The organism is Kitasatospora sp. NPDC001547 (assembly GCF_042894165.1).
In the GTDB taxonomy this organism is placed as follows: domain Bacteria; phylum Actinomycetota; class Actinomycetes; order Streptomycetales; family Streptomycetaceae; genus Kitasatospora.
The window spans coordinates 1-54,678 of record NZ_JBIAVL010000006.1; the positions used below are offsets into that span (position 1 = coordinate 1).

55 protein-coding genes (1 of these 55 only partly in view) are annotated in these 54,678 nt (G+C 74.2%); 26 read left to right on the top strand and 29 right to left on the bottom strand.

Annotated features, from left to right (window positions below):
* Positions 1-187: 187 nt before the first annotated feature.
* Together ACFY0X_RS13470 and ACFY0X_RS13475 are read left to right on the top strand one after the other, a co-directional pair.
* A complete protein-coding gene (locus tag ACFY0X_RS13470) occupies positions 188-844 on the top strand; it encodes a TetR/AcrR family transcriptional regulator (protein WP_387753234.1) in 657 nt (218 codons plus the stop codon).
* Positions 845-873: 29 nt separating this feature from the next.
* Complete coding sequence (locus tag ACFY0X_RS13475) at positions 874-1,479, top strand: VC0807 family protein (protein ID WP_387753236.1); 606 nt, start codon at positions 874-876, stop codon at positions 1,477-1,479.
* 217 nt (positions 1,480-1,696) lie between these two features.
* Here the strand turns inward: ACFY0X_RS13475 and ACFY0X_RS13480 are convergent, their stop codons facing one another.
* The 4 genes from ACFY0X_RS13480 to ACFY0X_RS13495 form a co-directional block, all read right to left on the bottom strand.
* The gene (locus tag ACFY0X_RS13480; RefSeq protein WP_387753238.1) at positions 1,697-2,914 is read right to left on the bottom strand and encodes a glycosyltransferase; all 1,218 of its coding nucleotides are present in this window, start codon (positions 2,912-2,914) and stop codon (positions 1,697-1,699) included.
* Complete coding sequence (locus ACFY0X_RS13485; protein ID WP_387753241.1) at positions 2,911-3,783, bottom strand: MerR family transcriptional regulator; 873 nt, start codon at positions 3,781-3,783, stop codon at positions 2,911-2,913. Before ACFY0X_RS13485 ends, ACFY0X_RS13480 begins: the two co-directional genes overlap by 4 nt.
* Before the next feature lie 113 nt (positions 3,784-3,896).
* Positions 3,897-5,015 (bottom strand): DUF6745 domain-containing protein, encoded by a 1,119-nt coding sequence (locus ACFY0X_RS13490; protein WP_387753244.1) that lies wholly within the window; start codon positions 5,013-5,015, stop codon positions 3,897-3,899.
* Positions 5,016-5,143: 128 nt separating this feature from the next.
* Complete coding sequence (locus tag ACFY0X_RS13495) at positions 5,144-5,470, bottom strand: hypothetical protein (RefSeq protein WP_387753247.1); 327 nt, start codon at positions 5,468-5,470, stop codon at positions 5,144-5,146.
* 202 nt (positions 5,471-5,672) lie between these two features.
* On the opposite strand from ACFY0X_RS13495, the gene ACFY0X_RS13500 reads away from it, so the two are divergent.
* The 8 genes from ACFY0X_RS13500 to ACFY0X_RS13535 all read left to right on the top strand — a co-directional run bounded on the left by ACFY0X_RS13500 (position 5,673) and on the right by ACFY0X_RS13535 (position 13,834).
* Positions 5,673-6,650: an STM4015 family protein gene (locus ACFY0X_RS13500; protein WP_387753250.1), complete on the top strand. Its 978-nt coding sequence runs from the start codon at positions 5,673-5,675 to the stop codon at positions 6,648-6,650.
* A 74-nt stretch (positions 6,651-6,724) separates the two neighbouring features.
* Positions 6,725-7,654 (top strand): STM4015 family protein, encoded by a 930-nt coding sequence (locus ACFY0X_RS13505; protein ID WP_387753253.1) that lies wholly within the window; start codon positions 6,725-6,727, stop codon positions 7,652-7,654.
* Positions 7,655-7,670: 16 nt separating this feature from the next.
* Complete coding sequence (locus ACFY0X_RS13510) at positions 7,671-8,795, top strand: STM4014 family protein (protein ID WP_387753256.1); 1,125 nt, start codon at positions 7,671-7,673, stop codon at positions 8,793-8,795.
* Between the two features lie 29 nt (positions 8,796-8,824).
* Positions 8,825-9,667, top strand: a complete 843-nt coding sequence (locus ACFY0X_RS13515) for an STM4013/SEN3800 family hydrolase (protein WP_387754047.1) — start codon at positions 8,825-8,827, stop codon at positions 9,665-9,667.
* A complete protein-coding gene (locus ACFY0X_RS13520) occupies positions 9,664-10,998 on the top strand; it encodes an STM4012 family radical SAM protein (protein ID WP_387753259.1) in 1,335 nt (444 codons plus the stop codon). Before ACFY0X_RS13515 ends, ACFY0X_RS13520 begins: the two co-directional genes overlap by 4 nt.
* Positions 10,999-11,009: 11 nt before the next feature.
* Positions 11,010-11,909 (top strand): STM4011 family radical SAM protein, encoded by a 900-nt coding sequence (locus ACFY0X_RS13525; RefSeq protein ID WP_387753262.1) that lies wholly within the window; start codon positions 11,010-11,012, stop codon positions 11,907-11,909.
* A 285-nt stretch (positions 11,910-12,194) separates the two neighbouring features.
* Complete coding sequence (locus ACFY0X_RS13530; protein ID WP_387753264.1) at positions 12,195-13,352, top strand: methyltransferase; 1,158 nt, start codon at positions 12,195-12,197, stop codon at positions 13,350-13,352.
* 101 nt (positions 13,353-13,453) lie between these two features.
* Positions 13,454-13,834: a VOC family protein gene (locus ACFY0X_RS13535; RefSeq protein ID WP_387753267.1), complete on the top strand. Its 381-nt coding sequence runs from the start codon at positions 13,454-13,456 to the stop codon at positions 13,832-13,834.
* A gap of 372 nt (positions 13,835-14,206) precedes the next feature.
* On the opposite strand, the gene ACFY0X_RS13540 is transcribed toward ACFY0X_RS13535, so the two are convergent.
* A complete protein-coding gene (locus ACFY0X_RS13540; protein WP_387753270.1) occupies positions 14,207-14,917 on the bottom strand; it encodes a rhomboid-like protein in 711 nt (236 codons plus the stop codon).
* 435 nt (positions 14,918-15,352) lie between these two features.
* Here ACFY0X_RS13540 and argG point away from each other — a divergent pair, with 435 nt between their 5' ends.
* Both argG and ACFY0X_RS13550 read left to right on the top strand, forming a co-directional pair.
* Positions 15,353-16,765, top strand: a complete 1,413-nt coding sequence (argG, locus tag ACFY0X_RS13545) for an argininosuccinate synthase (protein ID WP_387753273.1) — start codon at positions 15,353-15,355, stop codon at positions 16,763-16,765.
* A 233-nt stretch (positions 16,766-16,998) separates the two neighbouring features.
* A complete protein-coding gene (locus ACFY0X_RS13550) occupies positions 16,999-17,667 on the top strand; it encodes a GAP family protein (protein WP_387753276.1) in 669 nt (222 codons plus the stop codon).
* A gap of 66 nt (positions 17,668-17,733) precedes the next feature.
* Here the strand turns inward: ACFY0X_RS13550 and ACFY0X_RS13555 are convergent, their stop codons facing one another.
* The 3 genes from ACFY0X_RS13555 to ACFY0X_RS13565 form a co-directional block, all read right to left on the bottom strand.
* Positions 17,734-18,534, bottom strand: coding sequence for a hypothetical protein (locus ACFY0X_RS13555; protein ID WP_387753279.1), 801 nt, complete (start codon positions 18,532-18,534; stop codon positions 17,734-17,736).
* Positions 18,531-19,103, bottom strand: coding sequence for an RNA polymerase sigma factor (locus tag ACFY0X_RS13560; RefSeq protein WP_387753282.1), 573 nt, complete (start codon positions 19,101-19,103; stop codon positions 18,531-18,533). Before ACFY0X_RS13560 ends, ACFY0X_RS13555 begins: the two co-directional genes overlap by 4 nt.
* 338 nt (positions 19,104-19,441) lie before the next feature.
* A complete protein-coding gene (locus tag ACFY0X_RS13565) occupies positions 19,442-19,915 on the bottom strand; it encodes a MarR family winged helix-turn-helix transcriptional regulator (RefSeq protein WP_387753285.1) in 474 nt (157 codons plus the stop codon).
* Positions 19,916-20,083: 168 nt separating this feature from the next.
* Between ACFY0X_RS13565 and ACFY0X_RS13570 the strand changes: the two genes are divergently transcribed.
* A complete protein-coding gene (locus tag ACFY0X_RS13570) occupies positions 20,084-20,494 on the top strand; it encodes an organic hydroperoxide resistance protein (RefSeq protein ID WP_355266881.1) in 411 nt (136 codons plus the stop codon).
* Between the two features lie 156 nt (positions 20,495-20,650).
* On the opposite strand, the gene ACFY0X_RS13575 is transcribed toward ACFY0X_RS13570, so the two are convergent.
* On the bottom strand, positions 20,651-21,001 hold the full coding sequence (locus ACFY0X_RS13575) for a hypothetical protein (RefSeq protein ID WP_387753288.1): 351 nt from the start codon (positions 20,999-21,001) through the stop codon (positions 20,651-20,653).
* A 213-nt stretch (positions 21,002-21,214) separates the two neighbouring features.
* Between ACFY0X_RS13575 and ACFY0X_RS13580 the strand changes: the two genes are divergently transcribed.
* Complete coding sequence (locus ACFY0X_RS13580; protein WP_387753291.1) at positions 21,215-21,721, top strand: hypothetical protein; 507 nt, start codon at positions 21,215-21,217, stop codon at positions 21,719-21,721.
* Between the two features lie 27 nt (positions 21,722-21,748).
* On the opposite strand, the gene ACFY0X_RS13585 is transcribed toward ACFY0X_RS13580, so the two are convergent.
* The 3 genes from ACFY0X_RS13585 to ACFY0X_RS13595 all read right to left on the bottom strand — a co-directional run bounded on the left by ACFY0X_RS13585 (position 21,749) and on the right by ACFY0X_RS13595 (position 24,747).
* The gene (locus tag ACFY0X_RS13585; protein ID WP_387753294.1) at positions 21,749-22,399 is read right to left on the bottom strand and encodes a beta-glucanase; all 651 of its coding nucleotides are present in this window, start codon (positions 22,397-22,399) and stop codon (positions 21,749-21,751) included.
* Between the two features lie 135 nt (positions 22,400-22,534).
* The gene (locus tag ACFY0X_RS13590) at positions 22,535-23,161 is read right to left on the bottom strand and encodes a CBS domain-containing protein (protein WP_387754050.1); all 627 of its coding nucleotides are present in this window, start codon (positions 23,159-23,161) and stop codon (positions 22,535-22,537) included.
* Positions 23,162-23,547: 386 nt separating this feature from the next.
* Positions 23,548-24,747, bottom strand: coding sequence for an FAD-dependent monooxygenase (locus ACFY0X_RS13595; RefSeq protein WP_387753297.1), 1,200 nt, complete (start codon positions 24,745-24,747; stop codon positions 23,548-23,550).
* Positions 24,748-24,948: 201 nt separating this feature from the next.
* Between ACFY0X_RS13595 and ACFY0X_RS13600 the strand changes: the two genes are divergently transcribed.
* Positions 24,949-25,662, top strand: a complete 714-nt coding sequence (locus ACFY0X_RS13600; protein ID WP_387753300.1) for a TetR/AcrR family transcriptional regulator — start codon at positions 24,949-24,951, stop codon at positions 25,660-25,662.
* Between the two features lie 141 nt (positions 25,663-25,803).
* Positions 25,804-26,604, top strand: coding sequence for a HEAT repeat domain-containing protein (locus ACFY0X_RS13605; protein ID WP_387753302.1), 801 nt, complete (start codon positions 25,804-25,806; stop codon positions 26,602-26,604).
* 115 nt (positions 26,605-26,719) lie between these two features.
* Here ACFY0X_RS13605 and ACFY0X_RS13610 read toward each other — a convergent pair whose 3' ends face one another.
* Complete coding sequence (locus ACFY0X_RS13610) at positions 26,720-27,085, bottom strand: hypothetical protein (RefSeq protein ID WP_387753304.1); 366 nt, start codon at positions 27,083-27,085, stop codon at positions 26,720-26,722.
* Positions 27,086-27,356: 271 nt separating this feature from the next.
* Here ACFY0X_RS13610 and ACFY0X_RS13615 point away from each other — a divergent pair, with 271 nt between their 5' ends.
* Positions 27,357-27,626, top strand: coding sequence for a GlsB/YeaQ/YmgE family stress response membrane protein (locus ACFY0X_RS13615; protein WP_387753307.1), 270 nt, complete (start codon positions 27,357-27,359; stop codon positions 27,624-27,626).
* Positions 27,627-27,746: 120 nt separating this feature from the next.
* Here the strand turns inward: ACFY0X_RS13615 and ACFY0X_RS13620 are convergent, their stop codons facing one another.
* Positions 27,747-29,627 carry an amino acid transporter gene (locus tag ACFY0X_RS13620; protein WP_387753310.1) on the bottom strand — a complete coding sequence of 627 codons (1,881 nt, stop codon included), beginning with the start codon at positions 29,625-29,627 and terminating at the stop codon, positions 27,747-27,749.
* Positions 29,628-30,104: 477 nt separating this feature from the next.
* On the opposite strand from ACFY0X_RS13620, the gene ACFY0X_RS13625 reads away from it, so the two are divergent.
* On the top strand, positions 30,105-31,718 hold the full coding sequence (locus ACFY0X_RS13625) for a N,N-dimethylformamidase beta subunit family domain-containing protein (RefSeq protein WP_387753312.1): 1,614 nt from the start codon (positions 30,105-30,107) through the stop codon (positions 31,716-31,718).
* 10 nt (positions 31,719-31,728) lie between these two features.
* Here the strand turns inward: ACFY0X_RS13625 and ACFY0X_RS13630 are convergent, their stop codons facing one another.
* Positions 31,729-32,562, bottom strand: coding sequence for a hypothetical protein (locus ACFY0X_RS13630; protein ID WP_387753315.1), 834 nt, complete (start codon positions 32,560-32,562; stop codon positions 31,729-31,731).
* 182 nt (positions 32,563-32,744) lie between these two features.
* Here ACFY0X_RS13630 and ACFY0X_RS13635 point away from each other — a divergent pair, with 182 nt between their 5' ends.
* Positions 32,745-33,479 carry a polyprenol monophosphomannose synthase gene (locus ACFY0X_RS13635; protein ID WP_387753318.1) on the top strand — a complete coding sequence of 245 codons (735 nt, stop codon included), beginning with the start codon at positions 32,745-32,747 and terminating at the stop codon, positions 33,477-33,479.
* Between the two features lie 80 nt (positions 33,480-33,559).
* Entirely contained in the window at positions 33,560-34,825 is a 1,266-nt protein-coding gene (locus tag ACFY0X_RS13640) for an aromatic acid exporter family protein (protein WP_387753320.1), read from the top strand.
* 137 nt (positions 34,826-34,962) lie between these two features.
* On the opposite strand, the gene ACFY0X_RS13645 is transcribed toward ACFY0X_RS13640, so the two are convergent.
* The 4 genes from ACFY0X_RS13645 to ACFY0X_RS13660 form a co-directional block, all read right to left on the bottom strand.
* On the bottom strand, positions 34,963-35,412 hold the full coding sequence (locus tag ACFY0X_RS13645) for an SRPBCC domain-containing protein (protein WP_387753323.1): 450 nt from the start codon (positions 35,410-35,412) through the stop codon (positions 34,963-34,965).
* 4 nt (positions 35,413-35,416) lie between these two features.
* Positions 35,417-35,890, bottom strand: coding sequence for a VOC family protein (locus tag ACFY0X_RS13650; protein ID WP_387753325.1), 474 nt, complete (start codon positions 35,888-35,890; stop codon positions 35,417-35,419).
* 320 nt (positions 35,891-36,210) lie between these two features.
* Complete coding sequence (locus tag ACFY0X_RS13655) at positions 36,211-36,477, bottom strand: metal-sensitive transcriptional regulator (RefSeq protein WP_380573425.1); 267 nt, start codon at positions 36,475-36,477, stop codon at positions 36,211-36,213.
* Positions 36,478-36,623: 146 nt separating this feature from the next.
* Entirely contained in the window at positions 36,624-36,971 is a 348-nt protein-coding gene (locus tag ACFY0X_RS13660) for a PRC-barrel domain-containing protein (RefSeq protein WP_387753328.1), read from the bottom strand.
* A 252-nt stretch (positions 36,972-37,223) separates the two neighbouring features.
* On the opposite strand from ACFY0X_RS13660, the gene ACFY0X_RS13665 reads away from it, so the two are divergent.
* Positions 37,224-38,039: an SAM-dependent methyltransferase gene (locus tag ACFY0X_RS13665; RefSeq protein WP_387754053.1), complete on the top strand. Its 816-nt coding sequence runs from the start codon at positions 37,224-37,226 to the stop codon at positions 38,037-38,039.
* A 185-nt stretch (positions 38,040-38,224) separates the two neighbouring features.
* Here the strand turns inward: ACFY0X_RS13665 and ACFY0X_RS13670 are convergent, their stop codons facing one another.
* From ACFY0X_RS13670 to ACFY0X_RS13680, 3 genes are all read right to left on the bottom strand, one after another.
* Positions 38,225-38,902 carry a response regulator gene (locus ACFY0X_RS13670; RefSeq protein WP_387753331.1) on the bottom strand — a complete coding sequence of 226 codons (678 nt, stop codon included), beginning with the start codon at positions 38,900-38,902 and terminating at the stop codon, positions 38,225-38,227.
* On the bottom strand, positions 38,899-40,260 hold the full coding sequence (locus ACFY0X_RS13675; RefSeq protein ID WP_387753334.1) for a sensor histidine kinase: 1,362 nt from the start codon (positions 40,258-40,260) through the stop codon (positions 38,899-38,901). The genes ACFY0X_RS13670 and ACFY0X_RS13675 overlap by 4 nt, the downstream gene beginning before the upstream one ends.
* A gap of 264 nt (positions 40,261-40,524) precedes the next feature.
* Positions 40,525-42,726, bottom strand: a complete 2,202-nt coding sequence (locus ACFY0X_RS13680) for an MMPL family transporter (protein ID WP_387753337.1) — start codon at positions 42,724-42,726, stop codon at positions 40,525-40,527.
* A gap of 380 nt (positions 42,727-43,106) precedes the next feature.
* On the opposite strand from ACFY0X_RS13680, the gene ACFY0X_RS13685 reads away from it, so the two are divergent.
* Genes ACFY0X_RS13685 through ACFY0X_RS13695 form a run of 3 tightly spaced genes read left to right on the top strand, consistent with a single transcriptional unit; the run spans position 43,107 to position 46,310 of the window.
* Positions 43,107-44,231, top strand: a complete 1,125-nt coding sequence (locus tag ACFY0X_RS13685; RefSeq protein WP_387753340.1) for a DegT/DnrJ/EryC1/StrS family aminotransferase — start codon at positions 43,107-43,109, stop codon at positions 44,229-44,231.
* A 30-nt stretch (positions 44,232-44,261) separates the two neighbouring features.
* Positions 44,262-45,206, top strand: a complete 945-nt coding sequence (locus ACFY0X_RS13690) for an NAD-dependent epimerase/dehydratase family protein (protein ID WP_387753342.1) — start codon at positions 44,262-44,264, stop codon at positions 45,204-45,206.
* Positions 45,207-45,218: 12 nt separating this feature from the next.
* The gene (locus tag ACFY0X_RS13695) at positions 45,219-46,310 is read left to right on the top strand and encodes a hypothetical protein (RefSeq protein WP_387753344.1); all 1,092 of its coding nucleotides are present in this window, start codon (positions 45,219-45,221) and stop codon (positions 46,308-46,310) included.
* A 64-nt stretch (positions 46,311-46,374) separates the two neighbouring features.
* Here the strand turns inward: ACFY0X_RS13695 and ACFY0X_RS13700 are convergent, their stop codons facing one another.
* The 5 genes from ACFY0X_RS13700 to ACFY0X_RS13720 form a co-directional block, all read right to left on the bottom strand.
* Positions 46,375-47,145, bottom strand: a complete 771-nt coding sequence (locus ACFY0X_RS13700) for a polysaccharide deacetylase family protein (protein WP_387753347.1) — start codon at positions 47,143-47,145, stop codon at positions 46,375-46,377.
* A gap of 7 nt (positions 47,146-47,152) precedes the next feature.
* A complete protein-coding gene (locus tag ACFY0X_RS13705; protein WP_387753350.1) occupies positions 47,153-48,004 on the bottom strand; it encodes an SDR family NAD(P)-dependent oxidoreductase in 852 nt (283 codons plus the stop codon).
* Between the two features lie 78 nt (positions 48,005-48,082).
* Positions 48,083-48,970 carry a DMT family transporter gene (locus ACFY0X_RS13710; protein WP_387753352.1) on the bottom strand — a complete coding sequence of 296 codons (888 nt, stop codon included), beginning with the start codon at positions 48,968-48,970 and terminating at the stop codon, positions 48,083-48,085.
* A 232-nt stretch (positions 48,971-49,202) separates the two neighbouring features.
* Complete coding sequence (gene bla, locus ACFY0X_RS13715) at positions 49,203-50,198, bottom strand: class A beta-lactamase (RefSeq protein ID WP_387753354.1); 996 nt, start codon at positions 50,196-50,198, stop codon at positions 49,203-49,205.
* A 102-nt stretch (positions 50,199-50,300) separates the two neighbouring features.
* Positions 50,301-51,104, bottom strand: coding sequence for an SAM-dependent methyltransferase (locus tag ACFY0X_RS13720; protein WP_387753357.1), 804 nt, complete (start codon positions 51,102-51,104; stop codon positions 50,301-50,303).
* 233 nt (positions 51,105-51,337) lie between these two features.
* On the opposite strand from ACFY0X_RS13720, the gene ACFY0X_RS13725 reads away from it, so the two are divergent.
* A complete protein-coding gene (locus tag ACFY0X_RS13725; protein ID WP_387753360.1) occupies positions 51,338-51,991 on the top strand; it encodes an RNA polymerase sigma factor in 654 nt (217 codons plus the stop codon).
* Complete coding sequence (locus ACFY0X_RS13730; RefSeq protein ID WP_387753362.1) at positions 51,988-52,704, top strand: hypothetical protein; 717 nt, start codon at positions 51,988-51,990, stop codon at positions 52,702-52,704. Before ACFY0X_RS13725 ends, ACFY0X_RS13730 begins: the two co-directional genes overlap by 4 nt.
* Positions 52,705-52,733: 29 nt before the next feature.
* On the opposite strand, the gene ACFY0X_RS13735 is transcribed toward ACFY0X_RS13730, so the two are convergent.
* On the bottom strand, positions 52,734-54,533 hold the full coding sequence (locus ACFY0X_RS13735; RefSeq protein ID WP_387753364.1) for a condensation domain-containing protein: 1,800 nt from the start codon (positions 54,531-54,533) through the stop codon (positions 52,734-52,736).
* Between the two features lie 111 nt (positions 54,534-54,644).
* Positions 54,645-54,678: the 3' portion of a 4'-phosphopantetheinyl transferase family protein gene (locus ACFY0X_RS13740; protein ID WP_387753367.1), read on the bottom strand. The gene runs 644 nt beyond the window's last position; the window shows 34 of its 678 coding nt (coding positions 645-678); its start codon lies beyond the right edge, outside the window — the gene reads right to left on this strand; the stop codon is at positions 54,645-54,647.

The following is a 54,678-nucleotide window of genomic DNA, read 5'->3' on the forward strand; positions in this document are numbered from 1 at the left end:
CGTCCCGCTGCGGCAACAACGGCTCTATCCGAGCCCACGCGGCATCCGTTATCTCTCCTCGACCCACCACAAGATCAATTATGAGACACGGCCTAGCCTCCCGACCTCCTGACGCCTTGACGTCTTGACTGCCGTGGGCGCGGCTCTTCGCACCCACAATTTTGCCGATGCATGTTAATTTTTACTCATGCGAGTAAAACCTGACCCGGCCCCGGCCCCTCCCCAGGCCGGCCGCGGCTCCGGCCGGAGCGTCACCACCGATGCGCGGCGCACCCAGATCGTCGCCGCCACGATCGAGACCGTCGCCGAACTCGGCTACGCCCGTGCCTCGTTCGCCCAGATCGCCAAGCGGGCGAGGCTCTCCAGCGTGCGGCTGATCTCGTACCACTTCCAGGACAAGGAGGACCTCTTCCAGGCCCTCGTCGACACCGTCCAGGAGGCGGCGCGGACCTTCATGCAGCCGCGCATCCACGCGCGTACCGGACCGGCCGCACAACTGGCCGCCTACATCGAGGCGAACCTGGAGTTCCTGGCGGAGCACCCGGTCGAGGTGCGCGCGCTGGTGGACGTCCTCGCCAACGCCCGCCGGGAGGACGGAAGCCCGCTGGTCAGCTCGGCGGGCTTCGACACCCCCGTGGCGCTGCTGGTGCAGCACCTACGGGACGGGCAGCTCAGCGGTGACTTCCGACCGTTCGACGCCGGGGCGATGGCCACGGCGATCCGCGCCTCGATCGACGCGGCCGCCAACCGGCTGTCCACCGGGGACGACTTCGACGCCCGCGCCTACGGGCGCGAGCTGGTCACCCTCTTCGCGCTCGCGACCAGGAACGAGGAGGCGAAGTGACCGTCCACGCCACCCCACGCCGAACCGCCGTGCTGTTACCCCTGCTGATCGACCTCGGCCTGCCGCTCGCCGTCTACTACGGGCTGCGCGCGGCGGGCCTGGACCAGTGGTGGTGCCTGCTCTGGTCCGCCGCCGTACCCGCCGTCACCGTGGTCGTACGGCTGGTCCGCACCCGTCGCGTCGACTTCCTGGCCCTGCTGGTCCTGAGCATGATCCTCCTCGGTGTGGTGCTCTCCGCGCTCACCGGCGACCCGCGTACCCTGCTGATCCGCGAAGCCTGGACGGGCATGCTGGGCGGACTCCTCGGCGTCTGGCTGCTGGCCTCCGTCGGCTACGGCCGCCCGGCCCTGATGGTGGTCTTCCGCAACTTCGTACGGGCCAAGACGGGCGAGGACGGACTGCGCGCCTGGGAGGCCCGCTGGGAGCAGGACGCCGCGTTCCGCCGCGGCCTCCGGGTGCTCACCCTGGCCTGGGGCGCCGCCAGCCTGCTCAACGCCGTCGCCCAAGTCGCCTTCGCCTACCTCCTTCCGGTCGACGCCGCCCCGGCCGCCATGAACCTGAGCTGGCCGGTGATCGCCGCGCCGCTGCTCCTCTTCCACCTCGTGTACACCAAGCGCCACGGCCTGCGGGCCTGACCGGAACGGACCGACCCGCGATCACCGGGCCGCTGGATCAGCCGAGCCCGCCGAAACCACCTCCTCCGCTGTCCCCGAACGGCACACCGTCCTCACCGTCGCCAAAGGCGCCGGCGACCACTGCGCCCCATGGCGCAGCAGCTCCGCAGCACCACGGTGCCCGACTGGCTGGAGCGGACCCTCGCTGAAGGCCTCAGCGGGCCGCTCCCCTCCTCCCCTACCGGCCCATTGCCATCACCGCCTCCGCGACCAGGCCCGCGCCGTCCTCCTTCGCCATCGCGCGGGCCGCCTCCTGCGCCCGTTCCCGCAGCCGCCGCCCCTCGACGGTCTGACGGACGGCCTCCGCCAGCCGGTCGGCGGTCAGGCCGGCGAAAGGAATCGGAGCGGTGGCGGCACCGAGCCGGGTGAGTCGCTCGGCCCAGAACGGCTGGTCCGCCGTCACCGGCACCGGGACGCTCGGCACGCCCGCGCGCAGTGCCGCAGCCGCCGTGCCCGCGCCCGCGTGGTGGACGACGGCCGCCATGTGCGGGAACAGCCGGGCGTGCGGCAGTTCGCCGACCGTCAGCACGTCGTCGCCCTCGCCGGCGATCCCGGCCCAGCCGGCCTGCACCATGCCCCGGACGCCCGCCCACCGCAGGGCCTCCACCGCCAGGGCGCTCAGCCGCCGGCCCTGGCCCGCCGCCATGCTGCCGAAGCCGATGAACACCGGCGGCGGCCCGGCCCGGAGGAAGTCCTCGACCTCGGCCGGGAGGCAGTAGTCCTCCGCCACGTGCGGCCACCAGTTGCCGACCACCCGCAGCCCCTCCCGCCAGTCGGTCGGGCGCGGCACGACGGTCGGACTGAAGCCGTGCAGCACCGGCCAGTTCGCCCGCTCCACGGCCCGCCGTCGCGCGGTCTGGGAGATCGCCGGAAGGCCCAGCCGCGACCGCAACCGGCGTGCGGCCTCCGCGTGCAGACGGTCGACGACCCGCTGACCGAGCGCCCCCGCCGCCCGGTTGCCCCAGCTTCCGAGCGAGCGGCCGCCCCCGACGACCGGAGGGAACTCCCGCGTCGGCAGCGTGGGTTGCAGGTAGACCCCCATGCCGGGGACCTCCATCGCCTCCGCGAGGTGCCAGCCCAGCGGTGCGGTGGTGGTGCTGAGCAGGAGCAGATCGGCTCCGGGTACGGCAGCGTCCGCGAGCGCGTCGCCGAGCTGCCCGATGAACACCGCGGCCCGTGCGAGCAGTTCGGAGCGCCCACCGGCCAGTCCGCTGCCCGCCCCGCGCGGGTCAACCGGGAGCGGGCGGAAGTCGAGGCCGCTGTCGGCGACCAGCCCGCGGAAGGCCTCGGGCGCCGCGAGCGCGACCTCGTGCCCCGCGTCGCGCAGCCGCGCCCCGAGACCGGTGTAGGGGGCGACGTCGCCGTGCGATCCGGCGGCCGTGACGAGGATCCTCATCGGGTCACCCCGGCGACGTCGCTCTCGTTGTGCCGCTCGGCGTCCTGCTGCTCAGTGCCGCGCCGCTCGGCGTCTTGCTGCTCGGTGTCGCGCCGTTCGGCTTCCTGCCGTTCGGCGTTGGCGCCGACGGCCGCGCGGAGGTAGCCGGCCAGGCCGGGGCGTTGCTCGGCCGGCGGGACGACGAGGGCGAAGGCGCGGGCGTCCGCCTCGTAGTCGTCGGCGATCCGGCCGTGCATCTCCGGCGGGCAGGGCGTGAACCACCGGGTGATGTGCTGCCGGTGCTCCTCGGCGAGGTCGAGCACCGTCCGGTGGTCGACCGGCAGCCCCTCGTCGAAGGCCTCCAGCAGCCGGACCCGCCACTCCGCCGCCTCCGCCATCAGCTGCTGCCAGTCCTCCTTGGAGTGGGTGGCGGCGCGGGCCAGGGCCTCCTGGTGGCTGTCCCGCTCGCCCCAGTTGAGGTGGGCGTCGGCCGCGTAGCTGAGGTCGAAGACCACGTCCCCGAAGACCTCGAAGCGCTCCTCCGGGGTCAGCTCGACCCCGGTGCGCTGCACCTCGATGGCCCGCTCGGCGACGACGACCAGCTTCTGCAGGCGGCCGATCTGCTCGGTCAGGGCCTGTCGTCTCGCCAGCAGGTGGTCGAGCGCGTTGGCCTGCGAATCCGCCAGGATGTCGGCGATCTCGTCGAGCGGGAAGCCGAGTTCCCGGTAGAAGAGGATCTGCTGGAGCTTGGCGAGGTCCGCGCCGTTGTAGAGCCGGTAGCCGGCCGGGCTGCGCTCACTGGGCGAGAGCAGACCGGACCGGTCGTAGTAGTGCAGGGTCCGGATCGTGACTCCGGCGAAGCCGGAGACCTGGCCCACCGACCAGCTCATGCGTCCCTCCGATCATCCGTGCGTTCACTGCGCCCCACCGTGCGGCCTGACGTGGGGTGAGGGTCAACACGCGCAGCCCGGGGGCCTGCTCCGGATGCCGGGAGGCACCCCGGTCAGGTCTCGCGCTGCGGGTGGTAGGCGCTCTCGGGTATGCCGAAGGTCCAGGCGACCCCGGCTCGCGCGGTGCGGGTGCTCGGCGGGACGCGCAGCCAGTAGGTGCGGTGGGTGCCGTCCGGCTCGGGGGTGGAGTTGACCACCTCGACCATCACCACCGGCTCGTCGTCGGGCAGGACGATCCGCCACAGCACCCCGGTCTCGTCGCGGTGGACGGGCTCGGCGCCGGAGTCGGCCAGGTAGCGCTCGTAGCCGTAGTGCTCCAGCAGGACGCGGCGCAGTTCGGCGTTCTCCTCGGTGCGGATCCGCTCGGCCGTCACCCCGGCGAGGCCGGCCAGGAACTCGGCCGGCACGGGCATGCCGCGCCAGGCGTGCAGCGCGAAGCCGTCGGCGTACTCCAGCGCCGGGCCGTCCGCCCGGTCGAGCCGTCCGGCCTCGTCGCGGTGCAGGGCGGTCGGCCGCTCGCTGAGCAGCGCGACGTCCCGGTACGGCCACCACCAGCCGACCTCCCGGGCCAGCTCGGCGAGCGGTGCGACGGCGTCGGCGCTCGGCCCGGCGGCCTCGAAGGCGGCGAACCACGGCGCGTCGTGCTGACCGCGCACGGCGTCCAGCAGGGCGAGCCGGACGGTGGTGCGCCGGGCCCGGGCGTCCTCGGCCACGGCCGCGTCCTCCTCCCGGTCGGCCTCGGGGGCGAGCCGGTCGAGCACCGCGTTGCGCAGCCGGTCGGCGAGCGCGGTGGTGACCGGGCCGAGCTCACCGCCGGTCAGCGCCCAGTGGCCCGCCCACCCCACGGCACCGACCTGTTCGACGGCCCGTCGCCTGGCCTCCTCCCACGGCCCGGTGCGCACGGCCTCGCGCACGCTCTCCGCACCGGCGGCCCGCAGCGCCAGCGCCGCCTCGGTCGCGGCGAGCGGCGAGCCGAACCAGCGGACGGCCGCGGGCTCGGGCAGCCCGGCCGCCCGGTACGCGGCCCGGACGGCGCGCTCGGCCGCCGCCCGGTCGGCGGCCCCGGTGGCGGCCGCGGCCGCCCGCCAGCGGGCCGTGACCTCGGCCGGCCCGGGCAGCGCCGGTGCCTCCGTCCGGTCGGCGTGGACCTCGTGGTGGAAAACCGTCTCCATCCCTGCTCCGTTCCCGGCCGGGCTCCCCACCCGGCCGTCCGTTCCCGTTCCGTGCCTCGGCCCCGGCCGCGCCGTGCCGTCGTGTCCGCACCCGCCCGCCGACCCCCGCACGGCGGGCGGAGCCGTCGTCAGTCCGCCACCACCCGCACCGCGCCCGGCACGTACTCGCGCTGGCGGACCACCCGGTACCAGCCCCGGGGCAGCGGTATCGCGGCGTGCTCCTCGTGCACCACCCGGCCGCCCTCGGGCAGGTGCAGCCAGCCCGCGCCGAACGGCCCGGTCTCGCGGCGCAGCTCGCCGGGGCCGACCACGGCGTGGGCGTGCCCGGTGACCTCGCCGAGCGCGAGCACCATCCGACCCCGCGCGTCCCGGGGCTGCACGGCCAGTTCGGCCACCCGCGGCGGGACCGCGTCCTCCTCGACCGGCACTATCAGTACATCGCCCTGGCGGTACATCAGTCCTCCCTCGCCGTACGGCCGGACCCCGGCGGACGCCGGAACCCACGGCTCCGCCGCACCTGCCGCGGTCACTCTCCGGAGCCAGGACCCGAACATAGGGCAAGGGTCTGACAACGCGCCCGGGCGGCGACCCGGCCACCGGATTGTCAGTCCCTGCTGGTAGACAGTTGTTCGGTCCAGACCCCAGAGGGAGCAGCGCATGAGTGTCAACGCCCACGTCGAGCGGTTCCACGGTCTTCCCGTCTTCGACTTCGTGGAGGCCTTGGAGGAGGCCGCCGAGAAGGGCGGATCCGGCGCCGTCCGGCTGCCCGACGCCGCGTCGGTCGCCTGGCGGATCAAGCTCGACTACGAGTCCGAGGCGACGTTCGTCGAGCGCTGGGAGCAGTTCCTCGACGCCGTCGACACCGAGCGGGTCACCGCCCTGGTGATCGGCCAGTGGGCGCCGGAGGAGCCGGACGGCTTCCAGGAGCCGATGGAGGCGATCATCGCCGCCGCCGACCGGCTGCCCGCGCTGCGCGCCCTGTTCGTCGGCGACATCACCTACGAGGAGTGCGAGATCTCCTGGATCCAGCAGTGCGACATCACGCCGCTGCTGACGGCCTTCCCGCGGCTGGCCGAGCTGGTGGTGCGCGGCGCGTCCGAGGACTGGGACGGCAACGGCGGTCTGGCGTTGGAGCCGCTGCGGCACGAGGATCTCAAGGCGCTGCGCTTCGAGGCCGGCGGGCTGCCGGGCTCGGTCGTGCGCTCGGTGGCGGGCTGCGACTTCCCGGCCCTGGAGCGGCTGGAGCTCTGGCTCGGCGTGGAGAACTACGGCGGCGACGCGACGATGGCCGACTTGACGCCCTTCCTGGACGGCACCCGCTTCCCCGCGCTGCGCCACCTCGGCCTGCAGAACAGCGAGTTCCAGGACGACATCGCGGCCGCCGTGGCGCACGCGCCCGTCGTCGCCCGGCTGGAGTCGCTCAACCTCTCCATGGGCGTGCTGACCGACCAGGGCGCCACCGCCCTGCTGGAGGGCCAGCCGCTCACCCACCTGCGCTCCCTCGACCTCCACCACCACTACATCACCGAGGAGGTGCGGCAGCGCCTGCGCCAGGCCCTGGCCGGGGTGGAGGTCGACCTCTCCCAGCCCGGCAAGCCCGGCGACCAGTGGCGCTACGTGGCCGTGGCCGAGTAGCCGTCACCTCCCGCACCACCCAGAGCGACCCGCACCGTCCACCCGTCCGACCACTCGACCCACCAGGATCCGACATGGCCGTCTCCCGCCACCTGGAACGCTTCCACGAGCTGCCGATCCACGAGTTCACGCCCGACGACCGGCCGCGTCCCGACGCGGGCGCCGTCGCCTGGCGGCTGTCCCTCGAGTACGGCTCCGAGCAGGACTTCGTCCAGCTCTGGCAGTCGTTCCTGGAGAGGGTCGACCCGGCCGGCGTGCGCGCCGTGGTGGTCGGCGCCTGGTGGCAGGACGGCTACACGTCCGTCCACCCCGTGATCGAGGCCATCACCGCCGCAGCGCCGCGCCTGCCCGCGCTGGAGGCGCTGTTCCTCGGCGAGGTGACCTTCGACGAGTGCGAGATCTCCTGGCTGGAGATGGACGACGTCACGCCGCTGCTGACCGCCTTCCCCGGGCTGAGGTCGCTGGCCGTGCGCGGCGGCATGGACCTCGCCCTGGAGCCGGTGCGGCACGACCGCTTGACCAGCCTGCGCTTCGAGTCCGGCGGCCTTCCGGCCACCGTGGTCCGCGCGGTGGCCGGCTCCGAACTGCCCGCGCTGGAGCGCCTGAGCCTCTGGCTCGGTGTGGACGAGTACGGCGGTGACGCGTCGCTGGACGACCTCGCACCGTTCCTGGACGGCTCCCGACTGCCGAAGCTGCGCCACCTCGGGCTGGCCAACAGCGAACTCCAGGACGAGATCGCCGCCGCCGTCGCCCACGCCCCGGTGGTGGCCCGGCTGGAGTCGCTCGACCTCTCCATGGGCATGCTCTCCGACGAGGGTGCCACCGCCCTGTTGGAGGGCCAGCCGCTCACCCACCTGCGCTCCCTCGACCTGCACCACCACTACCTGAGCGACGCGATGATGGAGCGGCTGAGCGCTGCCCTGCCGGGTGTCGAGGTCGACCTCGACGAGGCCGAGGGTGCCATGGACGACGAGGACGACCGCTACGTCTCGGTCGCCGAGTAGGCGGGCGGCGGAGGCGATGACTTTGCGGCTGACCGTCCTCGGCAACCCCGGGCACCGGCGGGTGACACTGTTCGCCGCCGCCGCCCGGGCCGCCGGGCTGCCGGAGCCCGCCGTGCTGCCCTGGCTGGACGTGCTGCGCGGCCGGTACCGGCTGCCCGAGGGCGGACTGCTGCGCATCGAGTCACCCGGCGAGGAGCCGGAGGTCGACCGCCTGCTGCGCGGCCCGGCGCTCGGCCCCGGCTACGCGCCGACCAGGGTCGAGGGCACGGCCGTCTGGTACGCGGGGGTCATGGCCGCGCTGCGCGCGCTGGCCGCCCGGCCCGGGGTACGGCTGCTCGGCGATCCGGAGGAGGTCGCCGTGATGTTCGACAAGCGCCGGGCGCACGCGCTGCTCGCCGGGGCCGGGGTGCCGGTGCCCAGGGCGCTCGGCGGCGAGGTCACCGGCTGGGAGCACCTGCGCGAGCGCCTCGCCGAGGCCGGCCTGCACCGGGTCTTCGTCAAGCCCGCGCACGGCTCTTCCGCCTCCGGGGTGATGGCCCTGGAGTTCGGGCCGCACGGCCGGCTGCAGGCCACCACCTCGGTGGAACTGGCCGACGGCCGGCTGCACAACTCGCTGCGGGTGCGCCGCTACCGCAGCGAGCGGGAGGTCGCCGCGATCGTCGACGGCCTGGCACCGGACGGGCTGCACGTCGAGCAGTGGATCCCGAAGGCCTCGCAGTCCGGACGCTCCGCGGACCTGCGGGTGGTGGTGGTCGCCGGCCGGGCCACCCACGCCGTGGTGCGCACCAGCGCCCAGCCGATGACCAACCTGCACCTCGGCGGCGCCCGGGGCAGCGTCGACCAGGTCCGTCAGGCCGCAGGGCCGGCCTGGCCGGCCCTGCTGGAGACGGCCGAGCGCGCGGCGGCCTGCTTCCCCGGCTCGCCGATGGTCGGGGTCGACGTGCTGCCCACGGCCGGCTGGCGGCGCGCCCTGGTCGGCGAGGTCAACGCCTTCGGTGACCTGCTCCCCAACCTCACCGGCCTGCCCGACGGCCCCGCCGAGGGCCTCGACACCTACGGCGCCCAGCTCGCCGCGCTCACCACTCATTCCCCGTCGTCGTCCGCGGCGACGGACCACCAGATCACGGAACCCGCTCGATGAACCACCGGACCACCCTCCCGGCCCCCGACATGAACGCCGTCGTCGGTACCCACGACCTCCTCCTCGTCACCCTCGACACCCTCCGCTTCGACGTCGCCGAGGAGCTGGCCGCCGCCGGCCGCATCCCGAACCTCGCCGCCGTCCTGCCCGGCGGCCGCTGGGAGCGCCGGCACGCACCCGGCAGCTTCACCTACGCCTCCCACCAGGCGATCCTGGCCGGTTTCCTGCCGACGCCGGCCACCCCGGACGGTCCGCATCCGCGCCTGTTCGCGGCCCGCTTCGCCGGCTCCGAGAGCACCGCCCCGCGCACCTGGGTGTTCGACGCCCCCGACCTGCCGACGGCGCTGGCCGCGGCCGGGTACCGCACGGTGTGCGTCGGCGGCGTCGGGTTCTTCAACAAGCAGGGCCCGCTGGGCTCGGTGCTGCCCGGCCTCTTCCAGGAGAGCCACTGGGCGCCCGAGCTGGGCGTGGCCTCGCCGACGTCCTTCGAGGAGCAGGTCGCCCGGGCCGAGCGGGTCGCCGCCGAACAGTCCGCCGACCAGCCGCTGTTCCTCTTCCTGAACGTCTCGGCGCTGCACCAGCCGAACTGGTTCCACCTGCCGGGCGCCACCCGCGAGCACGGGGACTCCCGGGCCAGTCACGCCGCCGCCCTGGAGTACGTGGACGCGCACATCGGCCGGCTGTTCGCCGCGATGAGCACCCGCCGTCCCTGCTTCGCGGTCGTCTGCTCCGACCACGGCACCGCCTACGGCGAGGACGGCTACACCGGGCACCGGATCGGCCACGAGGTGGTCTGGACGGTCCCGTACGCGCACTTCACCCTCCCCGCCCGAGCGGCGGACGCCCCCGCGACCTCCAAGGAGCGCGCATGACCACCGCACCCCCGCGCCCGGACTCGCCGTACCAGTCGTACGTCTACGCGTACCCGCACAAGACGGCGTACCGCCCGCTGCCCGAGCGCCCGCCGCTGCGCGAGCTGTGGGCAGGCGAGGCCCAGCACGCGCTCTCGCTCTACCTGCACATCCCGTTCTGCGAGGTCCGCTGCGGCTTCTGCAACCTGTTCACCCGGATCGGCAGCCCCGACGGCCTGACCACGGCCTACCTGGACGCCCTGGACCGGCAGGCCACGGCGGTGCGCTCGGCGCTGGACGAGGGCGCCCGGTTCGCGCTGGCCGCGTTCGGCGGCGGCACGCCCACCTATCTGACGGCCGGTGAGCTGGAGCGGCTGTGCGACATCGCCGAGCGGCGGATGGGCGCCGACCTGCAGGCGGTACCGCTCTCGGTGGAGGCCTCACCCGCCACCGCGACCGCCGACCGGCTGGAGGTGCTGGCCGCCCGGGGCACCACCCGGCTGAGCCTGGGCGTGCAGTCCTTCGACGACGCCGAGGCGCGTTCCGCCGTGCGCCCGCAGAAGCGGGCCGAAGTGGAGGCCGCCCTCGGCCGGATCCGCGCGGCCGGGTTCCCGGTGCTCAACATCGACCTCATCTACGGCATCGACGGCCAGACGGAGAGCAGCTGGCTCCGCTCGCTGGACACCGCGCTCGCCTGGCAGCCCGAGGAGCTGTACCTCTACCCGCTGTACGTCCGCCCGCTGACCGGCCTGGCCCGGCGCGGCGAGCAGGAGAGCCGGCCCGCCTGGGACGCGCGCCGGCTCGCGCTCTACCGGGCCGGCCGCGACCACCTGCTCGCCCACGGCTACCAGCAGGTGTCGATGCGGATGTTCCGCCGCGCGGCCTCCCCGCAGGCCGGGGCGGGCGAGTACGCCTGCCAGACCGACGGCATGGTCGGCCTGGGCTGCGGCGCCCGCTCCTACACCTCGCGGCTGCACTACTCCTTCGACTACGCGGTGAACGCCACCGAGGTGCGCGGCATCATCGACGACTACGTCGCCACCGAGGACTTCCACCGGGCCGAGGTGGGCCACTGGATGGGCGGCGCGGAGCCGCGCCGGCGCCACCTGCTGCAGTCGCTGCTCCAGGCCGAGGGCCTGCCGCTGGCGGACTACCGAGCCCGGTTCGGCGGTTCACCGGCCGAGGACTTCCCGGCGGAGCTGGCCGAGTTCGCCGAGCGCGGCTGGCTCGCCGGGGGCGACCCGGAGTACCTGCGGCTCAGCCCGGAGGGGCTGGCGCACTCCGACGCCGTCGGGCCGATGCTCTTCTCGCCCGAGGTCGGGGCCCTGATGGCGGCGTACGAGGCGAAATGACCTTCCTCGGCATGCCCTCCGGCCCACCGCTGCCGGAGGACGGCGCGCGGCACCTCACCCTGCTCTACCGCGGGCCGCTCGCGTCCTGCGACTACGACTGCCCCTACTGCCCGTTCGCCAAGCGGCGCGACAGCCCCGAGCAGCTGCGGGCCGACCGGGCCGCCTTGGAGCGCTTCACCGGCTGGGCCGCCGGGCGCGCGGGCACCGGCGACACCCTGTCACTGCTGTTCACCCCGTGGGGCGAGGGTCTGGTGCGGTCCTGGTACCGCCGCGCCCTGGTCGAGCTGAGCCTCCTGCCGCACGTCCGCCGCGTCGCGATCCAGACCAACCTCAGCTGCCGCACGGGCTGGCTCGCCGACGCGGACCTCGACGCCCTCGCCCTCTGGGTCACCTTCCACCCCGGCCAGGTCTCCCGCGACCGGTTCCTCGCCAAGTGCCGCGAGCTGGACGCACTCGGCGTGCGCTACAGCGTGGGCGTGGTCGGCCAACCCGAGCACCTCGCGGAGGCCCGTCGGCTGCGCGCCGAACTCGCGGGGGACGTCTACCTGTGGGTCAACGCCGCCGAGGGCCTCGACTACACGGACGCCGAAGCCGCCCAATGGACGGCCCTCGATCCGCACTTCGGCTACAGCCGGCACGCCCATCCCAGTGCCGGGCTGCCGTGCCGCACCGGGGAGTCCGTGCTGTCGGTGGACGGCGACGGCACCGTACGCCGCTGCCACTTCGTCCGCGACGTCCTCGGCAACCTCTACGACGGCAGCTACCGCACCCAACTCGGGCCGCGCGCCTGCCCGTTGCCGGTCTGCGACTGTCACATCGGCTACGTCCACCTGGAGACCCTGCCGCTGTACGAGCTGTTCGGGGCGGGAGTGCTGGAGCGCGTGCCGCACGGCTGGCCAGGGGGGCGGTGATAAATCGGTTGCCTACCGGCCACTCTGTGTGAAAGCGTACGAACAACCGCGCAGGACCAGCTCGTTCGGAAGGGAGGCCCGCAGATGATCAGTGGCATACGGCTCGCGGTCGTGCCGGGCCTCGTACTCGGTGACACCCCGGCTCGCGCTTCGACGCGTGAGCCGCACCCGGCCTGACGCCCGCGCCCGCCGTCCCGGCGGCGCCGTCGCCCGACGCGCCTGCTGCTCACTCCTCGTCGAAGTGCTCTTCGTGCCCCCTTGCACGTTCGACCACGAGGAGCCCCGGTGTCCGACACCCACCGGCCCAGTACCGTCACCCTGCCCACCCTCTTCGCCCTGCCCGCACCCTGGCACAGCGAGAACGGCACGCCCCCGCCGCGTCGCCTGATCGCCGCCGACGACACCCTTCCCGCCGAGGCCGCCTACCGGTTGGCCTGCGAGGGCACCGCCCTGCTCTGGCAGGGCGACTACCCCGGCGCGCTCCACCTCCTGCACGCCATGCGCCGCCGTGCCGAGCGGCGCCGGCCCCGATCCGCACCCGCCTCACCCTCCGAGGCCTTCCGCCGGCACCGACGGGAGCGCGCCCGCCTCGCGCGCGTCCTGGGCATGCTGCTGGTACCGCTCGGTGCGGATCACCGCGTCCGGCTCCACCGGGCGCCCGACGTCCGAGAGGCCTGCCTGGCGGCCTACGGACCGCTCCTTGACAACAGAATCGTGTCCCTGCGCGAACTCCTCGGGGTGATCGGCGCCCACCAGTGGCGCCGCAGGGGCGTCGAGGTCCCGGCCCTCGGCGCCCGCATCCACCCGCACTACGGGGTCTTCTCACCCGTCCGCGGCGAGTACGTCGACCTCGTCGCCCGGGCGCCGTTGCCGCCGGCCGCCCGGACCCACTCCACCGCCTACGACCTCGGCACCGGCACGGGCGTGCTCGCCGCGCTCCTCGCCCGGCGCGGCCTGCGCAAGGTCCTGGTCACCGACGCCAACCCGCGCGCCCTCGCCTGCGCCCACGACAACGCCCACCGGCTCGGCCTCGCCCGCCGCATCGAGACCGCCGGCACCGGGCTCTACCCGCCCGGCCACGACCGGGCCGCCCTGGTCGTGTGCAATCCTCCGTGGTTGCCCGGCCGACCGAGCTCCGCCCTCGACGAGGGGGTCTACGACCTCGACAGCCGTATGCTCCACGGCTTCCTCGACGCTCTGGCCGGCCGCCTGCTGTCCGGCGGCGAGGGCTGGCTCGTCCTCTCCGACCTCGCCGAACACCTCGGCCTGAGGTCCCGCGCCGACCTGCTCGACGCCGTCGCCGGAGCCGGTCTGCGCGTCACCGGCCGCCTTGACACCGTCCCCCGCCACCCCCGTGCCACCACCCCCGAAGGGGCCGACCCCCTCCTCCGCGCCGCCCGCGCCGCCGAGGTCACCTCGCTCTGGAGGCTGGCCCCCGCATGACTCCACGCGACCTGCCGCACACGGCCCGAAGCAGCCGCACGCCCACCGGGCGACACGGCCCGCACGTCCCTAGCCTGGTGAGAAGGAGGAGGCGAAACACCATGCTTGGAGACGCTCCACTGCAAGCGGTCATCCCCGCCACCGATCTCGCCCGCGCCAAGGCCTTCTACACCGACACCCTCGGCCTCAAGCTCACCGAGGAAGGTGAGGAGGAGTTCGCCTGCGACAGCGGCGGCACCCAGTTCACCGTCTACCGCACGCCCAGCGGCGGACAGGCCGCCCACACCCTCGCCAGCTTCAAGGTCACCGACCTCGACGGCGAGATGGCTGCCCTCCGCGGCCGCGGCATCACCTTCGAGGAGTACGACTTCCCCGGTCTGCAGACCGTCAACGGCGTCGCCGAGGGCGAGGGCATGCGCGCGGCCTGGTTCAAGGACAGCGAGGGCAACATCATCTGCGTGGCCCAGCGGGTCGACCAGTAGCCGTCCCGCCGGCCGGGCCGGCCGGCGGGCGTTCCCCGGAACCCGTCCGTCGGCCGGCCCGGCACCTCGGTACACCGCCCATCTCACCCACCGCGCCGCGTTCTTCGGAGGCGGCGCCGCTGCCCGGCACGCTCAACGAGGAGCGGCCGGGCAGCGGTGGCAGGTGCCGGCGGGTTGCCGGGTGGTGACCGGGTTGGTGCCCAACACCGGGCGGCGGGCCGACTCGTGGAGCCTGTCGCGCGGTCGCGCGCACTCGGCGGAAACAGGGCGTCTGCCTGCTGGGCCCGACCGGGCCGGGGTAGGCGTATACGACACGTAGGCGGTAATCGCCTTACGGCTTCGAACAGTCGGCGCCCCGTCACCAGCCACCGGTCACCGCCCCCGGGCGCGTCGCCAGAGCGTTCGGGCCGAGACGACCGGGTCGAAGGAGCCCGGGCGGTCCCTGGTCAGCGGATAGCAGGCGAATCCGATCAGCGCCGCACTGAGGTGGCCGACGCTGGTGTAGTCCCGGCTCTGCTGCACGCCCAGTCCGTAGACCAGCAGCACCCCCGCCGCGTACAGGTACCGCCAGGGCCGCGCGATCAGATAGGTGAGGACCGCGACCACGCCGGCCAGCGCGTAGCTGACGCCGTAGTCCAGGGTGTAGACGGCTCTCGGCGGGGCCAGCCCACGGTGGATCGCCCAGCCGAGCACACCCTCACTGAGGTAGGTGGCGCCGATGTGCGCGAGCGCCGCCACCGAGATCCACCGCAGGGTGCCGAGCCACCGTTCGGCGGGCACGTGGAAGAGGTTGTACAGCAGGAAGTAGAACGGCCAGCCGCCGCCCGCGATCCACAGGGCGCTGGTCAGCAGGACGCGGACCGGTGAGATCTGGAGGTGGTGGAGGTTGGTCGAACGCCGCTCCAGGATGTGGTCGGCGGTCGCCGGATCGACGTGGCGGATCACCTGGGTGGTGACGAGCAGGATCGCCAGCCAGACGTAGGTGCCCGGCGCGCGCCGGACGTAGGCCCACGCCGCGCGGGTGGGATGACCCCACCGGGGCCGCCGGTGGGTCTCGGAACCCCTGGCGGTGCTGCCGGCCATCGACGCCTCCTCGCCGCTCCTCCCCCCTCACCCTCGCCCCCGCCCGACTCCGCCGCCTCCCGGCACCCGGCGCGCGGGAGCCGGGATCCGGGAGCCGCCACCCGACCTGCTCACCACCGGCTACGCCCAACTGCTCACCGCGAGGACCTGCGGCCGGTGCGCCGGCGGCGACTGCCTCATCGCGCTCCGCGCGGTCCCACTGCGCCCGCGCCCACCTCCCGATCCACGACAACCGACGGACGATTCGCGCGAGTTGGCGGAACCGGCGACCGGCAGACGCCGACCGGTCGAGGCTCCGCAGCCGACCAGGATTCCGCATGCTCTTGCATTGCTCTGCAAATGTATGCCAGAGTTCGGGCATCGGATCGATTACGCCGAATCCCGTCACACATCGCTAGATCAGGGGCCCGCTCCACGCGGGTCAAGGGTGCATCCATGTCGAAGGTCTTGAGCAAGCTGCCGGTCGGTGAACGGATCGGCATCGCATTCTCCGGTGGGTTGGACACCTCCGTCGCCGTCGCGTGGATGCGCGAGCACGGTGCCTTCCCCTACGCCTACACGGCCGACATCGGCCAGTACGACGAGCCGAACCTCGCCGACGTCCCGGCCCGGGGCCGCGCGTACGGCGCCGAGCAGGCCCGGCTGGTCGACTGCCGGGCGGCGCTGGTCGAGGAGGGCCTGGCCGCCCTCGCCTGCGGCGCCTTCCACATCCGCTCCGCCGGGCAGACGTACTTCAACACCACCCCGCTCGGCCGTGCCGTGACCGGCACCCTGCTGGTTCGCGCCATGCAGGAGGACGGCGTTTCCATCTGGGGCGACGGCTCCACCTACAAGGGCAACGACATCGAGCGGTTCTACCGCTACGGCCTGCTCGCCAACCCCAACCTGCGGATCTACAAGCCGTGGCTGGACCAGGCGTTCGTCGACCAGCTCGGCGGCCGCAAGGAGATGTCCGAGTGGCTCGCCGAGCGGGACCTCCCCTACCGGGACTCCGCCGAGAAGGCCTACTCCACCGACGCCAACATCTGGGGTGCCACCCACGAGGCCAAGCGGCTGGAGTACCTGGACGCCTCTCTGGAGATCGTCAGCCCGATCATGGGCGTCGCCTTCTGGGATCCCGCGGTCGAGATCCAGACCGAGGACGTCACGGTCGAGTTCGAGTTCGGCCGCCCGGTCCGGATCAACGGCCAGGAGTTCGCCAGCGCCGTCGACCTGGTCCACGAGGCCAACACCATCGGCGGACGGCACGGTCTGGGCATGTCGGACCAGATCGAGAACCGCATCATCGAGGCCAAGAGCCGTGGCATCTACGAGGCCCCCGGCATGGCGCTGCTGCACATCGCCTACGAGCGGCTGCTCAACGCCATCCACAACGAGGACACCCTCGCCACCTACCACACCCAGGGTCGGCGGCTCGGCCGGCTGCTCTACGAGGGCCGCTGGTTCGACCCGCAGTCGCTGATGCTCCGGGACAGCATCCAGCGCTGGATCGGCCACCCGGTCACCGGCAGCGTCACCCTGCGGCTGCGGCGCGGCCAGGACTACTCCGTCATCGACACCCAGGGCCCCAACTTCAGCTACCACCCCGAGAAGCTGTCGATGGAGCGCAGTGTCGACGCCGCGTTCGTCCCGGACGACCGCATCGGTCAGCTGACCATGCGCAACCTCGACATCGCCGACTCGCGCAGCAAGCTGGAGCAGTACGCGGTGCACGGCCAGCTGGCTCCGTGGAGCGGTCTGATCGGTGAGCTCGCCCCGGGTGGTGCAACCCCCATCGCCGCCGGCACCGGTGACGAGGAGGACTCCACCGCGCTCGACCACGCGGCGATCGAGTCCGGCACCGACTGACGCACCTCGTGCCCGCGGAGGGCCGTCGCACCCAAGCGGTGCGGCGGCCCTCCGCCGTCCCGCCCCCATCCCGCCCGGCCCCATCCCGCCCGGCCCCACTGCCGTCCACCCTCGTCTCGCCCGCCCGCCGCTCACCCCGCGCTCACCCGAACGGCGGCACCGGCCGTGCGCCGCCCGCCGGTCGGTAGCTGAATGGCGGACGGGCGCCCGGCGGCGGGAAGGCAGGTCCGGGGATGGGTGAGGCGATCGGCCCGATGCTGGCCTCCGCGGTAGCGGTCGCGCTCAGCCCGCTTCCGCTGATCGCCGTCCTGCTGATCCTCGCCTCGCCTCGCGGCCGGGCCAACGGGATCGCGTTCACGGTCGGCTGGCTGCTGGGCCTGGCGGCGGTGACGGCCGCCGTCGTGGCGGCGGGCACCGCGCTGAACCGCGCCGAGGCCACGCCGACGTGGCCGTCCTGGCTGAAGCTCGCGCTCGGCGCCGTACTCCTCCTGCTGGCCGCCCGGCAGTGGCGTCAACGGCCACGGCCCGGCCGGGTCACCGCGCCGCCGGTCTGGCTGCTCTCGATCGACCGGCTGACCGCCGCTCGGGCCGCCGGGCTCGCCGTGGTCCTGGTGGTGGCCCACCCGAAGACACTGGTTCCGGCCATCGGCGGGGCCGCTTCCATCGCCGCCGCCCCGACCGGTGGCGGGGGAAAGGCGGCGGCCGCCGCCGTGCTGGTGCTGCTCGGCTCGCTGGGTACCCTGCTGCCGCTCGCGGTCCACCTCCGGGCCGACGACCGCACGCGGCACGCCCTCGGCGAGTGGCGCGCCTGGACGGCCACGCACAACGCGGCGATCATGACCGTCGTCCCGCTGCTGCTCGGGGCCGAGTACCTGGGCGCCGCCGTCTCCGGTCTCACATGACCTGCGCGTGAACCCTCCTGCCCGGCCCGCTCCGCCCAGCCGATCCTTCCCGCCCCCGCCACCCCCTCACCGGATCCGTACCACCCCGCGCCCCCGCACCGCCCGTACCCCCAACCGTCCGGGGTCGGCCGCCTGCCGCGCCGCCACCGCCTCCCGCACCGTCAGCAGGATCTCGCCGTCGTAGTGCTCCGCCAGCACCCGCGCCAGTTCCGCCGCGCCGCCCGGCCGGACGTCGGGCGCGAGGTCCGGCAACCGGCCGGGGGCGCTGAGGTCCTGGGCCTGGGCGGCCCAGCGGGCCGCGTCACGCCGCTCGCCCTCGGCGGTGTAGTGCACCGCCAGGCAGTGCACGGCCAGCTGGTCCCCGTACTGGGCGGCTATCCGCCACCAGAAGACGCCGTCCGCCGTGCGGCCCATGCCGTACAGCAGGCAGCCGAGGGTGCGGAAGGCGGTCTTCTCGGCGAGTTCGAGGTCCAGGGCCAGTTCCCCCGGCTCCACCGCGCCCGCGACCCCCGCGCACAGGTGCCGCAGGTCGCGCCGCAGCTCCGCCCGCCCCCCGGCCCACCGGGGCTGCCCCGGGACCGCAGCGGGGCCGGCGCCCGATCCCGGGCCGGAGCCGGCGCCCGCCGCCCCCGCACCGAGTCCGCAGCCCGCCCCCGCCGCCGTTCCCGGGCTCGGCCCCGAGAGCGGAGCGTGCGGCGGACGGGCGCCGGCGGGCGGCCTGGCGGGACGTTCGCGCACGGTCGGGGCGGGCCGTCGGGCGGCGGCGAGCCGCTCGGCCAGTCGGCGCGTGAAGTCCACCGGATCGTGGTCGTCGAGCTCCCGGTCCAGCTCGACGGCGTGCGCGCGCAGCAGGTCCACGATCCTCATGTCCGCGCCCCGCCGTCGTCCGGGTGCTCCAGCAGGTACTCCAGGTGGCGCCGCCCGAGGCTGTAGTAGGTGCGGGCGGTGGTGTGCGCGATGCCGAGGGAGCGCCCGATGTCGTGGTACGACAGTCCCGCCTGGCGCAGCCGGACCACGTCGGCCTGGACCGGGGCGGCCCGCGCGAGTTCCTCCATCGCCCAGTCCAGGGCGTCCAGCTCGGCGAGCTCGTCCAACTCGTCCTGGCTGGTGTCGGGACGGCGCTGGGCGATCACCCGCAGCCGTCTGCGTTCGATGCGGCGGCGCTCGCGCAGCACGTCCACCACCGCGTCCTTGACGATCTTGAAGGCGAAGGCCTGCGGATCGGGGCTGGCCAGGGCCCGGCGCCAGTTCTTGTAGAGCGTGGTACCGGCGTTCTGGACGGCGTCCTGGGCGTCCTCACGGTGCCGCAGGCGCTGCTGGGCGTAGCGGAGGTAGCCGGAGTTCTCTCGGGTGAAGAAGGCCTCGAAGTCGTTCGGGAGGTCGCCGAGCGGGTCGGCTCTCAGGCCCCGCTCCTCGCCCGGCCCGGGAGTGGTCACGCGGCCCCCTTTCGTGGGTCGACTGGCCGACCCGCCTGGTGGCACGCCGACGGCCCCTTGGGGCTCGTGGTGTAACCGTCCGGGGGGGGAGCGGGGGGTTGACCGGATCGGGCGGACAATTGCCGAACGATTCCGTTCACTTTTGAACAGCACCGTTGACCTGCGGCTTCGCCCTCACGAATCCCGCCGGAGCCTCCGAAACGTGACCCAGATCACAGCCATCGAGAGCGCCGCTTGACAAGGCCCGGCGAGACCCACCCAGCCCCCTCCACCCCGCGACCGACCCCCGGTGAACTCACCCCTCACCCCCGAACCCGCCCCATCGACCACCCCGCCCCCTACGGCGCCGGCTCCACCTCCGCAACGTCCAGCGCGGACGTCACCCGGTCCAGCAGCCCGCGCAGCGCGGCCAGGTCCTCGATCGGCAGGCCGGTCGCCGCAAGGAGCCGCCGCGGGACCTGCCCGGCCCGCTCGCGCAGCGCCGACCCCTCGGAGGTCAGCCGGACGGTGACCGACCGCTCGTCCTCCGGACTCCGCTCGCGGCGCACCAGTCCCGCCGCCTCCAGACGCTTGAGCAGCGGCGAGAGCGTCCCGGAGTCCAGCCGCAGCCGCTCGCCGATCCGCTTGACGGGCAGCTCGCCCTCCTCCCACAGCACCAACATGACCAGGTACTGCGGATAGGTCAGCCCGAGGTCGCGCAGCAGCACCCGGTAGACGCCGCCGAAGGCACGGGAGGCCGCGTTGAGCGAGAAGCAGATCTGCTGGTCGAGGCGGAGCAGTTCCTGGTCCGCCATGCCGGGGTGGGTGGTCATGGACCCATGGTACCGATCGCCATCACGCCATTGAGTTGTGCGCAATTGAATTGCGTGCTCTACTTGTCGCAGCGCAGCGACGACCGGACGGCCGCCGCGAAGCACACCGGACCGGCATCCGCCGGAAACCGACCGCAGCAACACCCAGGATCCGAAGGGGACGCCACCATGGACGCGCTCTACACCGCCGCCGCCACCGCCAACGGCCGGGAGGGCCGCGCCGTCAGCTCCGACGGCCAGCTGGACCTCGCGCTGGCCATGCCGCCCGCGCTCGGCGGCAGCGGCCAGGGCACCAACCCGGAGCAGCTCTTCGCCGCCGGTTACGCCGCCTGCTTCGCCAGCGCCCTCGGCCTGGTCGGCCGCCAGGCCCGGGTGGACACCAGCGAGGTCTCGGTGACCGCCGAGGTGTCCATCGGCAAGGACGGGGCCGGCTTCGGCCTCGCCGTCGTGCTGCGCGTCGAGCTGCCCGAGTCCCTCGCGGGCGAGACCGGCGAGCTGCTGGTCAAGCAGGCCCACGAGGTCTGCCCGTACTCCCGCGCCACCCGGGGCAACATCCCGGTCGAGCTGGTCGTCGAGTAGACGGCCCGCCGACCGGCCCCCGAAGCCCCACCGACCGGCTTCCGAGGCCTCACCGACCGGTCACCGAAGAAGCCCCGCCGGACCGTTGGAACCCAAGCACAGGCCGGGCCCGCCGCACGCGAACCGCGGCGGGCCCGGCCCGGGTCGCCACCACGGTCAATCGCCGCCCGGCCGGTTCGCCGAGCGCAGCGTCTCCAGTCGGTGCCGGTACTCCTCCGCGTCGATCTCGCCCCGCGCGAACCGCTCGGCGAGCAGCTGCTCCGGGGGCACCCCCTGGAATCCCGGCCTCCCCTGCCCGTCCCGGCCCCAACCCGGCCGGCCCCCCTCCCCGAATCCACCGACACCCGGAGTCGCCCGCCCGGGCGGCATCGGCTGCCGCGAGTGCGACAGGTAGCGGAACAGGGCCACGGCCAGGAGTACGACGATCACCAGGAACAGCAGCGTCCCGAACGCCATCAGGCCGATGCCCCAGCCATCCATGTGGCCGTGTCCGTGCCAGTACCTCATCAGGACCTCCTCCTCCGGCCCCGTCGGAGCCCGCCGAGGTGAGCAGCGCCTTACCACCATCGTGCGCCCGTCAGCGGTGAAAGCGGCGTGAGGGCGGCCCGAGAAAACGATCCGGCGGTCGGCCCGGCGCCCACCCGGGGTAGCGTGCCGCTCGTGACCCACCACCCGCCGCCCGCGCCCCACCTCCAGCGGCCCCCGGCTCACCAGCCACCCGTGGCCCTCCACCTGCCGGACGACGACCGCTCCCCCGAGCAGCTCGTCGCCGCCGGGGTGCTGCGGCGCCACCCGGACCCGCGTCCCCACCCGGCGCTCGGCCACTCCCCGATCGACTACGTCACCGCTGCCCTCTGGGCCGAGCTCACCGCCCTGGCCATCGCGCCGGCCGCCGCCGAGACCACCGCCGCCGCGCTGCTGCGCTCGATCGCCGACCGCGCGGTGGACGCGGCACTCGCCCCGGGCAACGAACGCGCCCCGCGCGACGACCTGTACGTGACCGACCCCGCCCACATCGGCCCGCAGCGCCGGGCGGTCTGGTTCCAGCGCTCCGCCCCGCACAGCCCGTACAACCCGCACAGCCCGTACGGCTCACCCGGCCCGCAGAACTCGCACGACCCCTACGGACCAAGCGACCCACGCGCCCTCCTCATCCCACTCGACCCCCGCGGTGGATACGCCCCCCGCGGTCCGATCACGGCCGCGTTCGCACCCCACGAGCCGTAGGTGGACCCGCGCCCTCCCACCGGCCGCTCAGCGCTCGACCCGGAGGCTGTGGCAGACCCAGCTCAGCCGGTCCGGCCCGCCGTACGGCGGTCGGTCGTGGTACGTGCCGTCCGCCACCGACATGTTGACGATCAGGTAGGCGTGCCACCCGGAGCCGACCCCGTGCAGGTCCGCGTAGACCAGCTCGTCCGCCACGTACCAGTCCACGGATTTCGCACCGAGCACCACCCGTAGGTCGAAGGTCGCCCCCGGAGCGATCCCGGCGTCCGCGCCGTGCCAGTACCGGAAGCCGCCCCGGACGTGGTTGGAGATCTCCAGCAGGTCCGGGTTGTCCGGGTGGTACTCGAAGACGTCCACCTCGTTGCCGCCGTCCCGCCAGGTCCAGATCGCCGGCCAGGCACCCAGTTCGACGGGCAGCGTCACCCTCGCCGACAACACGTCCCCGGACAGGAGCTGGAAACCGTCCGGGCTCCCCTCCGTGGTCAGCAGGTTGCAGCTCCACAGCCCGCCGCTGTGCCGCCTGACCGCCGCGAAGACCCCGTCGGGGCAGTAGTCGCGGCTGAGGTAGTCGAGCTTGTGGTCGCTCCGGTTGGTCGGCCCCATCCGGGGATACGCGCTGCTGCGCCCGGCGATCCACTGACTGGTCGAAGTGAAGTCCGCGTCGAAAACGACTGCCACGGCCGCCTCCCCGAAGCTCCGGCGCCCCGGCAGCCCACACCGCCAGGCACACAGAGTGAGTTACCCGATACCCTCCGCAGTATGCGAAGCGGATCGTTCGACCCTGGACGAAGGTACGGCGGGGGGCGCGGCCGGTCAGCCGACCGGTGCCGCACCTCCGGCGGCGAGGCGGTCGGTCACCGAGACCACCCCGTCCACCGAGCGGCACAGGTTGAGGACGATCGGCACCAGGTACGGCTCGGGCACGGTGCCGCTGAGCACCACCCGCCCCTGGTTGACCTCCACCCCGATCTCCGCCGGACTGACCCCCTCGATCCGGCCGAGCACCTCCTCGACGATCTCCCGCCGGATCACCATGTCCTCGCGCAGGAACACCCGCAGCAGGTCACCGCGGCTGACCATGCCGATCACGCGCCCCTCCTCGTCCAGCACCGGCAGCCGCTTCAGGCCGTGCCGGCTCATCAGCCGCGCCGCCGCGACCACACTGGTGTCCGGCGTGGTGCACACCGGCTGCGTAGTCATCAGGTCGGCCGCGGTCACCTCGCCGTCCGGGCCCGCCGGCGCCGATTCGGGCGCGGGCAACAGGCTGGCCGGGTCCTCCTGCGCGGCCAGGGTGCGCAGCAGATCGGCCTCCGAGACCACGCCCAGCGGCCGCCCCTCCGGATCCACCACCGGCACGCCGGTGATGTCGTACTCGCTCAGCAGCGCCACGATCTCCCGGAATCCGGTCTCGGGCGAGACCAGGACCACGGGGCTGGTCATCACGGATTCGACGGTGGCATGCCGCACGCCGGTTCACCTCGTCCAACGATGCTGGTCCGACCGGGCGCGGATCGTCCCGGCCCGTACCGGCAGCATCGCGCGCGGCGGCTCCGTTCGCCAGGGGCCAAGGGGCCGAACGGGTGGGACTTTCTGCCCCGAGTCGGCTCGGCCTCCCGTGCCTGCCTGCGCGCCGACCGCTGGAACGGCGGGGGCAGTCCGGCCACCACCGTCGTCCTACCGGGCGCCCGCAACCCGCACCCCCCAGCACAGCGGCGGCGGACCGGGCCGGGCGTGCAGCCCGCCCACCGAGATTGACAGGACTTCGGGCTGGTCTGTCCTGCCGCCCTCCCGCCCCGCCCCACCGAACTCTCCCCGAGTGCCCCCGCTCATCCCCTGACCTTCGGCCCACGGGCAAGCTCCCCGTCGTAGTCCGGCAGTTCGACGCTGCTGACCTGCCTGCCCAGCTCCAGCATCTTGTCCAGCGCCCAGCGCCGGTTGAGCAGGGCGTTGCGGAACCGCAGGCCCGCGGTGGTGCGCGGCGCGAGGAACGGGCCGGTGCGGTCGCCGCCCTTCTGGCAGCCCTGGGCGTAGCCGCGCAGCAGCTTCTCGTAGCGGTCGAAGGCCGCCCGGTGGTCGCCGCGGGCCCGGGCCAGTTCGCCCGCCAGGACGTACGCGGCCACGACAGCCGTGCCGGTGCCCATGCCGCCGATGGTCGCGCCGCAGGCGGCGTCGCCGAGCAGGGCGATCCGGCCGGTCGACCAGGTGGGTACGTCGGCGCGGCTGATCGAGTCGAAGTACAGCTCGGGGGCGGCGTCCAGGCTCTCCAGCAGCTGCGGCACCCGCCAGCCGAGGCCGGCGAAGGCGGCCCGGATCAGTGCCTTCTCCTGCCCCGGGTCGTGGCGGTCGTAGCGCAGTTCGGGCGAGGCGAAGAGGCAGAACGCACCGGCCCGGCCCGGGTCGCGGTGGGCGGCGCCGACGGACATCAGCCGGCCGGGGACGTTGAGGCCGACCCCGCCGACCGGCAGCCCGAGGGTGTTGGGCAGCTGCCAGGTGGCCGCGTAGTAGCCGAGGTGGCGGACGTAGCGCTGCTCGGGCCCGAAGGCGAGCCGGCGGACGTTGGAGTGCAGCCCGTCGGCGCCGATCACGAGGTCGAACTCGCGCGGCGCCCCGTGCCGGAAGGCGACCCGGACGCCGCTCGGGGTCTCCTCCAGGGCCGTGATCGAGTCTCCGAACACGTACTCGGCGCGGGCGCTGCTGTGCCGGTGCAGCAGCTGGGCCAGTTCCCCGCGTGGGACCTCCACGTCGCCGCCGGCGAACTCGGCCGGCAGGTGGAGCAGTTGGCGTCCGTCGGGGCCGACGAAGGTCATCGGGCTGCCGCCGGTGCCGAGCGCGCGCAGTTCGTCCAGGACGCCCATCCGCTCCAGCACGGTCAGGTGGGTGCGGCCGCGGAAGTCCACGTCCTGACCGCCGTCTCGCAGCGCGGGGGCCTGCTCGACCACGGTCACCTCGAAGCCGTACCTGCCCAGCCAGTGGGCCAGTGCGGGGCCGGCGATGCTCGCGCCCGAGATGAGGACCTTGGCGCTCATGGAAACCACTCCGTCCGATGATCAGGAAACTGTGTCTCGCAGACACTGTTCATTGCTGTGTACGGTAGACACAGTTGGCTGGGAGGGCAACCCCCCAGGTGGAAGCCCGGCGGAAACACGGTCAGCGGCCCAGGGCGGAACACCGACGGACCACCGGTGGTACGTGGAACGACCCTGGGCGGGACCTCAGAAGGGGAGCGGATGATGGTCGAGGCGGCGAACGACACGGTGCGGTTGCTCTGGGGCCCGCCGGCCAAGCCCACCCGGGGGCCGAAGCCGGCCCTCAGCCTGGAGCGGATCGCCGCGGCCGGGGTCGAGGTCGCCGACGCGGAGGGGCTGGGCGCGGTCTCCATGCAGAAGGTGGCCGGGCTGCTCGACTTCACCAAGATGTCGCTCTACCGCTACGTCCCCGGCAAGGCCGAACTGATCGCCTTGATGGTCGAGTCGGCCGTCGACGCGCCGCCGGACGCACCGGAGGGCGCCGACTGGCGGGAGCAACTCACCGCCTGGGCCCACCACTTGGCCGGTTCCTTCGCCCGGCACCCGTGGCTGCTGGACGCCACCGTCGGCGCCCGGGCGATCGGCCCGAGGGAACTCGCCTGGCTGGAGCGGGTGGTGGCGGCACTCGACGGCCACGGACTGACCGGCCCCGAACGGATGGACGCCGCCGTCCTGCTCACCGGGCACGTGCGCGGGATCGCCGCACAGTCCCGCGCCGCCGGGCCGGTCGACACCCCCGAGGCCGAACTCCTCGCCGCCCTCGGCAGCGTGGTCCAGGAGCACGCCGACCGCTTCCCCGCGGTCGCCGCCGCCATGGCCGAACCGGGCGGCCGCGACCAGGCGCTGCAGTTCGGCCTGGACCGCATCCTGGACGGGCTGGCCGCCCTGATCGAGCGCCGCGCGAACACCGCCTGACCCGCCGCGGACCGCCTGACCAGCCGCGACCGCCGCGCACCGTGTGATCCACCGCGGCCGCCGGAGCCGGCCTTGCCGACCCGCCCGGGAGGCCGGAAAACCGCTCGGACCACCGCCCGGCGCTCGCTAGGATCGCGCCCCATGGCGATGTTCGTGCACCTGACCGCAGCGGCGAACGCGCCGCGCATCCGCCGCGCCGGAATCCGCGCCGACAGCCGGGGCCAGGGCGGCGCGCGCGGGGTGTACTGCTTCCCCGTGCTGCCCTCGTACACGCTGACCCACCAGTGGCTGCGCGAGCTGGCCCGTTTCCACCCCAACGGGCCGTTGATCGCGGTGCACCTCCGGCTGGACGACGAGCAGGAGGTCCTGGCCGGGCACTACGGCGGCCGCGGCCGGGACGCCCATCGGCCGCTGCCGGCCGCCGAGGCGGTCCGGCGGATCGGCTCGCTGACCGACCCGCGCGGCTGGGAGGTGTTCCTGCCACGCGCGGTGGGCACCCGCGAGGTGCACCGGGTCCGCGCCGTCCCGCAGGTCACCGGCTGGCGCTACCTGCCGGGCGCCCACGGCACCCGGCCCTGCACCTGTTTCGGCTGCCGCGTCCGCGGCGAGTACGGCAGCCGCCGGCTGCGCGAGCGCCATCCGCACCCGCTGGACGGCCCGCCGCCGCCCGTTCCCGTGCTGCTCGCCCGGATCGCGGCGGCCGGCGAACCGGGCGATCCGGCCGAACTACGGGCCGCGCTGCACTGGTTCGGGCTGCGCAGGCGCGGCCCGGTGGACCTCCTCGCCCGACTGGCCGTCCACCCGGCCCCGGAGGTGCGCGGGGACCTGGTCTGGGCGATCGGCCGCTGGTCCACCCCGGGCGTCGCCGACCTCCTGGACGGCCTGGCGGACGACCCGCACCCGTACGTCCGCGAGGCCGTCGAGGCGGTCCGGGACCGCTGAGGCCCCGGCCGCCGTCAGGTCGCACGACGAGCCCAGGCCTCAAGCCGCAGGCCCTGGAGTCAGACCTCGAACCTCAGGCGCCAGGCCTCGAACCTCAGGCGCCGGGTGTTCCGCGTCAGGAGACGCGCTTGAGCTGCCAGGAGTTCTTCTCCAGGCTCGGCACCGCGGAGTACCGGCAGCCGGAGCTGTAGAAGCTGCTCACGATCGTCCAGCCGTCCGGCGGCCAGGTGGAGCCGCAGGCGTTGACCACGGTGCCGACCGGGTAGCCGGTGAGCTGCATGATCTTCTTGGTGTTCGGGTTGAACCCGGAGCCGCAGCCGGCGCTGTTCCACCACTGGACGTCGACGAAGCCGCTCGGCGTCAGCGAGGAGGAGCAGACGGTGCTGGTGTCGCCGGGTGCGGCCTGGGCCGTCCCCATGGTCAGGGTCAGCGCGGCGGCGGTACAGCCCAGGGTCAGCGCGACGGAACGAAGGCGTATCACAGGGATCGGCTCCTCTCGCGACGCGGCGCGTCCGCGTCCCGCCCATTCCTATCCGTGCGGCGGTGAGGACGGACAGCTTCTTTCCGGCCCGACCTGCGGCGCGATCTCGTCCCTCCCCTCCGCGATTCACCCGCCGACACAGCGCTGACCTGCGCGGTCTCCTGTCGAGGTGCCCGTTCGCCCGATCCGGGTGATCATGGGACGAACCGCGTCATCGGCGATACGGCGCACCGGGCCGTCGGCCCCGGGAGCGCCCGGAAGGTGGACTGCGATGTTCCAGCTCCTGTGGATTCTGCTCATCGGTTTCGTGCTCGGCGTGATCGCCAAACTGATCCTGCGCGGACCGCAGTCGATCCCCTGGTGGCTGACCATGCTGCTAGGCGCCGCCGGGGCCTGGCTCGGCAACGCCGTCGCCGGCTGGATCGGCGTCCGCCACACCTCGGGCATCGACTGGATCCGTCACGTCCTGCAGCTCGCCTTCGCCGTGGCCCTGGTGGCCTTCGTGGCGCCGGCGTGGAGCAGGTCCCACCAGAACCGCTGACGGGTCCGGGGGCCGCTCCGTCGCCACCGGCCGGAGTGGCCCCTCCGTCAGGACCGGCCGGGGCCCGCACCGTCGACCCGGCCCGGCCCGACCGAACCCGGTCGGCCCGGGCCGGGCCCGTCAACCCACGTGGACGGCCGGGCGGCGCGAGCGGTCCGGCTCGGCCTCGCGCAGCACCTCGCGGGTGACCGGGGCGATCTCGCCCTGCCCGAACAGGAAGAACCGCAGGAACTGGGCGAAGGGATTGCCCTCGGTCCACTCGAAGTAGATGTGCGGCTGCTGCCCGGTGAGGTCGCGGACCTGGAGCAGCAGGGCGGCCAGGGCGTTGGGCACGCTGGAGCTCTCCAGCGACAGCACCCGGTAGCGGCCGTGCAGCACCTCGCCGCGCACGGTCAGTTCGGCCTCGAAGTCGGACGGGTCGAGCACGGTGACCTCGACGAAGACCAGGTCGTCCTCGGCCGGGATGTCGTTGTCCCGCCGGATCTGGTGCATCTTGTCGCGGTACTCGGCGAGGTCCCGGCTGTTCGGCTCGTTGGCGATCAACCGCAGCGGGCGGTGGGTGTAGTCCCGGACGAACCGTTCCGCGACGCCGTCGAGCACCACGTCGGTGACGCGCAGTTCGAAGGCCCGCTTGAGCCGGGAGAGGAAGGACACCAGCATGATCCCGGCGATGAAGCAGGCGCCGATCTTGACGCCGTCCGGCCGCTCGGCGATGTTCACCGCCGTGGTGTAGAGGAACACCGCGGCGATCACCGCGAAGCCGGCCCGCCAGCGGCGCTGCCCGGCCTTGTGGGCGGCGATGGTGACGGCGATGGCGGCGGAGCTGATCAGCACCAGCACGCCGGTCGCGTAGGCACCGCCCTGGGCGTCCACGTTCGCGTCGAAGATCCAGGTCACCAGGAAGGCGATCAGGGTGAGCACGACGACGGTCGGCCGGACCGCGCGGGCCCAGTGCGGGGCCATCCCGTAGCGGGGCAGGTAGCGCGGCATCAGGTTGAGCAGCCCGGCCATCGCGGAGGCTCCGGCGAACCACAGGATGGCGATCGTGGAGAGGTCGTAGACGCTGCCGAAGGTGCTGCCCAGGTACTCGTGGGCGAGATAGGCGAGCGCCCGGCCGTTGGCCTGGCCGCCGGTCTTGAACTGGTCCGCCGGGATGAGCAGGGTGGTGATGAAGCTGGTGGTGATCAGGAACACGCTCATGATCACGGCCGCGGTGGTCAGCAGCTTGCGGGCGCCGCGGATGCGGCCGGTGGGCTTCTCCTCGGTGTCGTCCGGGTCGCCCTCGATGTGCGGCATCACGGCCACGCCCGTCTCGAAGCCGGACAGGCCGAGCGCCAGTTTCGGGAAGACGATCAGCGCGACGCCGATCATGGCGATCCCGTTGCCGTGCTCCACGGTCAGCGCGTCCGTCCAGTCGCTGAACAGGTGCGGAGCCCGGAGCACGTGCCACAGTCCGTCGGCCACCACCACCACGTTCAGCGAGAGGTACACCGCGACCAGCACCACGGCCAGGCCGATCGCCTCGCTGAAGCCCTTGAGGAAGACCGCGCCGAGCAGCGCGATCATGACCAGCGTCAGCATGACCTGCTTGCCGGTCAGCGCGCTGTGCAGGTGCGGGTTCTCCACCAGGTGGGCGCCGGCGTCGGCGGCGGACAGGGTGATGGTGATCATGAAGTCGGTGGCCGCGAAGCCCAGCAGGGTGAGCACGAACAGCTTGCCCTGCCAGAACGACAGCAGCCGTTCCAGCATCGCGATCGAGCCCTCGCCGTGCGGGCTCTCCTGGGCGACCCTCCGGTAGACCGGCAGCGCGCCGAGCAGGGTGACGACCACCAGCACGATGGTCGCCAGCGGCGAGACCAGCCCGGCCGCGAGCGCGGCGATGCCGGGCTGGTATCCGAGGGTGGAGAAGTAGTCCAGACCGGTCAGGCACATGACCCGCCACCAGCGCTGGCCCTTCACCTGCGGCAACTGGGCATGCGGGCCGGGGTGCTGTTTGGCCATGTCCGCTAGGCCTTCCAGCATCCAGGCCCGGAACCGCTCGCGCTTCGTGACCGGCCCCGTCCCCGGTTCGGCCGACCCCGACGAAACCACGTGCACCCCTGTCCACGACTCGGCCGGGCGCGCGGCTCCGGATCCCCTGTGGCCGCCGGACGGCGGGCCTGGTCAGGCTAGGGGACCGGCTCATCGGGCCTGGTCAACCGCGCGCGCCGACACGCCCGGGTGCGCCCGTACGGCCCTGCCCCGGTGACGGGCCGCCTCCCCACCTGCCCGTTCCCACCGGTGACGGCCCCGCGGCCCCGGTCGGCGCGGGCACGGCGGTCTGCCCGGACCTCGCGGAACACGCGAGGATGTCCGCGCCACTGACGACCGGGTGGGCACACCCACGGGCACCGACACGGGCGCCGGCACGGGTACGGACAGCGGCACGGCGCCAGCGGAGGCAGGGACGCGGGCATCAACACGAACTGGGAGGTCGCGGTGGTGGAGCCGAGCCGGCGGAGGATCCTGGGCCTGGGCCTGATGGCGGCCGCCGTCACCTCCTGCGGCCCCCGCCGCCCGGACCAGGCCCCCGCCCCGGTCCCGTCCGCCGCCCCTGCCTCCACCGAACCAGCCGTCCCCCGACCAGTTCCCGCCCCCGTCCCCGCGCCCGCGCCTGACGGCCCGGCCCCCGCCGGGCACACCGCCCCGGAGAGCGAGCGCTCCCTCCCCGGCAACCCCGACTGGGAGATCACCGACCCCGGCCCCGACGGCGCCATCGAGGGCTTCGCCGACCGGGTCAGCGTGCTGCCCGGCGAGCCCTTCGGCCTGCACGTCTCCACCCCCGCCGCCGCCTTCACCGTCTCCGCCTACCGGACGGGCTGGTACGACGGCGCCCGCGCCCGCCTGGTGTGGCGCCGCGAACACGTGCCCGGCGGCAGCCAGCCCGCGCCGCACGTGGACCCGGCGACCCGTACCGTGCTGACCGGCTGGCAGCGCACCCTGGCGGTGGACACCGCCGACTGGCCCGAGGGCGCCTACCTGCTGCGGCTGGACGCCGAGGACGGCTCCGGACGGTGCTACGTCCCGCTCACCGTCCGCTCCGCGAGCACCGCCGGCCGGACCGTGATCATGAGCGCCCCCGCGACCTGGCAGGCCTACAACGAGTGGGGCGGCCACAGCCTCTACAACGGCCCGACCGGCGGCCTGGCCACCCGCTCGCTGCGGGTCGTCTTCGACCGGCCGTACGACTACGACCACGGCGCCGGGCTGTTCCTGGTCTACGAGGCGCCGCTGGTCGCCCTCGCCGAGCGGCTCGGCCTGCCGCTCGCCTACACCACCGGGATCGACGTGGCCCGCGAGCCCGGCCTGCTGGCCGGGGCGAGCGCCGTCCTGTCCCTGGGCCACGACGAGTACTGGTCGCCCGAGCAGCGGGCCAACGTGGTCGCGGCCAGGGACGCCGGCACCAACCTGGCGGTCCTGGGCGCCAACTGCTGCTACCGCCGGGTGCGGTTCGAGCCGACCGGGCTCGGGCCGGACCGCACGGTGGTCTGCTACAAGGACGCCTGGGCGCAGGACCCGGGCCACCGGGCGGGCGCCCCGGCGACCACCGACTTCCGGGTCGGCCCGGACGCCGACCCGGAGAGCTCGATGCTCGGCGTCCTCTACGACGGCTACCCGGTGGACGCCCCGTACGTGGTCACCTCGCCCGGGCACTGGGCCTTCGAGGGGACGGGCGTCGCGGCGGGGGCGTCCTTCCCGCACCTGGTCGGGGTCGAGTACGACCGGGTGGACACCGGCTTCCCGACCCCGCGCCCGATCGAGGTGATCGCCCACTCCCCGGTGATCTGCGACGGCCGCCGCTCCCACGCCGACACCGCCTACCACACCGTGCCGAGCGGTGCCGGGGTGTTCGCCACCGGGACGATGCGCTGGGTCGAGGCGCTGGAGGCCCGCGGCCCCGGCGGCGGCAGGGCCGACCACGGCATCGACTCGCACGCCGGGGACCTGGTCCGCCAGGTCACCGAGAACGTCCTGCGTGCCTTCGCCGCCGGCCCGGCCGGCCGCACCCGCCCGGCGCAGGACAACCTCGCCGCCGTCTACGGCACGGCGTAGCGGGCCAGGCTCAGCCGACGGCCGGCGGGGTGAAGGTCTCCGCGGGACCGAAGTCCGAGTACCGCTCCTTCGTCACGACCGGCTTTCCGGCGACCACGGTCGACAGCTCGGCCCGGACAGTCCGGCCGAACCGGTCGATCCACACCTGGCAGTCGCCCGCGTCCACGCCCTGGTTCTGCCGTCCCACCCCGTAGCTCGGGTCCGCGCGGCGCAGCTCGGCCGGTGAGAGACTGGCGCTCAGGTGGAACACCGGCACCCCCGACTCGGTCTCCATGCCCCTGCGGGCGGCGGGTCCGGCGTCCAACAGGGCCTTGGCGTAGCCGTCCTTGTCCTTCGCGCTGCTCCCGGCAGCCGCCGGGGACTTCTGGTCCTTCGACCATCGGGACTCACCGTTCGCCTTGTCCCGCCAGTAGACGACCTGGTCGATGGTCACCGTCTCCTCCCAGGCCAGCACGTCGGACCCGCGGACCATTCGGGACTCCAGGCGGGAGCCCTCGGCCGGGGTGTTGTGGTTCGACCGGCCCGTGACGGTGGTCATCTCCTTGGCGTCGCCCTCGCCCGTCTCGACGGTCGTCTCGAAGGTCGCGGCGTACGGCTCCCAGGAGCGGTGGGCGATCGCGACCACGGGGTCGAAGGCGCCGCTCGCGTCGGCGGGCGCTCCGGTCGCGTCGGCGGGCGCACCGGTCGCCTCGGCGGGCGCACCGGTGGTGCCGGCGGACGCTCCGGTCGTTCGGGCGGTCGGCGGCGTGGAGCCGTCGGCGGCGCACCCGGTCAGCGTCGACACGGCGGCCACCGCGAGGACCAGGGCGGTGACGGGCAGGACGGTGGTGCGACGGGACGTCATGAGAGCTCTCCGGGGCGGCCGTTCCGACGTTTGCGGCCCGTCACGGTACCGCATCGTGATCGAACGGGTGTCCGCCCCGGTGGGTCGGGGCTTCGTCCCCACTGAGCCGGGGGCAGGAGCCGCCCGGCACCCCCGATACACTCGCACAGTCCCATCCGGAGCAGGCACGAGGGAAACAGAACATGGTCGAGGCCTCCCCCAAGGTCGTTGTGGTCGTCCCCACGTACAACGAGCGGGAGAACCTCCCGGTCCTCGCGGGCATGCTCGCGGAGCTCCCGGTGCCCAACCTGCACCTGCTGGTGGTCGACGACAGCTCCCCCGACGGCACCGGCGAGGTCGCCGACAAGCTCGCCGCGGACTCCGGCGGAACCATGGGCGTGCTGCACCGCACCGAGAAGGACGGCCTCGGCCGGGCCTACCTGGCCGGCATGGCGAGGGCCCTGGACGAGGGCGCCGACATCGTGGTGCAGATGGACGCCGACCTCTCCCACCCGGCGTCGGCGATACCCGCGATGGTCGAGACGCTGCTCGCCGACGACACCGCCGTGGTGCTGGGCTCCCGCTACGTCGACGGCGGTTCGACCGCCGAGGAGTGGCCCTGGCACCGCAAGGCGCTCTCCACCTGGGCGAACTTCTACGTCAACGCGATCCTCAGCCTCGGGGTGAAGGACGCCACCGCCGGGTTCAAGGCCTGGCGAGCCGGCACCCTGCGCTCCATCGACCTGCCGACCGTGCAGAGCAACGGCTACTCCTTCCAGGTCGAGATGAACTACCGGGTCGTCAGGCAGGGCATGACGATCCGCGAGGTGCCGATCCGCTTCGAGGAGCGGATCGAGGGCGCCTCCAAGATGAGCATGGGCGTGCAGGTCGAGTCCGCGCTGGCACCCTGGAAGCTGCGCTTCAACCGCGAGGGCTGACGAGGGTCCGATGCTGGCGTACGGGTGCCGAACGGCCCCGGAGGCGGTGTGAAGGGCGGCCGCGGGGAAAGAAGGGCGACATGGCCCTTCTCCCGGAGACACTCGCGGACCTGCTCCGCCGCAGCGCCCGAGAACCCTTCGTGGTCCAGACGATCCGGGCCACCGTCGCGGCCACCATCTCCTACGCCGTGGCGACGGCGCTGAGCAGCGAGCCCGCCCCGCTGACGGCACCGCTGACCGCGCTGCTGGTCGTCCAGGTCACCGTCTACTCGACGCTCAAGACCAGCATCCGCCGGGTCAACTCGGTGGTGGTCGGGGTGCTGATCGCCATCGGGTTCAGCGCCGTGGTCGGGCTCTCCTGGTGGAGCCTCGGACTGATCATCCTGTCCTCGCTGGTCGTCGGCCGCTTCGTCCGGGTCGAGGAGTTCGTCCAGGAGGTCGCGATCAGCGCGATGCTGATCCTGGGCGTGACCAAGCTGGCCTCGCAGGCCTGGGACCGGGTGCTGGAGACGCTCATCGGCGCCGCCGTCGGCCTGCTGTTCAACCTGCTGTTCGCGCCTCCGGTCTGGGTGGACACCGCGGGTGAGTCGATCGAGGACCTCGCCCGGCGGGCCCGCCAACTGCTGCTCGACATCTCCGAGGAGCTGGGCCGCCCCACCCCGGTGGCCCGGGCCGCCGAGCGGCTGCACGAGGCCCGCCGGCTGGACCAGGCGATCGCGGACGTGGACGCGGCGCTGCGCCAGGCCGAGGACAGCCTGCGGTTCAACCCGCGGATCAGCGAGGGGCTGCTGTCCCGGCTGGTGCTGCGCACCGGGCTGGACACCCTGGAGATCTGCGTGGTGGTGATCCGGGTGCTGGCCCGCTCGCTGACCGATCTGGCCAAGAAGCGCGGACCCGAGGAGCGGCTCTTCCCGCCGGACGTCGCGGTGGCGCTGGAGGAGCTGCTGGCGCACGTCGGCGACGCGATGGTGAGCTTCGCGGTGCTGGTGACCACCCAGGTGAGCCGGAACGCCGAGGAGGCGGAGGACCGGCTGACCGCTGAGCTGACGGCGGCGTGGGCCTGCCGGGAGAACGTCGCCCAACTGCTGCTGCGCAAGGTCCAGGAGCACCCGGAGGCCTGGCAGCTGCACGGTTCGATGCTCGCCGAGGTGGACCGCATCCTTGACGAGCTGGACCTGGAGCACCGCAGTCGGCGGCTGATGGAGGAGCTGGACCGGGCCTCGGTGGCGAACCGGGAGCGGTTCTCCCGCTACGCCTGGTTGCGCCGCGTGGTGCGCGGCGAGCGGGTCCGCGGCGGCCGGGCGTCCGTCCCGGCGGAGCGCTCGGCGGAGCGCCCGGCGGCGTAGGCCGGGCGCCGTTCGCCGGTTCCCGGAGCGGCGGCGGTCAGGGCTCAGGGGGTCAGGGCTGAAAGGGTCAAGGTGTCAGCGAGGCAGGGGATCAGCGAGGCAGGGGATCAGCGAGGCAGGGGTCAGCGAGGCGGGGGTCAGGGCATCAGCCAGGGCTGCTGGGGCAGCGGGTGGCCGGTCTCCAGGTAGGTCTTGAGGTTGGCGAGCACCGCCGACCAGCCCCGTTCGGCGTCCGTACGCTCGGCCTCGTCGGCGAGGTTCTCGTGGGTCACGGTGAGCCGGGTGAGGTCCTGCCAGCCCTGGAGCTCGAAGGTGACCCTGGAGGGCCAGCCGGCGCGCTGCTCCTGCGGGCCGGCCCAGGTGGTGACCAGCCGGTGCGGGCGGTCGACCGCCTCGACGGTGCCGGTCACGTCGGCGACGCCGGAGTCGTCGGTCCGCTGGTGCTCCCAGGGCGCGCCGGGCAGCCAGGTGGAGACGTTGCGGTGGCCCCAGTAGAGGCCGGACTCGTCGGCGTTGGTCAGCGCGTGCCAGACCCGTTCGGGGGTGGCCCGCAGGTAGGTGACGCCGCGGTGGCTGAGGGCGGTCACGGCCTCAGCCCTCGGCCGCGTCGAGCAGCGGCTGGATCTCGATCTTCTGCATCCGCAGCATGGCCGCCATCACCCGGCCCGCCTTGGCCCGGTCCTCGTCGGCGATCAGGTCGAGCAGCACCCGCGGGGTGATCTGCCAGGAGAGGCCGTAGCGGTCCTTGAGCCAGCCGCACGGGCCCTCCTGGCCGCCGTCGGCGGTGAGCCGGGCCCAGAGCTCGTCGACCTCCCGCTGGTCATCGCACTCGACCTGGAGTGAGATCGCCTCGGTGAAGTGGAACTCGGGGCCGCCGTTGAGGGCCGTGTACTCGCGGCCGGCGAGCTCGAACCCGACGGTCATCACCGAGCCGACCGGGCCGGGGCCGGCCTCGCCGTAGCGGGTGATGCCGGTGATCCGGGAGTTCGGGAACAGCGTCGTGTAGAAGGTGGCGGCCTCTTCGGCCTGGTCGTCGAACCAGAGGAAGGTGGTGATTTTCTGCATGCGCCGACGGTAGCGGCGAGCCGCGACGGGGCGGCCGAGCCACGGCCGGGGGTCACCGGATCGGCGCCCCGGCCGACGCCGCGGTCGGCTGTACGGGACAGTTGCGGGGCTGTCCCGGGACAGTTGGCCGGACAACTGCGGCGCCTTCATTCACCCGAAGGCCGACGACCACGGCGTGAACGGGCAGGCGACGGACGGGGGACGGGGCATCGGGCCTCACGGGAACGTCCGCGGCAGCCGAAGAGGGCCGCGACGGGTGAAGCGTCGCGGCCCTCCGGGCGGGCGTGGTCTCGGGCTCGGGCTCGGGCTCGTGCCGGCGGTCAGGCCAGGGCGAGGAACAGCTTCTCCAGCTCGGCCTCGCTCATCGGCGGCGCGTCCCCGTCGGCGGCGGCCATGCACTGGCGCATGCCGCTCGCAACGATCTTGAACCCCGCCCGGTCGAGGGCGCGCGAGACGGCGGCGAGCTGGGTGACCACGTCCTTGCAGTCCCGGCCCGCCTCGATCATCGCGATCACTCCGGCCAACTGGCCCTGGGCGCGACGCAGCCGGTTCAGGACCGCGCCGACCGCCTCCTCGTCCACCTGCATGTCGGGCCGCCTTTCACATCGACTGTCGATGGACAAGTGTACCCGGCGGGGTATCCATTCCCGGATCGCGGAAGTCGCCGCCAGCCCGGCCGTCCCGGCGGGGCCGGCTGGTCCGGCGGCGGGACGGCGCGGCTCAGCGGCGCGGCTCAGCGGCGGGCCAGGCGGCGCTCGCCGCCGGCGCCTGTCGCGTACGGCAGCTCGTAGTGCGCGAACACGGCGGGCTCGTCCTCGGCGGGCAGCACGTCGTCGGTGCCGATCGCCGGAGCCTGTTTGACCTGGTTGCGCGGGTACGCCACGCGGAGGTAGTCCGGTCCGGCCACGGCCCCGTCCAGCGGCACGAACGCCAGGCGGCGCCGACCGGCGAAACCGACCGTGACGGTGACGAAGAACGGCTCGTCAGTGGCCGTCTCCACGTAGACCGACTCCAGCGAACCGATGCGGTGGCCCTTCTCGTCGACCACGGCGTGGCCGCGCCACTCGCGGATGTCTGCCATTGCGATGACCACGGACCCGACCTCCCGTCCCCGGCTGTTCCACTGCCCGAACTCCCATCCTGCGACGGGAGCGGCGGCGGCGCGCGGTGAGCCGCCGACCTCCCCCACCCGACGAACAGGGACATACGGGGGTGACCCGACCAACCGGTACCGGGGCCGTGACCTGGGCTTTAGGCTGTCCGCCAGCAAGGACGCGAGTGGATCACCAGTGATTTCTGTGCGGAGGAGGCGGCAGCCGTGGGATACGAGGACATGTGGGAGTCCGGCCAGGCCGGGATCGCGGCCGACCTGCGGCCCGACGTGCCGCACCCGGCCCGGATGTACGACTACTACCTGGGCGGGAAGGACAACTTCCCCGCGGACCGCGCCGCCGCCGAGAAGGCGCTCGCCGCCAACCCGGAGTTCCGCTCCACCGCCCGCGCCAACCGCGGTTTCCTCACCCGGGCGGTGCGGTGCGTCGCCGACCTCGGCGTCGACCAGTTCCTCGACATCGGCACCGGCATCCCGACCGTCGGCAACACCCATGAGATCGCCCAGACGGCCCGGCCGGGCGCGCGGGTGGTCTACGTGGACAACGACCCGATCGTGCTCAGCCACGCCCGCGCCCTGATGGCCGGCTCCGGCCCCGGCCGCACCACCGTCATCCAGGCCGATCTGCGCGAGCCCGACGCCCTGCTGGACGCCGTCCGGGAGGTGGGGCTGCTCGACTTCTCCCGCCCGGTCGGACTCGTCCTCGCCGCCGTACTCCACTTCCTGCGGGACGAGGACAAGCCGCACCAGGTCCTCGCCACCCTCCTGGACACCCTGCCCTCCGGCAGCCACCTCGTCCTCTCCCACGGCACCGCCGACTTCATCCCGGCCGAGATCCGCGACCGGGTCACCGGCGTCTACGACAAGGCCACCGCGCCCCTGGTCGGCCGCTCCCGCGAGGAGGTCCGGGCCTTCTTCGACGGCCTCGACCTCCTGGCCCCCGGCGTCACCACCGTGCCCCTCTGGCGCCCCGACACCGCCCCGGGCTCCGGCGCCGACCGCGTCAGCATGTACGGCGCGGTGGCCCGCAAGCCCTGACGGGGGACGGCCTCGTCGCACGGGAAGCCGGCCGACGGACTCTCCCTCGCGGCCTTCGGCCTCCCCCGTGCCCGGACTCCGCGTCCGGGCGCGGAGCGGGCCCAGGCCTGACCCGGCCCCGGCCCGGCCCCATCCCGAGCGGCTCGGAGCGGGCGGCCCCATCCCGGGGACTCGGAACGAGCGGCTCAGGCCGGGCGGCCGGGCGGGACCAGGCCGGTCTGGTAGGCGATGGCGACGAGCTGGGCGCGGTCCCGGGCGTCGAGCTTGGACATCGCCCGGTGGACGTGGGTGCGGACGGTGAAGGGGCTGACGAACATCCGCTCGGCGATCTCCTCGTTGGTGAGGCCGGTGGCGGCCATCGACATCACCTCGCGCTCGCGGGCGATGAGGACCGAGAGCCGCTCGCTCGTGGGCGCGGCGGAGGCCGGCTCCGGCTGGGCCAGGAACTGGTCGATCACGGCCCGGGTGGCGGCGGGCGAGAGGAGTGCCTCGCCCGCCGCGACGGTGCGGACGGCGGCGAGCAGCTCCTTCGGGTCGGCACCCTTGCCGAGGAAGCCTCCGGCGCCCGCGCGCAGCGCCTGGGCCACGTACTCGTCTATCTCGAAGGTGGTGAGGATGAGCACCCGGGTGCCGGACAGCTCCTCGTCGCCGCAGATCTCGGCGGTGGCGCCGAGGCCGTCGACGCCGGGCATCCGGATGTCCATCAGCACGATGTCGGGCTTGGTGGCCCGGGCGAGCGCGACGGCCTCCCGGCCGTCGGCGGCCTCGCCGACCACCTCCATGTCCTCCTCCGCGTCGATCAGCAGGCGGAAGGCGCCGCGCAGCAGGGCCTGGTCGTCGGCGAGCAGTACCCGGATGGTCATGCGTGGTCCCTGTCCTCTCGAACGGCGCCGTCCGCTCGGGCGGCGCCGGCCTGTCCTTCGGCTGGTGTCGGGTGATCGGTACCGGCGGTGCGCACGGCCCGGGCGGCCCGGGCGACGTCGGCGGCGGTGAAGGCTCCGGCGGCCTCCGGGCCGTCGTCGCGGGCGCCGGTGCGCAGCGGCAGTTCGGCGGTGACCAGGAAGCCGCCGTCGGGCCGCCGGTCGGCGCTGAGCCGGCCGCCGACCGCGCCGGCCCGTTCGCGCATGCCGATCAGTCCGAAGCCGCCCTCGCTCGGCGGGTGCTGGGGCAGAGGCACGGCGCGGGGGCGGCCGGTCGCGGTCGGGCGGCCGTTGGCGACGCTGACCGCGACCCGGCTGCCGCTGTAGGCCAGGGTGATCTCGGCGTCGGCGCCGTGGGCGTGCTTGGCCACGTTGGTCAGCGACTCCTGGACGATCCGGAAAGCGGTGAGGTCCACGCCGGGCGACAGCGGGCGGGCCTCGCCGTCCACGGTGAGCCGGACCGGCAGGCCGGCCCGCTCGAAGGTGTTGATCAGCTCGGGCAGCCGGTCGAGGCCCGGGGTGGGTTCGAGCGGGGCGGGCTCCTCGGCGCGGCGCAGCAGGCCGACGGTGGCGCGCAGTTCCTGGAGGGCCGAGCCGGTGGCGTCGGTGATGTGGCTGAGCACCTCGCGGGCCTGGACGGGGTGGTTGTCCATGAGGTGGACGGCGATGCCGGCCTGGGCGTTGGCGAGGGCTATGTGGTGGGCCACGACGTCGTGCAGGTCGCGGGCGATCCTGATGCGCTCGTCGGCGACCCGGCGGCGGGCCTCCTCCTCGCGGGTGCGCTCGGCGCGTTCGGCGCGCTCCTCGATGGCCGCGAGGTGGGCGCGGCGGTTGCGGATGGAGTCGCCGAGGGCGCCGGGCAGCAGGGCCCAGGCCAGGACGCCGATCCGTTCGCCGACCGGGCCGCTGGGGCCGAACAGCAGGGCGATCCCGGTGAGCAGCACCGCGGTGAGGACCGAGGCGCGGAAGGCGGTGGCCCGGTCGGTGCGGACGGCGAGGAAGTAGAGCGCGAGCAGCAGCGGGGTGGCCAGCATCGGGGTGAGCCGGGGGCTGCTCCAGGCGAGCAGCATGGTGCAGAGCAGGGTGACGGCGACCACGGCGCGCGGCCAGCGGCGGTGGAAGAAGACGGTGAGGGCCGCGACGAGCGCGAGGGCGCAGGTCGTCGGGTCGGCCTTGACGAACTTCCCGGCGGCCTGGTCGGTGGTGGCGCCGAGGGCGGTGACCGTGATCAGGGCCACGCCTCCGGCCGCGTCGAGCAGCCGGGGGTGGTCGCGGCGCAGGCGCTGCCAGGTCTCGCTCATGGTCGTGCTCTCCGGTCGGGGGCGCCGGCCGCGCCCGTCGGCGGGGGCGGCTCCAGTTCGTGCCGCGCGGGCCCCGGCGGAGCCGTGGCAGGGCGCGTCGGGGGGCCTCCGTACGGGCGGTGGCCCCCCAGCAACGGTAACGGTTGGGCTCGAACCGCTGTCCGAGCCGAGAGGGCCCGGGCCTGCCCCGGCGGTACCGGGGCAGGTCCGGGTGTTGTCCGCTGGCCCCGGGCGGTGCCGGGGCCAGGCCGCGACGGTGGCGGTCTAGACGGGGACCGACTCCCGGGCCGGGGCCGGCTCGGGCGCGGTGGTCGCCAGCTTGCTGCCCTCGACGTCCACGTCCGGTATCAGCCGGTCGAGCCAGCGCGGCAGCCACCAGGCGCGGCGGCCGAGCAGGGCGAGGACGGCCGGGACGATGGTCATCCGGACGAGGAAGGCGTCGAAGGCGACGGCCGCGGCGAGGCCCAGGCCCATCATCTTGATCATCGGCTCGCTCATCCCGATGAAGCCCGCGAAGACGGCGATCATGATGAACGCGGCGGCGGTGACCACCCGGGCGTTGTGCCGGAAGCCGGTGACGATCGCCTCGCCGGGCTGTTCCCCGTGGACGTAGCCCTCGCGGATGCGGGTGACCAGGAAGACCTCGTAGTCCATGGCGAGGCCGAAGACCACACCGATCATGAAGATCGGCATCATGCTCATCACCGGGCCGGTCTGCTCCACCCCGATCAGGTCGGCCAGCCAGCCCCACTGGAAGACCGCGACCACGGCGCCGAGCGCGGCGACCACCGAGAGCAGGAAGCCGAGGGCCGCCTTCAGCGGGACGAGGACGGAGCGGAAGACCACCATCAGCAGGATGACGGCGAGGCCGACGACCACGGCGAGGTAGGGCACCAGCGCGTCGGACATCTTCTGCGAGACGTCGATGTTCATCGCCGTGGTGCCGCTGACCAGGACCGTCGCCCCGGTGGCCGACTTCAGACCGGCCGCGTCGGCACGGATGGCGTGCACGATGTCCTTGGTCTCGGCCTCGCTCGGGCCGGTCGCCGGGACGGCGTTGAGCAGGGCGGTGTCGCCCGCCTGGTTGAACATCGGCGGCGTCACCGCGACGACCCCGGGCAGTCCGGAGACCTTCTTGGCGACCTCGCCCGCGGCGGCCTTCGGTTCGGCGACGCCCTTGGCGTCCACCATGACCGTCAGCGGGCCGTTGAAGCCGGGGCCGAAGCCCTCGGAGAGCAGGTCGTAGGCGCGGCGCTGGGTGGTGGAGGTGGGCTTCGACTCGTCGCCCGGCAGGCCGAGCCGCAGGTCCAGCGCGGGGGCGGCGAGCACGCCGAGGCCGATCACACCGCCGAGCAGCACCGCGAGCGGGCGGCGCAGGATGAAGCGGGCCCAGCGGGCACCGCCGTTCTCCTTCGCGGCCGGGGCCGCCGCGCCGCGGGCCCTGCGGGCCTTGCGCGGGAGCACCTTGCGGCCGAGGAAGCCGAGCAGCGCGGGGACCAGGGTGAGGGCGACCAGCACGGCTATCACCACGGTGCCGGCGGCGGCCATGCCCATCTTGGCCAGGACCGGGATGCCGACCACGGAGAGGCCGGCGAGCGCGATGACCACGGTGAGGCCGGCGAAGACCACCGCGGACCCGGCGGTGCCGACGGCCCGGCCCGCCGCCTCCTCGGGAGTGCGGCCCTCGGCGAGCTCGGCGCGGTAGCGGGAGACGATGAACACCGCGTAGTCGATGCCGACCGCGAGGCCGAGCATCATGGCGAGCGTGCCGGTGGTGGCGGAGAGCCCCAGGGTGCTGCCCAGCGCGGTGATCAGCGCCATGCCGAGGCCGACGCCGACGACCGCGGTGAGCAGCGGCAGGCCGGCCGCGAGCAGCGAGCCGAAGGTGATCACCAGTACGACGGCGGACAGCGCCATGCCGATCGCCTCGCTGCTGCCGCCCGCCTCGGGCTTGGCCATCAGGGCGGTGCCGCCGATCTCGACCTTGAGCCCGGCGTCCCGGCCGTGCTGGGCGGCCTGCTCCAGGGCGTCGGTGGCGCCCTTGGAGACCTCGCCCGCCTTGGCGGAGTAGCTGACCGTCGCGTACGCGGTGCTGCCGTCCGCGGAGACGGCGCCCTGCGTCCTGAACGGGTTCACCGCGGCGGTGACCTGCTCGGAGCCGGCGAGCTCGTCGACCGTCCGCTCGACCGCCTGCTGGTTGGGGGCGGCGGTGACCTTCTGGCCGGAGGGGGCGACGAACACCAGGCGCGCCGAGGCCCCGTCGGCGTGGCCGCCGGGGAAGCGCTCGTTCATCAGGTCGAAGGCCTTCTGCGCTTCCGTGCCGGGCATCGCGAAGCCGTCGTCGGGTGCGGCGGGCGCCTTGGCCGCCAGGACCCCGACGGCGGCCAGCACGGCGACCCAGAGGAAGGTCACCAGCCGGCGCCGGACGAAGGTCCATCGGCCCAGACGGTAGAGGAACGTGGCCACGGGAGAGCGGACTCCTTCGGATGCGGTCTCGGAAACGGGACGCGCCACGGCGGGCCTGACGTCCGGATGGACGCGGTCCGCCGCAGCATGGCCAATCCTTGATCGCCGACCCCTGCTCCGTCGTCGTCCCTGCGCAGGCCGTTTGCGTACTACGGACGCAGTAGTCCCCTCCCCCGTACGGAGGAGCGCACGCCCTGCGCCCGGAGCAGCGCCCCCACCTGCGGCGGAAGCAGTTCCGGTCACCCGTGCGGGCCGCGACGGCGGGCCGCGGACCGGTGGGCGAAGTAGCGTGATGTGACCTGACCCGTCCGCCGACGTGCGGTTCGGGAGGATCCCACCCAATCGGTGCTGCTTTCGCAGCCCGCCGCCGGAGGTGCCCCATGGGCGTTCCAGCCGCCCGCATCGTGTTCGACGAGAGCGACCGCGCGGCGGTCGCCGAAGCGGTGACCGAGATGCTCACCACCGGGGCGCTGACCCTCGGTCCGTGGACCGAGCGCTTCGAACAGGCCTTCGCCGCCGAGCACGGCGCCTCGTACGCCGTCGCGGTGAGCAGCGGCACGGCGGCGCTGGAGGTGATCCTGCGCGGCATCGACGTCCGGGGCCGCGACGTGGTCGTCCCCGCCGTCACCTTCTACGCGACCGCCGGAGCGGTGGTGCACGCGGGCGGACGTCCGGTCTTCGCCGACGTCGACCCCGCCACCCTCGCGCTCTCCCCCGAGACCCTGGAGGCGGCGCTCACCCCGGACACCGCCGCGGTCGTCCTGGTGCACATCGGCGGGCTGGTCGGCCCGCGGGTCGACGACCTGCGCTCGCTGTGCGACCGGCGCGGCGTCCCGCTGATCGAGGACGCCGCGCACGCCCACGGCAGCAGCTTCGACGGGCGCGCCGCCGGGACCTTCGGCCTGGCCGGGGCCTTCTCCTTCTACCCGACCAAGGTCACCACCAGCGGCGAGGGCGGGATGATCCTCACCGAGTCGCCGGAGCTGCGCGACGAGGCCCGGATCCACCGCGACCAGGGCAAGGGCTCCTTCACCACCAACCACCACGTGAAGCTCGGCTACTCCTGGCGGATGAGCGAGCCGCACGCCGCGATCGGCGCGGTGCACCTGCGCCGGCTGAAGGAGTTCATCGAGACCCGCCGGGCCGTCGCCCGCCGCTACGACGCGGCGCTGGCCGGGCTGGACGGCCTCGACCCGGTGCTCGAACCATCCGGCTGCCGCGGCAACTACTACAAGTACGTGGCGCTGCTGCCCTCCGGGGTGGACCGCGCGGAGTTCAAGCGGGCGGTGGCCGAGGAGTACGGCGTGCGGCTGTCCGGTGAGGTCTACGACCTGCCGCTGCACCTCCAGCCGGTGCTCGCCCCGTACCGGCGCGGGCCGCTGCCGGTGGCCGAGGACGTCTGCGCCCGGCAGGTCTGCCTGCCGGTGCACTCCGACATGACCGAGGACGAGACGGAGCAGGTGGTCGACGCCGTCTCCGCGGTGTACCGGCGACTGGCCGGATAGCCGGGCAGCCGGAGCGAAGGGAGCAAGATCGTGCGGATAGCCGTCACCGGGGGCTGCGGGTTCATCGGCTCACACGTCGTGGACCACCTGATCGCGGCCGGCCACGACGTCCTCGCGGTGGACACCACCGACAAGTACCTCAACCCGGACGCCGAGCACGCGCGGCTCGACGTCCTCGACCTCAAAGCCCTCACCGCGGCACTGGCCGGCAGCGAGGTGGTCTACCACCTGGCGGCCATGGCCGACGTCGAGCAGGTCTGCGCGGACCCGGTCCGCGCGGTGCGGACCAACATCGACGGCACCGAGGCCGTGCTGGAGGCCGCCCGCCGCAGCGGCCTCAGCCGGACCGTGCTGGCGAGCACCGTCTGGGTGTACGGAGCCGCTCTCGCCGACGAGCAACTCGAAGGCGGGGAGCAGGAGTTGGACGAGCACGTGCCGATCGAGCTGGAGCACAGCGGCCACCTGTACGTGGCCACCAAGCTCGCCGCCGAGATGCTGGTGCACAGCTACCGCGAGCTCTACGGGCAGCACTTCACCATCCTGCGCTACGGCATCCCGTACGGGCCCCGGATGCGGGACGAACTGGTCGTCGCCCGGTTCGTCCAGGCCGCGCTGGCCGGCCGGCCGATCACCATCGCCGGGGACGGCCGGCAGAGCCGCAACTTCGTCTACGTCGAGGACCTCGCCGACGCCCACGTCCGGGCCCTCTCCCCCGCCGCCGAGGACCAGACCTTCGCCCTGGAGGGCTCGACGGCCGTCTCGGTGCGGGACATCGCCGACACCGTGGACGGCCTGCTGGGGCCCGTCACCATCGAGCACATCGACGGGCGCAAGGCCGACTACGCGGGGCGGCGGATCTCCTCGGCGCAGGCCAAGCGGCTGCTGGGCTGGTCGCCGAGGACCAACTTCACGGACGGCGTGCGGCGCTATGCGGACTGGTACCGGGCCACCGCCGGCCCGGCCGCCGGCGCCTGACGGAGCCGCCCGATGCCGCACGCCCTGCTGGTCTCCGGCTCGCTCGGGCAGGGCCACGACGTGATGGCGCAGGCCTGCGCGGACACCCTGCGGGAACGCGGCTGGACCACCCGCACCGTCGACGCCATGGCCCTGCTCGGGCAGCGCTCGGGCGCGACCGGGGAGGCGGTGTTCCGCCGACTGCTCGACCTGCCCGGGGTGTACGACGCCTTCCACTTCTCGGCGCTGCGGCCGGGCACCCGGCTCGCCCTGCTCGCGGACGCGGCGGCGCGCAGCCGGCTGGTCCCGGCGCTGCGGCGGCTGGTCGAGGAGCAGCGGCCGCAGCTGGTGGTGTCGGTGTTCGCCACCGCGACCTCGGCGGTCGACCGGCTGCTGCGGCAGGCTCCGGTGCGGGAGTTCCGGCACTTCGTGTTCTGCACCGACGTGACGCCGCACCGGCTCTGGGTGCAGGAGGGGACGGACCTGTTCCTGGTCACCTCGGAGGTCGCCGCGTGCGCGGTGCGGCGGTACCGGCCGGACGCCGACATCGTCGTCGTCCCGGCACCGCTGCGGCAGCCGTTCTACGCGCCGCCGGCGCGGACCGCGGCGCGCGCCGAGCTGGGCGTGCCGGCCGGCGCCGCGTGCGTGCTGCTGATGTCGGGCTCCTGGGGGCTCGGCCCGCTCGCCCGCACCGCCGCCTCGCTGGCCGCCGCCGGGCCGCACGTACTCGCCGTGGGGGGGCGCAACCGGGAACTGGAGCGCCGGCTGCGGGCCGCCGCGCGCCGGGAGCCCCGGCTGCACCCCTTCGGCTACACCGACCGCGTCCCCGCCCTGATGGCCGCCGCCGACCTGGTGGTCACCAGCTCGGGCGACACCTGCAGCGAGGCCCGGGCCCTGGGCCGGCGGCTGCTCCTCCTCGACGTGGTGCAGGGGCACGGGCGCGACAACCTCCAGCACGAACTGGAACTCGGCCACGCCGACGTCGCCACCGCCCACCCGGCCGAGGTGGTCCGCAACGCCCTGGCCGCACTCGGCCGCCCCGAGCCGGCGCCGTCCGCCGGTGCGACACCGGAGGCCTGGCAGTCGGGGTTCGGGGCGGCGCTGCGGCGGGTCGGGCTGGGATAGCAGGGGCGGGCGGGGCCGTGACGGGCGGGCCGAGTCGGGCACCCCTGCTCGCCCGGCGCGTCCGTCACATCCGACGGTTCCCGCCGGCCGGCGGGGGCACCCCGTGGTCGCGGAGGGGGCCGAGGGTGAGGTGGTGGGTGCGGCAGTGGGCGGCGATCAGGGGGAGGGCGGCGAGGGTGGCGCGCCAGGAGTCGGGGGCGGAGGTGCAGTCGGAGTCGTGCAGCAGGAGGGTGGCGCCGGCGGTGAGGCCCGGGCGGGCGGTCGCGTAGACGGACTCGCCGGTGGCCTCCGCCGTCCAGTCGCGGCCCCAGGCCGTCCACAGCACGCTGCGCAGGCCGAGACGGCGGGCGGCCAGGGCGGGGCCGGCGGTCAGCACGCCGTACGGCGGGCGGTACCAGAGCGGGCGGGCCCCGCAGAGTCCGGTCACCGCCTCGCTGGCGCGGCGCAGTTCGCGCAGGTCGCGGAGCGGGTCCGGGTACCACTGCGGCCGGTGGTGCCAGCCGTGGACGGCCACCTCGTGGCCGCGCAGCACCAGTTCGCGGCCGAGCGCGGGGGCGCGCTCCAGCATGGCGCCGAGCAGGAAGAAGGTGGCGCGGGCGCCGAGGCCGTCCAGCGCGTCGAGGACGTACGGGGTGCTGCGGGGGTCGGGGCCGTCGTCGAAGGTGAGGGCGACGTGGCCCGGCGCGGTGCCGTGGCCGGCGGTGCGGCGGGCCAGGGTCCGGCGCAGCGGCGGCAGCCGGACGGCGGCCGGGGCGAGGTGCAGGAACTCGACGCCGGCGGCGACGCCGAGCGCCGCGGCGGCGAGCGTCCCGGGGCGGCCGGCGGCGGTGCTCAACCGGCGCTCACCCGAAGCGCGAGGCCATCCGGCGGAACACGCCCGGGGCCACCCCGTGGATGCGGGCCGGGAAGCCCAGCCAGTGCGGGACGTAGAGCCGGTCGCGCTCGGTGGTGATGGTCGCGACCACGACGTCCGCCACCCGCTCCGCCGGGACCGGACGCGGCCGCTCGCGCTGGTACGGCGTGCCGCGCCGGTCGAAGAACGCGGTGTCCACCGCCCCCGGCAGCACCAGGCGCACCCCCACCCCCGTGCCGCGCAGCTCGTACCAGAGGCTCTCCGCGAACATGGTCAGCCCGCCCTTGGTGGCGGCGTACCCCGCCTCGTCGCGCACGCCGACCTGGCCGGCCATCGAGCCGAGCAGCACGATCCGGCCGTGCCGGCGCTCCAGCATGCCGGGCAGCAGCAGGCGGACCAGGCGCAGCGGGGCGGCGAGGTTGACCTCGATCATCCGGTCCAGGGTGTCGGAGGGCGTCCGCGCGTACGGGCCGCGCCAGCCCAGCCCGGCGCTCGCGATCAGGACGTCGACCCGGCCGGTCCCGGCCAGCGCGGCCTCGGCGAGGCGGGCCGGGCCGTCCGGCTTGCTCAGGTCTTCGGGCAGGGCGCGGCCGCCGGTGCGTTCGGCGAGGTCGTCGAGGCGGGCGCGGTCGGTGCCGGAGAGCAGGGTGAGCCAGCCGGCGTCGGCCAGTCGGGTGGCGGTGGCGTAACCGATCCCCGAGGAGGCGCCGGTGATCAGCGCGACGGGGCGGCGGGTCGGGCCGGCCGGGCCGCCGGTATCCGCGGGATCCCTGGGATCGGCGGGGTCCGTGCCGTCCTTCGGGTCCGACCGCCGGGGTCGGGAATGGGGCTCCTCCGCCATCGGGCACCTGCCGCTCTGTGACCGTGTCGCCGTCCGTTTTGTCCGGCAAGTCACCTTCGCACGGCGGAGCCGTCCGGGCTACCGGGGCGGGACGGCGGGCTCCGTCCCGGCGCCCCGGCGCGGGGCCGACAGCTCGGCGGACTCGCCCTCCGGCTCGCCGAACCGGGAGAGTACGAAGGTGCCGCCCACCGCCACCACGAAGCCGGTCAGCGCGCACCACTCGAAGCCGGGGCGCGCGGCGTCCCCGAGCGCCGTCACGCCGACCAGCGCCGGGCCGAAGGTCTCGGTCACCGTCCCGGCGGCGGTCGCGGCCGTCACCGTGCCGCGCTGCAGGGCCAGGGCGTAGGCGAGGTAGCCGCCGAGGCCGCCGACGGCGAGGGCGTAGGCCGCGGGATCGGTGAGCACGGCGACCGGGCCGGAGGCGTCCAGGACCCGCACCGCCAGGCTGGTCACGCCGAAGCCGACCCCGGCCAGCAGCCCGAGGCCGGCCGCGGCCGCGTCGCCCTCGCGGCGCGCCAGGACCACGGTGGCCAGCAGCATCACGGCGGTGGCGGCGAGCAGCGCCCAGTGGAAGGCGGGCGCGGCGTGGTCGCGGCCCTCCCGGCCGGAGCCGAGCGCCAGCAGGGTCAGGCCGACGACCACGGCGAGGATGCCCGCGAGGTCGCTCCGGTGCAGCCGCGCACCCAGCAGCCGGACGGCGGCCAGGGCGGTGACGGCGAGGCTGGCGTTGGTGACGGCCTGGACGAGGAAGAGCGGGAGGGTGCGCAGGGCGACGATGCTCAGCACGAAGCCGACGATGTCCAGCACCGTGCCGAGGACGAACTGCCAGGACCGCACCAGCGCGGCCAGCAGGCCCGCCCGCACCCGGTCGGCGCGCGGGGCCGACCGCGCCCCGCGCGCCTGGAAGACCGCCCCGAAGCCGAAGCAGACGGTCGCGGCCAACGCGGTGGTGAGTCCCAGCAGCATGCCTCTCCCAGCCTCGCGGGGCAGCTTCGATCCACCACCAGTCTGTGCCCGGCCGAACCGGGGCGCACGGGTGGGACGAAGGGGGTGAGGGGTACCACCGGGACGACCCGTGGGGGGGCCCCCCCCCCGGGGGGGGGGCCGGGGGGGGGGGGGGGGGGGGGGGGCCCCCCCGGCCCCCCCCCGGGGCCCCCCCCGGGGGGGGGGGGGCCCACGGGGTGGTGGGAGGGTCCGGTCAGCCGAGGGCGCCCGCGAGCAGCGTGGCCGTCCGGGCGACCAGGGGCTCGTCCATCGGAGCAGCCTCGTCCGCCGGCTTGGTGGTCAGTACCGAGAGCAGGACGGGGGCGCCCGCCGGGGTCCAGGCGATGCCGACGTCGTTGGTGGTGCCGTGGCGGCCGGTGCCGGTCTTGTCGGCGAGGGCCCAGTCCGCCGGGAGGCCCTTGCGGAACCGGCGGGTACTGGTGGTGTTGGCGCGCAGCCAGGCGACGAGCTGGTCCCGCTTGGCCGGCGGCAGGGCGTCACCGAGCGCGAGCCGGCCGTAGGTGAGGGCGATGGCGCGCGGGCTGGTGATGTCGGTGCGGCGGTCGGGCTCGGCGGTGTTGAGCTCGGGCTCCCAGCGGTCCAGGCGGGTGACGCGGTCGCCGACCGAGCGGGCGAACCGGGTGACGGCGGTCGGCCCGCCGAGCTCGCGGAGCAGCAGGTTGCCCGCGACGTTGTCGCTGTAGTCGATGGTGGCGGCGCACAGCTCGGCGACGGTCATGCCGTTCGCCAGGTTCACCTCCCGGCCCGTGATCGGCGCACCGCCCCCGCCCTCGACGCCGACGGTGCCGCCGGCCCGCGTGACGTCCTCGGTGGTGTACCGGATCCGCTGGGCGAGGAACTCGCCGTCGCGGTCGAGGTCCCGCAGGACGGCGGCGACGGCGACGGTCTTGAAGACCGAACAGATCGGGAACAGCTCGTCCGCCCGGTACCGGACCGTCCGGCCGGTGACCAGGTTGCGGCCGTAGACGCCGAGGCGGGCGGAGTGCTCCTGCTCCAGGGCGGCCAAGGCCCGGTGGAGGCCGTTGCCGGTGGCCGGGTCGTCGCTCGCCGGCGCCGCGAGGGGCGTTCCGCCAGTCGTCGCGAAGGCCGTTCCGCCGGTCGCGGCGGTGACGGCGACCGCCGCTCCGAGACCCAGGCCGAGGACGGCGCGGCGGCTGTGGCGGCGTACTTCCGAAGACTGCGGGTACATGCATCCCCCTTGATCGACTGTCGCGGCGCGAGCCGCTTCTTGATCACCAGGACGCGGTGCGTGCGCCGATGGTTCGTCAGCGGCCGTATCCGGTTCGACGGTTCACGGCCGGAGGGCCACCGCCGCGTAGGCCGAGGCCTCGTCGGGGGCGGCGGGGACCTCGCCGGGCGCGGGCCGCCACCGCGGGGTGGGGGCGAGGCCCGGGTCGAGCAGGGTCCAGCCGTCGAAGAAGCGGGCGATCTCCGGCCGGGTGCGGGGCTGGACCTCGGTGCCGCCGGAGGCGTATATCCGGACCAGGGAGGCGATGTCCTGGGGTGCGAACTCGGGGGTGACGTGGGTCATCACCAGGGCGCTGCCGGGCGCGAGCGCCGACTTGAGGTGTTCGACCAGCTCGTACGCTCCGCGGGCGTCGGGGACGAAGTGCAGCAGGGCGTTGAGGGAGAGCGCGACGGGCCGGGTGAGGTCGATGGTGTCGCGCAGGCCGGGGGCGGCGAGCAGCCGGGCCGGGTCGGTGACGTCGGCCTCGACGTAGGCGGTGCGGCCCTCGGGGGTGCCGGTGAGCAGGGCCTGGGCGTGCGAGAGGACGATCGGGTCGTTGTCGGCGTAGACCACCCGGGCGCCGGGCCGCACGCTCTGGGCGATCTCGTGCAGGTTGGGCGAAGTGGGGATGCCGGTGCCGATGTCGAGGAACTGGTCGAAGCCGGCCTCGGCGAGCATCCGGGTCGAGCGGTGCATGAAGGACCGGTTGACCCGGGCGCCGGTGAGCAGCCAGGGCGCCACGGCGAGGGCGTGCCCGGCGGCTTCGCGGTCGGCGGCGAAGTTGGTGAAGCCGCCGAGGAAGTAGTCGTACATCCGGGCCGAGTGCGGCACGTTCAGCCGCAGGTCCACCCCGTCGTAGAGGCCCATCGCGCTCTCCCTCCGCTCCGCTCCTGATCGATCGCTTGCTGCCCAGGACGGGCGGGGGCCAACCGTGAACCGGTCACCCCGGGGGTAACGACGAACATTCGAGACGCATGAGATGACAATCTGTATTCGGATTGCAGCCTGGAGTGACAGGCCTGATGGAATGAGGATGGGCGCGGACAGCCCGACCCTCGGGTGGCCCGGTGCGCAGCCGACGGCCACGGAAAGCAGGACCGATGACGATCGACAGGTGTGCCCCGGCGCGTGGGCACCGGGGCGGGACGGCCGTGGCGTGCACCGGCGTGGAGCCGGCGCCGGAGCGGCCGGCCGGCCCGGAGTCCGGCCTCCGATCCGCGTTCGGCCTCCGCCTGGACCTCACCTACGCCGCCTTCTGCGAGACCCATGAACCCGCCTGGCACGCCCTCGCGTTGACCAGGATAGGCAACCGGTCCGACGCGGCGCTGGTGGTCGGAGCGGTGAAGTCCGACCTGGCCCGCTGCTGGCCGCAGGTGCTGCGCTTCGAGGAACCGGCCGCGTACGCCTGGCGGTTGGCCAACCGGCACGTCTCGGACTGGGTGGCCGCCGAGGAGCCGGTGGAGGTGGAGGCGGTCACCTTCGCGGCGGTGATCGGGGCGTTCAAGCAGGTGGCGAACGGGCTGCTGCACAGCGAGGCGGACGAGGTCCGGCTGTACGCGGCGATCCTCGAACTGCCGGACCGCCAGCGGGACGTGGTGATCCTGCGGTACCTGCTCGGCCTGCACGTCAAGGTGATCGCGGCCTACCTGGGGCGGCCGGTGGCGACGGTGCACTCCAACCTCCGGCACGCCCGGGACCGGCTGGCCCGCCGACTCGGGGTGGGTGAACTCCCGGACGGCGGAGGCGATCTGTGACGGCGGGACGGGAGGACGGCGCCCCGGCCGACGGCGGCCGCACGGGGTTCCGCGTACCGCGGCCGGAACGACCCCATGCCGAGCGGATCGCCGCCGTACGCCAGGCCCGGCTGACCGCCGCGCCCGCCCACCTGCCCTCGGAGCACCAGCAGGCCGCCTTCGAACTCGGCCTGGTGGTGGCCCTGGTGCTGGGCGCGCCGGACGCCTCGCGCGGACTCGACCTGCTGGTGAACGCGCGCCGGATCGAGCCGGAGGGGGCCGAGGTGTTCGGCGCGCTGCTGTACGCCACGGGCAAGGAGGAGGGCGCCGAGTTCTGGTGGCGCTTCGCGGCCGGCTCGGGCAGCGGAACGGCCGCGTACTGCCTGCACCTGCATCACCTGATGCTCGGCGAGACCGACGACGCCGACTACTGGCGGGCCTGGTCGGACCAGCTGGCGACGGCCGAACGCCCGCCCGGGCCACGGGCGTTGAGGATGGACCGTCCGCTGCTGCCGGCCGGCGTACGGCGGGACATCCTGTCCCGGGTGCACCGGGGGCTGGCCCCGCGGCTGCCGCCGGCGCTGGTCGCGGTGGTCGACCGGCTGCCCGTGCAGGACGGCGACGAGGAGGAGGTGCCGAGCCCGTGGGGGCTCAACTCGGGGGCGACCTCCGCCTGCTCCTGGGAGGACCTTCGCCGGGGAGCGGCGGACGATCGCGACGACCCGTGGGGGTGAGGGCCCCGCAGGCTACCGTGATCATCCCTTCAGGTGAGCGCGGACAGCGCGGCGACGACGGCCGGGTCCCGTCCGCTCCCGGAGTCGGTCCGCTCCCCCGCCGGGGTGACGTGCCGGACGACGTAGTGGTGCGGTGCCATCGCGGTGTCGCGGCCGGGCAGGGCGGCGACCACCGCGCGGTGCGCTTCGGCGGGGCCGAAGGCGGGGTCGGACGCCGCCACCTCGGCCACCAACCTGCCTTCCGCCACGGACAGTCGGTGGTCCCCGAGGGCGGTGCGCAGGAGGTCGTGGACGGCGGCGAGGTCGATCCAGGAGTCGTCGATCAGCAGCCACTCGCCGTCCCGGCCGCCACCCGGCGGGCCGAGCACCGCGGGCAGGTCGGCGAGGAGAACCGGGCCTTCGGCCGCGGCGGCGAGCAGGGCCGGCAGCGCCCGGGCGAATATCTCGGCCTCCTCGGCGTCGAGCACCTGGGGGCAGGCGATCAGGACGAAGTCCAGGCTTCCGGTGATCCGCAGGATGGTGAACATCAACCGCACCGGCAGCGGCGGGGCGGTCAGCACGGTGAGTTCGGGGTCGACGGCCGGCAGCGGCCTGGTGTCGGCGACGGTGGCCGGGACGGTCAGGCTCAGGTCGTTGACGACCACCTGGCGGCCGAACCGGGCTCCGCGCAGGTGGGCCGCGTCCTCGACCAGCTGCCAGACCTTCTCGGCGTCCAGGGTGCTGTGCCAATAGGCGTTCAGCGAAGCGGACTTCGCCCGGCCGATCAGCTGGTCGAGGTCGGCCGCGCCGGTGTCGAGGAGGATCAGCGCGTCCTGCGCGAGGGTCCCGACGTGGTCGATCAGCGCGGCGCGCTGGCGGTTGGCGGAGAGCGCCGAGAGCACCAGTCCGCGCCGGCCGGCGCGGTGGGCGACCAGCGCGGCGAAGGCCGCGAGCAGGACGACCGAGGGGCTGGCGCCGGTGCGCCGGCACACCGCGGCGAGGTGGTCGGCGGCGGTGCGCGAGCGGACCAGCAGGGCACCGTGGTCGCGGGGCGGCCCGGTGACCCGCGCGTCGGCGAAGACGGTCTGCGGACCGGTGGTCAGGATGCGGGCCCAGTGCCGCAGCGCGGCGGCGGCCCTGCGGCGGCCCTGCGGGCTCTGCTCCGCGACGGCGATCTCCAGCGGGGTCGGCGCGGTGACCGGCGGCAGCTCCTTCCCGGCGGCGAGGGCGTGCCAGTCCTCGATCAGCACCGCGGTGGCGGCGCCGTCGGCCCCCGCGTGGCAGACCACGACGACCAGCCGCAGCAGCCGGTCACCGGTGGCGACCAGGGTGAACCGGGCTCGCGGCGGCGTGTCGAGGGCCACCGGGACGGCGACGTCGACGCGGCCCAACTCCTCGGCCAAGGCGTCAAGTTCGTCTTCCGAGCGGTCGCCGGCTTCGACCACGGTCGCGGTGAACCGGCCGTCCCGGTGCACCACCTGGCGGTCCGGGAAGCCGTCCGCCCCCGGGCCGGCGGGGAAGGTCGTCCGCAGCGACTCGTGCCGCTCGACCAGCAGGCGCAGGGCGGCCAGTCCGGCGGGGACCGAGGTGCCGTGGGGCACCGGCCAGACGGACTCCCGGTTGATCTGCTCGGGGGCGCTCGACCGGATGCAGCGGACCATGTTGTCCTGGCCGCGGGTGAGCGGGCCGGAGCCGCCGCCCTCGGCGGCGAACCGGACGGTGACCCGCCGGGCGGTCCGCCGCGGGCTGCCCGGAGGCGCGGCGAGTGACGTCGGCTCGTGCGCGGCGGCGTCACTCGCCGCGGCGTCGGAAGCGGTGGCGTCGCATGGGGTGGCGTCGTGCGGTGTCACGTCGTACGCGCCTTTCGGCTCGCCCGGGAGGGCTCGGCGGGGGTGTGATCGGGACGCTACCAGCGCCCTCGCGAACTGGTCCAGACCAACTGCGGAAGCCTGAGCTGCGACTCAACCGGCGTTCCACACAAGGGAGTTGACATGT

Coding starts and splice junctions, on each gene's coding strand:
- ACFY0X_RS13470 (WP_387753234.1), top strand. CDS start 188: ATGCGAGTAAAACCTGACCCGGCCCCGGCCCCTCCCCAGGCCGGCCGC.
- ACFY0X_RS13480 (WP_387753238.1), bottom strand. CDS start 2,914: ATGAGGATCCTCGTCACGGCCGCCGGATCGCACGGCGACGTCGCCCCC.
- ACFY0X_RS13485 (WP_387753241.1), bottom strand. CDS start 3,783: ATGAGCTGGTCGGTGGGCCAGGTCTCCGGCTTCGCCGGAGTCACGATC.
- ACFY0X_RS13490 (WP_387753244.1), bottom strand. CDS start 5,015: ATGGAGACGGTTTTCCACCACGAGGTCCACGCCGACCGGACGGAGGCA.
- ACFY0X_RS13495 (WP_387753247.1), bottom strand. CDS start 5,470: ATGTACCGCCAGGGCGATGTACTGATAGTGCCGGTCGAGGAGGACGCG.
- ACFY0X_RS13500 (WP_387753250.1), top strand. CDS start 5,673: ATGAGTGTCAACGCCCACGTCGAGCGGTTCCACGGTCTTCCCGTCTTC.
- ACFY0X_RS13505 (WP_387753253.1), top strand. CDS start 6,725: ATGGCCGTCTCCCGCCACCTGGAACGCTTCCACGAGCTGCCGATCCAC.
- ACFY0X_RS13510 (WP_387753256.1), top strand. CDS start 7,671: ATGACTTTGCGGCTGACCGTCCTCGGCAACCCCGGGCACCGGCGGGTG.
- ACFY0X_RS13515 (WP_387754047.1), top strand. CDS start 8,825: ATGAACGCCGTCGTCGGTACCCACGACCTCCTCCTCGTCACCCTCGAC.
- ACFY0X_RS13520 (WP_387753259.1), top strand. CDS start 9,664: ATGACCACCGCACCCCCGCGCCCGGACTCGCCGTACCAGTCGTACGTC.
- ACFY0X_RS13525 (WP_387753262.1), top strand. CDS start 11,010: ATGCCCTCCGGCCCACCGCTGCCGGAGGACGGCGCGCGGCACCTCACC.
- ACFY0X_RS13535 (WP_387753267.1), top strand. CDS start 13,454: ATGCTTGGAGACGCTCCACTGCAAGCGGTCATCCCCGCCACCGATCTC.
- ACFY0X_RS13540 (WP_387753270.1), bottom strand. CDS start 14,917: ATGGCCGGCAGCACCGCCAGGGGTTCCGAGACCCACCGGCGGCCCCGG.
- argG (WP_387753273.1), top strand. CDS start 15,353: ATGTCGAAGGTCTTGAGCAAGCTGCCGGTCGGTGAACGGATCGGCATC.
- ACFY0X_RS13550 (WP_387753276.1), top strand. CDS start 16,999: ATGGGTGAGGCGATCGGCCCGATGCTGGCCTCCGCGGTAGCGGTCGCG.
- ACFY0X_RS13555 (WP_387753279.1), bottom strand. CDS start 18,534: ATGAGGATCGTGGACCTGCTGCGCGCGCACGCCGTCGAGCTGGACCGG.
- ACFY0X_RS13565 (WP_387753285.1), bottom strand. CDS start 19,915: ATGACCACCCACCCCGGCATGGCGGACCAGGAACTGCTCCGCCTCGAC.
- ACFY0X_RS13570 (WP_355266881.1), top strand. CDS start 20,084: ATGGACGCGCTCTACACCGCCGCCGCCACCGCCAACGGCCGGGAGGGC.
- ACFY0X_RS13575 (WP_387753288.1), bottom strand. CDS start 21,001: ATGAGGTACTGGCACGGACACGGCCACATGGATGGCTGGGGCATCGGC.
- ACFY0X_RS13590 (WP_387754050.1), bottom strand. CDS start 23,161: ATGACCAGCCCCGTGGTCCTGGTCTCGCCCGAGACCGGATTCCGGGAG.
- ACFY0X_RS13595 (WP_387753297.1), bottom strand. CDS start 24,747: ATGAGCGCCAAGGTCCTCATCTCGGGCGCGAGCATCGCCGGCCCCGCA.
- ACFY0X_RS13600 (WP_387753300.1), top strand. CDS start 24,949: ATGATGGTCGAGGCGGCGAACGACACGGTGCGGTTGCTCTGGGGCCCG.
- ACFY0X_RS13605 (WP_387753302.1), top strand. CDS start 25,804: ATGGCGATGTTCGTGCACCTGACCGCAGCGGCGAACGCGCCGCGCATC.
- ACFY0X_RS13615 (WP_387753307.1), top strand. CDS start 27,357: ATGTTCCAGCTCCTGTGGATTCTGCTCATCGGTTTCGTGCTCGGCGTG.
- ACFY0X_RS13620 (WP_387753310.1), bottom strand. CDS start 29,627: ATGGCCAAACAGCACCCCGGCCCGCATGCCCAGTTGCCGCAGGTGAAG.
- ACFY0X_RS13630 (WP_387753315.1), bottom strand. CDS start 32,562: ATGACGTCCCGTCGCACCACCGTCCTGCCCGTCACCGCCCTGGTCCTC.
- ACFY0X_RS13635 (WP_387753318.1), top strand. CDS start 32,745: ATGGTCGAGGCCTCCCCCAAGGTCGTTGTGGTCGTCCCCACGTACAAC.
- ACFY0X_RS13640 (WP_387753320.1), top strand. CDS start 33,560: ATGGCCCTTCTCCCGGAGACACTCGCGGACCTGCTCCGCCGCAGCGCC.
- ACFY0X_RS13650 (WP_387753325.1), bottom strand. CDS start 35,890: ATGCAGAAAATCACCACCTTCCTCTGGTTCGACGACCAGGCCGAAGAG.
- ACFY0X_RS13655 (WP_380573425.1), bottom strand. CDS start 36,477: ATGCAGGTGGACGAGGAGGCGGTCGGCGCGGTCCTGAACCGGCTGCGT.
- ACFY0X_RS13660 (WP_387753328.1), bottom strand. CDS start 36,971: ATGGCAGACATCCGCGAGTGGCGCGGCCACGCCGTGGTCGACGAGAAG.
- ACFY0X_RS13665 (WP_387754053.1), top strand. CDS start 37,224: ATGTGGGAGTCCGGCCAGGCCGGGATCGCGGCCGACCTGCGGCCCGAC.
- ACFY0X_RS13670 (WP_387753331.1), bottom strand. CDS start 38,902: ATGACCATCCGGGTACTGCTCGCCGACGACCAGGCCCTGCTGCGCGGC.
- ACFY0X_RS13675 (WP_387753334.1), bottom strand. CDS start 40,260: ATGAGCGAGACCTGGCAGCGCCTGCGCCGCGACCACCCCCGGCTGCTC.
- ACFY0X_RS13685 (WP_387753340.1), top strand. CDS start 43,107: ATGGGCGTTCCAGCCGCCCGCATCGTGTTCGACGAGAGCGACCGCGCG.
- ACFY0X_RS13695 (WP_387753344.1), top strand. CDS start 45,219: ATGCCGCACGCCCTGCTGGTCTCCGGCTCGCTCGGGCAGGGCCACGAC.
- ACFY0X_RS13705 (WP_387753350.1), bottom strand. CDS start 48,004: ATGGCGGAGGAGCCCCATTCCCGACCCCGGCGGTCGGACCCGAAGGAC.
- ACFY0X_RS13710 (WP_387753352.1), bottom strand. CDS start 48,970: ATGCTGCTGGGACTCACCACCGCGTTGGCCGCGACCGTCTGCTTCGGC.
- bla (WP_387753354.1), bottom strand. CDS start 50,198: ATGTACCCGCAGTCTTCGGAAGTACGCCGCCACAGCCGCCGCGCCGTC.
- ACFY0X_RS13720 (WP_387753357.1), bottom strand. CDS start 51,104: ATGGGCCTCTACGACGGGGTGGACCTGCGGCTGAACGTGCCGCACTCG.
- ACFY0X_RS13725 (WP_387753360.1), top strand. CDS start 51,338: ATGACGATCGACAGGTGTGCCCCGGCGCGTGGGCACCGGGGCGGGACG.